Source organism: Lautropia mirabilis, assembly GCF_900637555.1.
Lineage (GTDB): Bacteria > Pseudomonadota > Gammaproteobacteria > Burkholderiales > Burkholderiaceae_E > Lautropia > Lautropia mirabilis.
This window is the reverse complement of sequence record NZ_LR134378.1, coordinates 411,001-468,671: the sequence shown is the minus strand read 5'-3', so window position 1 is coordinate 468,671 and position 57,671 is coordinate 411,001. Positions and strand designations below refer to the sequence as shown.

At 66.0% G+C, this 57,671-nt stretch carries 42 protein-coding genes, 1 pseudogene and 1 riboswitch (1 of these 44 running past the window's edge); of the genes and pseudogenes, 14 read left to right on the top strand and 29 right to left on the bottom strand.

The window, feature by feature from the left end:
* The 3 genes from gatA to gatB all read left to right on the top strand — a co-directional run.
* Positions 1-992 carry the 3' portion of an Asp-tRNA(Asn)/Glu-tRNA(Gln) amidotransferase subunit GatA gene (gatA, locus tag EL249_RS01895; RefSeq protein WP_005674702.1) on the top strand. 520 nt of this gene lie to the left of the window's left edge, so the window shows 992 of its 1,512 coding nt (coding positions 521-1,512); its start codon lies off the left edge, out of view; the stop codon is at positions 990-992.
* A gap of 145 nt (positions 993-1,137) precedes the next feature.
* Positions 1,138-1,692: a hypothetical protein gene (locus EL249_RS01890; protein ID WP_005674703.1), complete on the top strand. Its 555-nt coding sequence runs from the start codon at positions 1,138-1,140 to the stop codon at positions 1,690-1,692.
* Positions 1,693-1,708: 16 nt separating this feature from the next.
* Positions 1,709-3,187 (top strand): Asp-tRNA(Asn)/Glu-tRNA(Gln) amidotransferase subunit GatB, encoded by a 1,479-nt coding sequence (gene gatB, locus EL249_RS01885; RefSeq protein WP_005674705.1) that lies wholly within the window; start codon positions 1,709-1,711, stop codon positions 3,185-3,187.
* A gap of 42 nt (positions 3,188-3,229) precedes the next feature.
* Here gatB and EL249_RS01880 read toward each other — a convergent pair whose 3' ends face one another.
* Positions 3,230-3,937, bottom strand: a complete 708-nt coding sequence (locus EL249_RS01880; RefSeq protein WP_005674706.1) for a DUF4124 domain-containing protein — start codon at positions 3,935-3,937, stop codon at positions 3,230-3,232.
* Positions 3,938-3,951: 14 nt separating this feature from the next.
* Entirely contained in the window at positions 3,952-4,656 is a 705-nt protein-coding gene (pyrE, locus tag EL249_RS01875; RefSeq protein ID WP_411431042.1) for an orotate phosphoribosyltransferase, read from the bottom strand.
* Positions 4,657-4,669: 13 nt separating this feature from the next.
* On the opposite strand from pyrE, the gene EL249_RS01870 reads away from it, so the two are divergent.
* Positions 4,670-5,449 (top strand): exodeoxyribonuclease III, encoded by a 780-nt coding sequence (locus tag EL249_RS01870; protein WP_126348045.1) that lies wholly within the window; start codon positions 4,670-4,672, stop codon positions 5,447-5,449.
* Between the two features lie 6 nt (positions 5,450-5,455).
* Here EL249_RS01870 and EL249_RS01865 read toward each other — a convergent pair whose 3' ends face one another.
* From EL249_RS01865 to EL249_RS01855, 3 genes are all read right to left on the bottom strand, one after another.
* On the bottom strand, positions 5,456-5,818 hold the full coding sequence (locus EL249_RS01865; RefSeq protein WP_005674709.1) for a hypothetical protein: 363 nt from the start codon (positions 5,816-5,818) through the stop codon (positions 5,456-5,458).
* Positions 5,815-6,315 carry an AbiTii domain-containing protein gene (locus EL249_RS01860; RefSeq protein ID WP_005674710.1) on the bottom strand — a complete coding sequence of 167 codons (501 nt, stop codon included), beginning with the start codon at positions 6,313-6,315 and terminating at the stop codon, positions 5,815-5,817. Before EL249_RS01860 ends, EL249_RS01865 begins: the two co-directional genes overlap by 4 nt.
* A 286-nt stretch (positions 6,316-6,601) precedes the next feature.
* Positions 6,602-8,926: an NADP-dependent malic enzyme gene (locus EL249_RS01855; protein WP_005674711.1), complete on the bottom strand. Its 2,325-nt coding sequence runs from the start codon at positions 8,924-8,926 to the stop codon at positions 6,602-6,604.
* A gap of 290 nt (positions 8,927-9,216) precedes the next feature.
* Here EL249_RS01855 and EL249_RS01850 point away from each other — a divergent pair, with 290 nt between their 5' ends.
* Positions 9,217-10,704: an AmpG family muropeptide MFS transporter gene (locus tag EL249_RS01850; protein ID WP_126348044.1), complete on the top strand. Its 1,488-nt coding sequence runs from the start codon at positions 9,217-9,219 to the stop codon at positions 10,702-10,704.
* Between the two features lie 9 nt (positions 10,705-10,713).
* Here EL249_RS01850 and EL249_RS01845 read toward each other — a convergent pair whose 3' ends face one another.
* The 5 genes from EL249_RS01845 to EL249_RS01825 form a co-directional block, all read right to left on the bottom strand.
* Positions 10,714-11,391 carry a hypothetical protein gene (locus tag EL249_RS01845; RefSeq protein WP_170169589.1) on the bottom strand — a complete coding sequence of 226 codons (678 nt, stop codon included), beginning with the start codon at positions 11,389-11,391 and terminating at the stop codon, positions 10,714-10,716.
* Positions 11,392-11,408: 17 nt separating this feature from the next.
* On the bottom strand, positions 11,409-11,783 hold the full coding sequence (locus tag EL249_RS01840; protein WP_040530176.1) for a phage holin family protein: 375 nt from the start codon (positions 11,781-11,783) through the stop codon (positions 11,409-11,411).
* Between the two features lie 181 nt (positions 11,784-11,964).
* Complete coding sequence (locus EL249_RS01835; protein ID WP_005674715.1) at positions 11,965-12,354, bottom strand: ElaB/YgaM/YqjD family protein; 390 nt, start codon at positions 12,352-12,354, stop codon at positions 11,965-11,967.
* 197 nt (positions 12,355-12,551) lie between these two features.
* Positions 12,552-13,217 carry an alpha/beta hydrolase gene (locus tag EL249_RS01830; protein WP_005674716.1) on the bottom strand — a complete coding sequence of 222 codons (666 nt, stop codon included), beginning with the start codon at positions 13,215-13,217 and terminating at the stop codon, positions 12,552-12,554.
* Positions 13,218-13,227: 10 nt separating this feature from the next.
* Positions 13,228-14,019, bottom strand: a complete 792-nt coding sequence (locus tag EL249_RS01825; protein ID WP_005674717.1) for an epoxyqueuosine reductase QueH — start codon at positions 14,017-14,019, stop codon at positions 13,228-13,230.
* Positions 14,020-14,296: 277 nt separating this feature from the next.
* On the opposite strand from EL249_RS01825, the gene EL249_RS01820 reads away from it, so the two are divergent.
* Both EL249_RS01820 and EL249_RS01815 read left to right on the top strand, forming a co-directional pair.
* A complete protein-coding gene (locus EL249_RS01820; protein ID WP_005674719.1) occupies positions 14,297-15,685 on the top strand; it encodes an efflux RND transporter periplasmic adaptor subunit in 1,389 nt (462 codons plus the stop codon).
* A complete protein-coding gene (locus EL249_RS01815) occupies positions 15,682-18,738 on the top strand; it encodes an efflux RND transporter permease subunit (RefSeq protein WP_005674721.1) in 3,057 nt (1,018 codons plus the stop codon). The genes EL249_RS01820 and EL249_RS01815 overlap by 4 nt, the downstream gene beginning before the upstream one ends.
* A gap of 227 nt (positions 18,739-18,965) precedes the next feature.
* Here EL249_RS01815 and EL249_RS01810 read toward each other — a convergent pair whose 3' ends face one another.
* From EL249_RS01810 to EL249_RS01785, 6 genes are all read right to left on the bottom strand, one after another.
* Positions 18,966-20,999, bottom strand: coding sequence for a BCCT family transporter (locus tag EL249_RS01810; RefSeq protein ID WP_005674723.1), 2,034 nt, complete (start codon positions 20,997-20,999; stop codon positions 18,966-18,968).
* 358 nt (positions 21,000-21,357) lie between these two features.
* The gene (locus EL249_RS01805; protein ID WP_005674724.1) at positions 21,358-21,681 is read right to left on the bottom strand and encodes a DUF2149 domain-containing protein; all 324 of its coding nucleotides are present in this window, start codon (positions 21,679-21,681) and stop codon (positions 21,358-21,360) included.
* Positions 21,678-22,181: a MotA/TolQ/ExbB proton channel family protein gene (locus tag EL249_RS01800; protein ID WP_005674725.1), complete on the bottom strand. Its 504-nt coding sequence runs from the start codon at positions 22,179-22,181 to the stop codon at positions 21,678-21,680. The genes EL249_RS01805 and EL249_RS01800 overlap by 4 nt, the downstream gene beginning before the upstream one ends.
* 45 nt (positions 22,182-22,226) lie before the next feature.
* Positions 22,227-26,663 carry a cobaltochelatase subunit CobN gene (locus EL249_RS01795; protein ID WP_232002028.1) on the bottom strand — a complete coding sequence of 1,479 codons (4,437 nt, stop codon included), beginning with the start codon at positions 26,661-26,663 and terminating at the stop codon, positions 22,227-22,229.
* Positions 26,664-26,813: 150 nt separating this feature from the next.
* On the bottom strand, positions 26,814-28,724 hold the full coding sequence (locus EL249_RS01790; RefSeq protein WP_005674729.1) for a TonB-dependent receptor plug domain-containing protein: 1,911 nt from the start codon (positions 28,722-28,724) through the stop codon (positions 26,814-26,816).
* A 509-nt stretch (positions 28,725-29,233) separates the two neighbouring features.
* Complete coding sequence (locus EL249_RS01785; RefSeq protein ID WP_005674731.1) at positions 29,234-29,953, bottom strand: DUF937 domain-containing protein; 720 nt, start codon at positions 29,951-29,953, stop codon at positions 29,234-29,236.
* A 240-nt stretch (positions 29,954-30,193) separates the two neighbouring features.
* Here EL249_RS01785 and EL249_RS01780 point away from each other — a divergent pair.
* The 5 genes and pseudogenes from EL249_RS01780 to EL249_RS01760 form a co-directional block, all read left to right on the top strand.
* A pseudogene (locus EL249_RS01780) lies at positions 30,194-31,234 on the top strand (AI-2E family transporter); the annotation flags it as partial.
* Between the two features lie 375 nt (positions 31,235-31,609).
* Complete coding sequence (locus EL249_RS01775) at positions 31,610-32,686, top strand: FecCD family ABC transporter permease (protein WP_005674733.1); 1,077 nt, start codon at positions 31,610-31,612, stop codon at positions 32,684-32,686.
* An 8-nt stretch (positions 32,687-32,694) separates the two neighbouring features.
* On the top strand, positions 32,695-33,495 hold the full coding sequence (locus EL249_RS01770; RefSeq protein ID WP_005674734.1) for an ABC transporter ATP-binding protein: 801 nt from the start codon (positions 32,695-32,697) through the stop codon (positions 33,493-33,495).
* A gap of 219 nt (positions 33,496-33,714) precedes the next feature.
* Positions 33,715-35,847, top strand: a complete 2,133-nt coding sequence (locus tag EL249_RS01765) for a TonB-dependent siderophore receptor (RefSeq protein ID WP_040532041.1) — start codon at positions 33,715-33,717, stop codon at positions 35,845-35,847.
* Positions 35,848-36,108: 261 nt separating this feature from the next.
* The gene (locus EL249_RS01760) at positions 36,109-37,173 is read left to right on the top strand and encodes an ABC transporter substrate-binding protein (RefSeq protein WP_005674736.1); all 1,065 of its coding nucleotides are present in this window, start codon (positions 36,109-36,111) and stop codon (positions 37,171-37,173) included.
* Between the two features lie 237 nt (positions 37,174-37,410).
* Here EL249_RS01760 and glmS read toward each other — a convergent pair whose 3' ends face one another.
* The 6 genes from glmS to EL249_RS01730 all read right to left on the bottom strand — a co-directional run bounded on the left by glmS (position 37,411) and on the right by EL249_RS01730 (position 46,307).
* Positions 37,411-39,270: a glutamine--fructose-6-phosphate transaminase (isomerizing) gene (gene glmS, locus EL249_RS01755; RefSeq protein ID WP_005674737.1), complete on the bottom strand. Its 1,860-nt coding sequence runs from the start codon at positions 39,268-39,270 to the stop codon at positions 37,411-37,413.
* A 52-nt stretch (positions 39,271-39,322) separates the two neighbouring features.
* Entirely contained in the window at positions 39,323-40,687 is a 1,365-nt protein-coding gene (gene glmU / locus EL249_RS01750) for a bifunctional UDP-N-acetylglucosamine diphosphorylase/glucosamine-1-phosphate N-acetyltransferase GlmU (RefSeq protein ID WP_005674738.1), read from the bottom strand.
* Between the two features lie 234 nt (positions 40,688-40,921).
* Entirely contained in the window at positions 40,922-42,400 is a 1,479-nt protein-coding gene (locus EL249_RS01745; RefSeq protein ID WP_005674741.1) for a high affinity choline transporter 1, read from the bottom strand.
* Between the two features lie 114 nt (positions 42,401-42,514).
* On the bottom strand, positions 42,515-44,095 hold the full coding sequence (ubiB, locus tag EL249_RS01740; protein ID WP_005674742.1) for a ubiquinone biosynthesis regulatory protein kinase UbiB: 1,581 nt from the start codon (positions 44,093-44,095) through the stop codon (positions 42,515-42,517).
* 1 nt (position 44,096) lies between these two features.
* Positions 44,097-45,242 (bottom strand): tRNA 2-thiocytidine(32) synthetase TtcA, encoded by a 1,146-nt coding sequence (ttcA, locus tag EL249_RS01735; protein ID WP_411431043.1) that lies wholly within the window; start codon positions 45,240-45,242, stop codon positions 44,097-44,099.
* Between the two features lie 180 nt (positions 45,243-45,422).
* A complete protein-coding gene (locus EL249_RS01730) occupies positions 45,423-46,307 on the bottom strand; it encodes an SDR family oxidoreductase (protein ID WP_126348041.1) in 885 nt (294 codons plus the stop codon).
* A 76-nt stretch (positions 46,308-46,383) separates the two neighbouring features.
* Between EL249_RS01730 and EL249_RS01725 the strand changes: the two genes are divergently transcribed.
* The gene (locus EL249_RS01725; protein ID WP_005674745.1) at positions 46,384-47,604 is read left to right on the top strand and encodes a class I SAM-dependent methyltransferase; all 1,221 of its coding nucleotides are present in this window, start codon (positions 46,384-46,386) and stop codon (positions 47,602-47,604) included.
* A gap of 6 nt (positions 47,605-47,610) precedes the next feature.
* On the opposite strand, the gene EL249_RS01720 is transcribed toward EL249_RS01725, so the two are convergent.
* The 5 genes from EL249_RS01720 to EL249_RS01700 all read right to left on the bottom strand — a co-directional run bounded on the left by EL249_RS01720 (position 47,611) and on the right by EL249_RS01700 (position 53,850).
* A complete protein-coding gene (locus EL249_RS01720; RefSeq protein WP_005674746.1) occupies positions 47,611-48,345 on the bottom strand; it encodes a 7-carboxy-7-deazaguanine synthase QueE in 735 nt (244 codons plus the stop codon).
* Positions 48,342-48,764 (bottom strand): 6-carboxytetrahydropterin synthase QueD, encoded by a 423-nt coding sequence (queD, locus tag EL249_RS01715; protein ID WP_005674747.1) that lies wholly within the window; start codon positions 48,762-48,764, stop codon positions 48,342-48,344. Before queD ends, EL249_RS01720 begins: the two co-directional genes overlap by 4 nt.
* Positions 48,757-49,443 (bottom strand): 7-cyano-7-deazaguanine synthase QueC, encoded by a 687-nt coding sequence (queC, locus tag EL249_RS01710; RefSeq protein WP_005674749.1) that lies wholly within the window; start codon positions 49,441-49,443, stop codon positions 48,757-48,759. Before queC ends, queD begins: the two co-directional genes overlap by 8 nt.
* Positions 49,444-49,527: 84 nt before the next feature.
* Positions 49,528-49,572: riboswitch (PreQ1 riboswitch) on the bottom strand.
* A 164-nt stretch (positions 49,573-49,736) separates the two neighbouring features.
* Positions 49,737-51,146, bottom strand: coding sequence for a tRNA nucleotidyltransferase/poly(A) polymerase-related protein (locus EL249_RS01705; protein WP_005674750.1), 1,410 nt, complete (start codon positions 51,144-51,146; stop codon positions 49,737-49,739).
* Between the two features lie 73 nt (positions 51,147-51,219).
* Positions 51,220-53,850, bottom strand: coding sequence for a lytic transglycosylase domain-containing protein (locus EL249_RS01700; protein ID WP_005674751.1), 2,631 nt, complete (start codon positions 53,848-53,850; stop codon positions 51,220-51,222).
* Between EL249_RS01700 and EL249_RS01695 the strand changes: the two genes are divergently transcribed.
* A complete protein-coding gene (locus EL249_RS01695) occupies positions 53,851-54,450 on the top strand; it encodes a 5-formyltetrahydrofolate cyclo-ligase (RefSeq protein ID WP_005674752.1) in 600 nt (199 codons plus the stop codon).
* Here the strand turns inward: EL249_RS01695 and EL249_RS01690 are convergent.
* Together EL249_RS01690 and EL249_RS01685 are read right to left on the bottom strand one after the other, a co-directional pair.
* A complete protein-coding gene (locus tag EL249_RS01690; RefSeq protein ID WP_148669025.1) occupies positions 54,351-55,748 on the bottom strand; it encodes an EAL domain-containing protein in 1,398 nt (465 codons plus the stop codon). The genes EL249_RS01695 and EL249_RS01690 overlap by 100 nt on opposite strands.
* Positions 55,693-57,456: a cyclic di-GMP phosphodiesterase gene (locus EL249_RS01685; protein WP_126348040.1), complete on the bottom strand. Its 1,764-nt coding sequence runs from the start codon at positions 57,454-57,456 to the stop codon at positions 55,693-55,695. Before EL249_RS01685 ends, EL249_RS01690 begins: the two co-directional genes overlap by 56 nt.
* Positions 57,457-57,671 lie beyond the last annotated feature (215 nt).

The following is a 57,671-nucleotide window of genomic DNA, read 5'->3' as shown; positions in this document are numbered from 1 at the left end:
TGCCGGTCTCCACCGGGACCGACACCGGCGGTTCGGTGCGCCAGCCGGCGGCCATGTGCGGCGTCACCGGCATCAAGCCCACCTACGGGCGCGTCTCGCGCTACGGCATGATCGCCTTCGCCAGCAGTCTGGATCAGGCCGGCGTGTTTGCACGCTCGGCCGCCGACTGCGCGCTGCTGCTGTCGGCCATGGCCGGCTTCGATGAGCGCGACGCCACCAGCCTGCGCGCCCCGGCCGATGACCTGGCCACCGTGCCCGCCGCTGACTGGGGTGGCAACGCCGACATGCCGCTCAAGGGCCTGCGCGTTGGCGTGCCCGACGAGTTCCTGGGCGAGAGCCTGGCCCCGGCCGTGCGTGACGCGGTGCGGGCGGCGCTGGCCCGCTTCGAGGCCCTGGGGGCCACGCTGGTGCCGGTCTCGCTGCCGCATACCGAGCTGTCCATCCCGGCCTATTACGTCATCGCCCCGGCTGAAGCCTCCAGTAACCTGGCGCGCTTTGACGGTGTGCGCTACGGCCACCGCAGCGCTGATGCATCCGACCTGAAGTCGCTCTACATGAACAGCCGCGCCGAGGGCTTTGGTCCTGAAGTGAAGCGCCGCATCATGATCGGCACCTACGTGCTCTCGCACGGCTACTACGACGCCTACTACCGCAAGGCCCAGCAGCTGCGCCGGATGATCGCCGACGACTTCACGCGCGTCTTTGCGGACGTGGACGTGATTGCCGGTCCGGTCTCGCCCGAGACGGCCTGGCCCATCGGTCAGCAGACCGATGATCCGGTGCGCAACTACCTGGCCGACATCTACACGCTGCCCGCCTCGCTGGCCGGCCTGCCGGGCCTGTCGCTGCCCTGCGGCTTCGACGCCGCCGGCCTGCCCGTGGGCCTGCAGCTGGTGGGGCCTGCGCTGACCGAAGCGCGGTTGCTGTCCATCGGCCACACCTACCAGCAGCACACCGACTGGCACCTGCGCCGGCCGGGGCAGGGGGCCTGAGGCATCTTCCTTCCGAGGAACGGGGCTTTCCCATGACATCCGGCCGCCGGGGCTACCCTGCAGGCAGGCGCATGCAAGCGCGCCATGCCGAAGGACTTATCCGGCAGGCCCATGGATAGCCCTACACAACGAGGAACAGTCAATCATGAATGCTGAATTACAGAATCACGCCCCCCGCCAGCGCTGGCTGCAACGGGCGGCCCTGTTGCTGACGGCCGTGGCGCTGGCGGCCTGCACGACCATGCCCATGGTCAAGCGCACGAAGAAACCGGCTGCAACGGCGACCAGGCCGCCGGTGACGGCACAGCAGCCGGCCACCCGGGCGCTGCCGGGCGAGGGCACGCTGCAGAACTTTGCGGGCACCTGCCAGCAGACCGACATTGACGGCTTTGGCGAGAACGCCACGCTGCGCGTGACGGGTGGCCAGGTGCAGCAGCTGGACTGGCACGTGAAGGTGGGCAAGCGTGGCCAGTGCCACTTCAACCTGCGTGACTTCCGCCAGACCAAGAATGCGCCGCACATCGAGCTGCTCTCGCGCAGCCGCGGCGCCTGCAAGCTGCTCATCTACCAGGACGCCCGGCGCGTGACCCTGGCCCACGCCAACTGCCAGTCGTTCTGCACGCCGCGCAGCGTGGCTGAGGAAGCCTGGCCGGTGATGTTCAATCCGCAGACCGGCCGCTGCGCCAGTCTGAACCGCTGATACGGGAAATACGCTCATGCAATGGGAAGTGGTGATCGGGCTGGAAGTCCATGCCCAGCTCTTGACCCGGTCCAAGATCTTTTCCGGGGCCTCCACCCGATTCGGGGCCGAGCCCAACACCCAGGCCTGCCCCGTGGACCTGGGTCTGCCCGGCACCCTGCCGGTGCTCAATCGGCAGGCGGTCGAGCATGCCATCCGCTTCGGGCTGGCCATCGGCGCGCAGGTCGCACCGGTCTCCATCTTTGCCCGCAAGAACTACTTCTACCCTGATCTGCCCAAGGGCTACCAGATCAGCCAGTATGAGCAGCCGGTGGTGCTGGGCGGTACGCTGGACATCGCCGTTCCGGCCGAGAAGGCTGGCGATCCGCCGCGCATCCGCACCATCAATCTCACCCGCGCCCACCTTGAGGAAGACGCCGGCAAGTCGTTGCACGAGGACTTTGCCGGCATGTCGGGCATCGACCTGAACCGGGCCGGCACGCCGCTGCTGGAGATCGTCAGCGAACCCGAGCTGCGCAGCGCCGCCGAGGCCGTGGCCTATGCACGGGCGCTGCACGGTCTGGTGACGTGGCTGGGCATCTGCGATGGCAACATGCAGGAAGGTTCCTTCCGCGTGGATGCCAACGTCTCGGTCCGGCCGCTGGGCCAGAAGGAATTTGGCACCCGCGCCGAGATCAAGAACCTCAACTCGTTCCGCTTCCTGGAGCGGGCCATCCAGTTCGAGGTGCGCCGCCAGATCGAGCTGATCGAGGACGGTGGCCGCGTGGTCCAGGAAACCCGGCTCTACGATCCGGATGCCGACGAGACCCGCTCAATGCGCACCAAGGAAGACGCGGATGACTACCGCTACTTCCCCGAGCCCGACCTGCCGCCGCTCGTCATTGATCCGGCGCAGATCGAGGCCGTGCGCAACGACATGCCCGAGCTGCCCAGCACCAAGCGCGCCCGCTACCAGGACGAGCTGGGCCTGCCGCAGGCCGACGCACTGACGCTGACCAGCAGCCTGGCCAGCGCCCAGTTCTTCGAGGCCGCGCTGGCGGCCCTGCCCGATGCCGCTGCCCAGGCCAAGACCCTGGCCAACTGGATGATGGGTGAGCTGGCGGCCCAGCTCAATCGCGACGGACTGGACATTGCCGACAGCAAGGTCAGCGCCCCGCAGCTGGCCGGGCTGGTCATTCGCATTGCCGACGGCACCCTCTCGGGCAAGCTGGCGCGCGAAGTCTTCCACACCCTGTGGGCCGAAGGCCCCGTGCAGGGCGGGCCGGAAGTGGTCGATGCCCTCATCGACCGTCAGGGCCTGCGTCAGATCAGCGGCGACGATGTGCTGGGTCCGATCATCGACCAGGTGCTGGCCAACAACGCCAAGTCGGTGGACGAGTACCGGGCCGGCAAGGAAAAGGCCTTCAACGCCCTGGTGGGTCAGGTCATGAAGCTCAGCAAGGGCAAGGCCAACCCGCAGCAGGTCAACGAACTGCTGAAGAAGAAACTGGGCTGAGATCGACACGGGCTGCCCGGAACGGGATCCGGGCGGCGCCGATCAGTCTGTGGGTTCCTGTTGCCCCGGCAGGTGTGACAGCAGCTCGGCCAGTCGGGCCGCATTGGCCTCGAAATCGCGGTTCAGGCGCGTGCGCTCGTTGCGCCGCTCCTGGATCAGCGCATCCTCGGCCAGGATCGCGTTGGCAATCGACGAGATGCGTTGCTGCACCGCATAGGGCAGGCGGGCATTGGGGCGGTCCTGCTTCTTCTGCCACTCGGCTGCCTGCTCGCGCTCCTCTTTCAGGTTCTGGTCCAGCACCAGGATGCGCCGCATCGCCGCAGAGATTTCCTCGTCGATCAGCTGGATCTGCTGTTCCTGGCGCTTGCGCAGGTCTTCCGGTGTCTTGTAGGTCAGCAGCAGGTGCCGATCATGCGCCTGCTGCGCCTTCAGCGCCCGTTCCTGTTCCTGGCGCACCAGCGCCTGCTGGGCCGCCTCACGTTCCTGCTGCCGCGTCAGCGGCGGCGGCAGCACCCGGCGCACCGAACCGTCACGGTTCAGCTCGCGCATGTTGCGCCGCGCGCAGGCGTCGATCGGCTGATCCGACGAGATCACCCGCCCATTTTCGTCCTTGCAGACGTAGATGGAGGTGCCGCCCCGGGGGGCGTTGTCCGACACCGGCATCGACTGCGCATGCGCCATGGCCATCGTCCCCGACACCAGGGCCAGGGAGAGGGTTAACAGCACGAAACGGGCATGATCGAGGCTCATACCCGCCACTGTAGTCAGGGGCGACGCCCCGTGCCATAGCGGCTGCGATAGTCGGCGATGGCCAAACGATGAGTGGCAAGCACCTCGGCGCTGTAGCGTTCCGTCGACGGCCGGGCATCCGACTCCAGATAGCCCAGCAGATCGTCCAGCGTGGCCAGCGCATATACCTCGATCCCCCAGCGCTCGCGCACCTCCTCCACGGCTGACTGCGCCGCCACCACTTCTGCGTTGCCGCCGCGCTCCATCCGGTCCAGCGCGATGAACACCGCCGCTGGCTCGGCCCCGGCCGCCCGGATGATCTCCACTGACTCCCGCACTGACGTGCCGGCCGAGATCACGTCATCGATGATGGCCACCCGCCCCGTGAGCGGCGCCCCCACCAGGTTGCCGCCCTCGCCGTGGTCCTTGGCTTCCTTGCGGTTGAAGCAGAAGGGCAGGTTGCGGCCCCGCGCCGCGCAGGCTACTGCCATGGCCGAGGCCAGCGTGATGCCCTTGTAGGCCGGTCCGAACAGCACATCGAACTTCGGTACGGTTTCTTCCACCTGCAGCAGCCGGTCGGCGTAGAAACCGGCCAGACGGCCCAGCCCCTCGCCGTCGTGGAAGAGCCCCGCATTGAAGAAGTACGGCGACAGCCGCCCCGCCTTCGTCTTGAACTCGCCGAAGCGCAGCGCTCCGGTGTCGAGCGCGAACTGGATAAACTCGTGGGAAATATCTTTCATCATAGGTGCCTGCATGTTGCGAGTCGTATCCCAGAATCTTAACGGTATCCGGTCCGCCGCCCGCAAGGGCTGGTTCCCCTGGGCTGCCACCCTTGGTGCCGATGCCATCTGCGTGCAGGAAGTGCGCGCCCAGCTCTCCGACATGGACGACACCATGCAGGCCATCGGCCCGGCCGTCGGGCGCTTCCACCTGGCCGAGCGGCGCGGCTACAGCGGCGTGGGCATCTACACCCCCCATACCCCCCAGACCATCCGCGAAGGCTTCGGCCAGCCCGAATTCGACGCCGAGGGCCGCTACATCGAGATGGACTTCGGCACCCACGCCATCATCTCGGTCTACGTCCCCTCCGGTTCCTCCTCCGAAGAGCGCCTGCAACGCAAGTTCGTCTTCATGGAAGCCTTTGCCCGCCACATGCAGGAACTGAAGGACAGCGGTCGCGAGATCATCCTGTGCGGCGACTGGAACGTTGCCCACAAGGAAATCGACCTGAAGAACTGGCGCTCCAACCAGAAGAACTCCGGCTTCCTGCCCGAAGAGCGCCAGTGGCTCAGCAGCCTCCTGGACGAGATCGGCTTTGTCGACGTGTTCCGTCAACTGGACCCCCGCCCCGAGCAATACACCTGGTGGAGCAACCGCGGCCAGGCGTGGGCCAAGAACGTGGGCTGGCGCATCGACTACCAGATCGCCACCCCCGGCATCGCCGCCACCGCCACCCGCGCCGAGATCTACAAGGACGAGCGATTCTCGGACCACGCGCCGCTGATCATTGACTATGACTGGCCTAGGGGGTGAGGGGCATCAAAGAAATTGAGAAAGAAGAGGAAGGGCGGCGCTTGCAAGGGCGCTTCCCGCCGCATTCTCCAGAATCGACTTGAGACTGAGGGCTGCTGCGTTGACGATTGGCCATTTCGGTTTGGGTGATCTGGCTTGAGCTTCCAGAGCTGCGAGTTCTGATTCAAGTTCAAGTCTCCCATCTGAGCTCATGGAGTTGTCTTTGTCCAGGGCCTTGCGTAGTGCTGAAACCAGCTCACAAAGTTTCTCGGTGTCAACTGTCTTTGTCTGAGATTGGCTTGACCCAGGGGAGTCGATTTGGATTTGTCCGTTTATGTTTGTTATTTTGTAGTGTTTGGCTATCTCCTTTTCTTTGTTATTGAAAGTCATCCCGTCTCCTTTGATTCCATTTTTTCTAGGTTTAGGGCAAATTTAAGGACTTCGTTTTTGATTGCCTCTAATATGCTTTTGGATTTTGTTTTTTCAAGAATAGCTGTCGGGCGGTAACCGTTGCTGGAGCGAAAATTCGAGATGGATTTCTCTAGTGGCTTGATTGTTCGGCATATCATTCCATTATATTCTATTGCTGCTTCTATTTCCGGTACTGACTCCGTTACTGCGATGTACAGATGTTGCTCTATTTCTATATCGAATTTTGTGTCGATATTGAGTTTTGTTCCTGACCCGTTTACGAGTTGTGGGATTCCTTTGTGTATTCTGTATGGCGGGACTTTGTCTGTGTACCCGCTTAGTTCGTTATTTGTCCATTGATAGAAGTCTGGTAGAGATAGGCGTTCGGAAACAATAAGGGCTTTTCTAAGCAATTCGGTGGTCGAAGTGTTTTCTTTCGTTGCCATTTCGATGAGTTCGGGGACAATTGCTGGCATGGTTCTTCCTTTGGTTCTTTTGGTTTGTGAATGATGCGCGTGATGCTGGGGATTTGGAAGTGTGTGTGTTTTTACACTAACGCATACGTTATGATTTCGGTTGTATTAAGGTTTGTTTGGTAGTGTTGGTGTATGGTGGTTGCTACGTTGTTGGGTAGGGGCCTTCAAAATAAAATCGCCCGACAGGCGCAAACCCATCGGGCGATCATTGGCAGACTGTACTGCTGCGGGGTAATGAGCGGTCCTGCCTTGGGGCGTCAGCCTGTCAGGCAGGATCTCCGGGCCATCAGGCCACGCCGCCAGCCTTGTGCTTCTTGCCGGCAGCCACTTCGGCCACGGCCAGGGCCGTCATGTTCACCAGCCGGCGCACGGTGGCCGAAGGCGTCATGACGTGCGCGGGGAAGGCGCTGCCCAGCAGGATCGGGCCGATGGTGATGCCGTGCCCGTCGGTGGTCTTGAGTACGTTGAACAGGATGTTGGCCGAATCCAGGTTCGGGCACACCAGCAGGTTGGCGTCGCCATCCAGCGTGCTGTCGGGCACCAGGCGGTCACGCAGTTCCGGCAGCAGGGCGGCGTCGCCGTGCATCTCGCCGTCGCAGTTGATGTGCGGGGCCACGCTGCGGAAGATGTCGCGCGCCTGGCGCATCTTGATGGCCGACGGGCGGCGCGAGCTGCCGAACTGCGAGTGCGACACGAAGGCCACCTTGGGCGGGATGCCGAAGTTGTTCACTTCCTCGGCCGCCATGACGGCGATCTTGGCCAGGGTCTCGGCATCGGGGTCATCGTTGACGTAGGTGTCGGTGATGAACAGGGTGCGGTTGCCCATGGCAATGGCGTTGACGGTGGCCAGCGGGGTGCCGGGGCGCGCGCCGATCACGTCGCGGACGTTGCCCAGGTGCACGTCGAAGCGGCCGAGCGTGCCGCACAGCATGGTGTCGGCATCGCCCATGCGCACCATCAGGGCGGCAATCAGCGTGGTGGAGCGGCGCACGGCAGCCTTGGCGGCTTCCTGCGAGACGCCTTCCCGTCCCATCAGACGCCAGTATTCTTCCCAGTAGGTGCGGAAGCGCGGGTCGTCGTCGGGGTTGATGATCTCAATGTCCTTGCCGACCTTCATCCGCAGGCCAGCCTTCTTGATGCGGGCCTCGATCACCGAGGGCCGACCGATCAGGAGGGGGCGAGCCAGGCCTTCGTCGATGGCGGTCTGGGCGCAGCGCAGCACGCGCTCGTCTTCACCCTCGGCATAGGCCACGCGCTTGAATTCCGGGGCGGCGGCCTTGGCGGCAGCCACGACCGGGCGCATCAGCAGGCCGGTGGAGTAGATGAAGCGATAGAGCGACTGCCGGTAGGCATCCATGTCCTCGATGGGACGGGCGGCGACGCCGGAGGCTGCAGCGGCCTCGGCCACGGCCGGGGCGATGCGCAGGATCAGGCGCGGATCGAAGGGGGTGGGGATAATGTAGTCAGGACCGAAGTTCAGGTCCTTGCCGGTGTAGGCGCTGGCCACTTCATCGCTGGCCTCGGCCTTGGCCAGGGCGGCGATCTCGCGCACGCAGGCCAGCTTCATCTCTTCGGTGATGCGCGATGCGCCGCAGTCCAGGGCGCCCCGGAAGATGTACGGGAAGCACAGCACGTTGTTGACCTGGTTCGGGTAGTCCGAACGGCCGGTGGCGATGATGCAGTCGGCGCGGGCGGCACGGGCATCTTCGGGGCGGATCTCGGGCTCGGGGTTGGCCAGGGCCAGGATCACCGGCTGGCGGGCCATGGTCTTGACCATGTCGCCGGTCAGCACGCCGGGGGCCGAGCAGCCCAGGAACACGTCGGCGTCCTTCACGATGTCGGCCAGCGTGCGAGCGTCGGTGTCCTGTGCGTAGCGTGCCTTGGACTCATCGAAGCCGCCCGGGCGGCCCTTGTAGATGACGCCCTTGGAGTCGGCCACGTAGATGTTCTTCGGGTTCACGCCCAGGGCCACGAAGATGTCCAAGCAGGCCAGGGCCGCAGCGCCTGCGCCCGAGACGGCCACCTTCACCTCGCCGATGGGCTTGCCCACCAGTTCCAGGCCGTTGACCAGCGCCGAGCCCGAAATGATGGCGGTGCCGTGCTGGTCGTCGTGGAAGACGGGGATCTTCATCTTCTCGCGCAGCTGGCGCTCGATGTAGAAGCACTCGGGGGCCTTGATGTCTTCCAGGTTGATGCCGCCCAGGGTGGGTTCCAGTGCGCTGATGATCTCGACCAGCTTGTCGGGGTCGCGCTCGGCCAGCTCGATGTCGAACACGTCGATGCCGGCAAACTTCTTGAACAGGCAGCCCTTGCCTTCCATCACCGGCTTGCCGGCCAGCGGGCCGATGTCGCCCAGGCCCAGTACGGCGGTGCCGTTGGTGATCACGCCCACTAGGTTGCCGCGCGAGGTGTACTCGGCAGCCTTGGCCGGGTCGGCCTGGATGTCCAGGCACGGATAGGCCACGCCCGGCGAATAGGCCAGCGACAGGTCACGCTGGTTGGACAGCGGCTTGGTGGGGCGGACGGTGATCTTGCCCGGCGACGGCAGGGCATGGTATTCCCGCGCGGCATCGCGCAGGGCGGATTCGGCAGCAGAGAGCTTCTTGGTCATGAAATCTGTAAAGGGTTGAGGGGCGGCGGAACACAGAAGATTACACCCTTCACGGTTTCGTGGGGCACAAGGCAGAGGGGGCTTCATGGGGGGCTCATGTGTTGGGCCCTGGCGGCCTGACTGGCGGTGCGTGCAGAGGTCGTGGTGGCTGGTGGGTCCGGGTAGCGGTGTCGCGTATTTCACGCATCCCGCCTTCATTCATGCCGTGTCGCTGCCCGGCCGTCAGCAGCATGGACGGGGGTGGAATGGCGGCCATGAAGCTGGGGGCCACGCGCTGCTACACTCGGTGGATGAGCGATTCCCCCAAGCCCGCGCCCGGGTTGTGGCAGACCTATGGGCAAGTCTTCGCGTCGCGGCGCATTGCCGCGATGTTGCTGCTGGGCTTTTCCAGCGGGCTGCCGCTGGCGCTCACGGCGGGGGCGCTGCAGGCGTGGCTCACGGTCAATGGCATCGATCTGCACACCATCGGCTACTTTGCGCTGGTGGGGCTGCCCTATACCTTCAAGTTCGTCTGGGCGCCGCTGCTCGATCGCTTCGAGCCCCGGCTGCTGGGGCGGCGGCGGGGCTGGATCCTGGTGTTTCAGCTGGCCATGGCGCTGGCCTGCCTGGGGCTGGCCCAGCTTGATCCGGCCCACCATATCCATCTGATCGCCGTGCTGTCGGTGGTGGTGGCGTGGCTGTCGGCCTCGCAGGACGTGGTCTTCGATGCCTATCGGGCCGATCTGCTCTCGCCCGAGGAACGGGGCGCCGGCGCCGCGGTCTCGGTGCTGGGCTACCGCCTGGCCATGCTGGTCTCGGGGGGCGGCAGCTTCATCCTGGCCGATACCTGGCTGGGCTGGCCGGGCACCTATCGCATCATGGGCGTCATGCTGCTGCTGCTGATGGGGGCCACGGTCTGGAGCCCACGCATTGCCCGGCCCCAGCAGGCCAGTGGCGGCGCGGGGGCCGAGCTGAAGGGTTTCGTGGCCATGGTGCTGGGCGGTGCGCTGCTGTGGTGGCTGTGCACGCAGGCCAGCCGGCCGGTGCTGGCGTGGCTGCAGGCCGGGCCGCTGGGCCAGTTGCTGGCCGAAACCCTGGTGATGCTGCTGACCGGCGTGGGTGCCGTGCTGGTGGCGCGCCGCGTGGGCTTTCCGTCCTTCGTGGCGCCCTGGGATGCCTTCTTTGCCCGGCCGCATGCGCTGGCCTTCCTGCTGCTCATCGTGCTGTACAAGCTGGGCGATGCCTTTGCCGCCAGCCTGTCCACCAGCTTCCTGCTGCGCGGTGTAGGTTTCAGTCAGGCCGAGATCGGTGCCATCAACAAGGGGCTGGGTCTTCTGGCCACCATTGTTGGCGCGCTGCTGGGTGGGGCCTGGCTGTCGTCGCGCTCGCTCTACCAGTCGCTGATGTTCTTCGGCATCCTGCAGGCGTTCTCCAACGTGGGCTACTGGCTGCTGTCGGTGCTGCCCAAGAGCTACCTGCTGATGGCCGGTGCCATCGGCATCGAGAACCTCTGCGGGGGGCTGGGCACGGCCGCCTTCGTGGCCTTCCTCATGACCCTGACCGACCGGCGGTTTTCGGCTGCGCAGTACGCGCTGCTGTCGGCGCTGGCGGCCATCGGCCGTGTCTACGTGGGGCCGGTGGCCGGCGTGGTGGTCGAGCAGCAGGGCTGGCCCAGCTTCTTCCTGATGACGGTGGCCGCGGCGCTGCCGGGCCTCCTGATGCTGTGGTGGCTGCGCCGCGAGGTTCAGGCGCTGGATGCCCGCCGCACCCGCACCGAGGCGCTGCCGGATCTGGACTGACGGCTTGCTCTACTTGCTGAGCTTGCGCACGTACTTCCACACTTCCTGCTCCGCCGCAAACTTGCCGATGCGCAGCAGTGTCTGCCGGGCGGCCGGTGTGCGCAGCACCAGGGTGGCCATGGGCACGGCCACGGCCAGCCCCACGGCCGTTGTCAGCGTGGGGTAACGCAGCAGCGCCTGCATTGTCTTGCTGCGCGGAAAACTGTCACGAGGCCGGCCGTTGTCCCGGAAGTCGGGCGCATCCTCGTCAATGGGCGTGCCGTCTTCATCCACCAGCAACGGGTAGTCCACCGGCGGGCGAGTGCGCGGCCCGGATGCTGTTTTGCTCCTGAAATTACTGAATGCAGAATTACTGCTGCTTCCGGTGTGTTCGGTGGTGCCAGTGGTGGCCCTGCCTTCAGCGCTCCGGGGGCTGCTGCCACGGTCTGCTGCGCCGGTTTGGTCATGTCCCAGGCCATGCGCCGGTCCTGCACCATGAGGCGCTGCGGCTTCCTTGGCTGCGGCACGACGCAGGATGTCAGCCAGCGACTCACCCGCCAAGGCGGCCGGGCGTGCCTCGCTGGACGCCCCTTCCTGTCGCAGCGCACCGCGTTCGGTGTTGTTGCCGTTCATGGCCAGTGTGCGACGTCGCTGGATGCGCGCGAAGATGTCCTCGGCGGTTTCGTCGGTACGGCTGGAACGGCTCATGTTCAGTTGTTCGTCATTCATGATTCTGAATTACGCTCACGTTCCAGGTCTTCCTTCAGGCTGCGCAGATCATCGGCCAGCACCTGACGGCTGAGGGGGAAGGGTTCGGGGTGGCCTTTGAGCAGGCTGCGGATGCGCAGCACCAAGGCCAGGCTGAGGATGACCCAGAAGCCGGCGGCGATGCCCAGCGCATGCAGGCGCCAGGGGGTGTCCCAGGCCAGGGCCACCAGGGTGGCCATCAGCCACACCAGGCAGATGATGGCGACGACACCAGCAGCCAGGCTTGTGCCCACCAGCTTGGCCAGCCAGCGGGATTCGGTGCCGAGTTCCAGCGCCAGCAGACGGCTGCGGTCGTCCAGGCCTGCCACCAGATCGGCGGCAGTCCGCTTCATCCGTCGGATGCGGGGTTCGAGGAGTTTGCCGAGCATGTGTGAGGAGGCACAGGGCCATGAAGCGCCGGCGGTGCCTGCGCTGGGAATGGGAACCCGCTGGCCGGTCGCAGGGAGAGACCGGCCAGCGGGCAGTGGCTCGGGAAGTGCGTTCAGGCGCTTCCCGGCTACATAAGCGCGATGATCAGCGACGCGACAGCAGGAAGCCGATCACCAGGCCTGCAGCGGCGGCCATGCCGGCCGTCTGCCACGGCGAGGTGTGGGCGTAATCGTCCACACGGGCAGCGCCTTCGCGGGCGCGGCGGTGCACTTCCTGGGCCGTGTCGTAGGCCACGTCGGACATGCGCTGGATGGAGTCACGCACATGGTTCAGCGCGGCACGCACTTCCGGGCGGTCGGCCAGCGAGTCGCTGTCCAGCAGATCGGAGATGTCGGCTTTCAGGGCATCCCACTCACGCTCCAGGTGGTCGCGCGAACGCTCGGCGGTACGGCCGAACTGCCGGCGGCTCTTTTTCAGGCCGCGCTCCAGTTCTTCCAGGCGGGCAGCCAGTTTTTCGGTGATATCGTCAGCCATCTTGGTTTCCTCAAAGAGTCTGTGAAAGTCGGAGATGCGCCTGCGTAAGCCGCCAAGCGCCTTCCTGGGGTTCCGACCGGTGGAGGCATCTGCCTTCCACCCAGGCGGAAATCGGCCAAGCCGACAGACAAGTGTGCCAGCTTCATCACCCCATGTCTGGTCAGGATTGGGGAAAACCAAGGGACCAACCGGTTTTTTTACAAAACAAGCACACGACGCAGGAAGGCCGCGATGTCGCCGATCTCCTCGGGGCAGACCGAATGGGGCATCGGGTACTCATGCCAGTCCACCGTGTAGCCCAGTGACTGCAGCAGGTCGCGCGAAGCCGTGGCACGTTCGATGACCACGACCGGATCGTCCTGGCCGTGGGCCATGAAGATGGGGGTGTTCTGGTTGTCGGCGCTGCGCTCGGAGGCCGTGCTGTCGGCCAGTGGCAGGTAGCCTGATAGCCCGACCAGTGCCGCCAGCCGCTGCTTATGGCGCAGGCCGGTCATCAGCGTCATGGCGCAGCCCTGCGAAAAGCCCATCAGCACGATGCGCTCGGCCGGGATGCCGCGTTCCACTTCACGGGCAATGAGGGCCTCGATGGCGGCCTGTGAGCGGCGCAACCCTGCCTCGTCCTCGCGCCGCGCCAGATCGGTGCCCAGGATGTCGTACCAGGCACGCATCACATAGCCGTTGTTGATGGTGACGGGCATCTGTGGCGCATGCGGGAAGATGAACCGGACAGGCACGCCCAGGTCCAGCATCTGGGCCACCGGCACGAAGTCGTTGCCATCGGCCCCCAGGCCGTGCAGCACGATGATGGAGGCTGTCGGTTCGGGGCCGGTGACGAATTCCAGGGCTTCGAGGGTTTGGGACATGGTCGGGGTATCAGTTATGGGTGGGCGGTTCGTGTTCGGAGCGCACGACCGAGGGCTTGTCGGCCAGCGCGGCGCGTTCGGCCTCCAGGTCGGGCTTCTCGCCCGGCGGCAGGCCGTAGTACAGCTCGCCGATCTGGATGCGCTCGCGGCCCTGCTCGACACGGTAGCGGTTGGTGTCGCGCAGCGAATACACGCAGCCGCAGTATTCCTGCTGATAGAAGTGCTCGGCCTTGGAAATCTCGATCATCCGGGCTGAACCGCCGCCCTTGCGCCAGTTGTAGTCCCAGTAGACCATGTCCGGATAGCGGGCGGCAGCGCGGTGGCCGCAGCCGTTGATCTGGTTCATGTCCTTCCAGCGCGAGATGCCCAGCGAGCTGGTGAACACCCGAAAGCCATGCTCGTGCGCATAGAGGGCGGTGCGCTCGAAGCGCATGTCGAAACAGACCGTGCAGCGCTCGCCGCGCTCGGGCTCGTGCTCCAGCCCCTTGACCCGCGTGAACCAGTTGTCCGAGTCATAGTCGGCATCAATGAAGATGATGCCGTGCTTCTGCGCGAAGCGGATGTTCTCTTCCTTGCGGATCTCGTATTCCCGCACCGGGTGGATGTTGGGGTTGTAGAAGAAGATGGTGAAGTCGATGCCGGCATCCACCAGCTTCTGCATGGGTTCGCCCGAGCAGGGGGCGCAGCACGAATGCAGCAGCACGCGGGTCTCGCCGTTGGGCAGCTGCAACGGTTGCTGTTGCTTGGGCGAGCGCTTGGTCTGGGCCTGGCGTTGCACGCCGGCCGTGGAAGAGTCGGGCATGGGAAACCTGTAAGGGGCGGGAAGAACGATAGAAAGAAGGCGCCAGCACAAAGGGGCATTGTACGGTTGCCCCCGAAATTGTGATAGCCCGCGCCGGGTCGGTGAAAGGGGTTTGCCGTTAGACTCGAAGGTTGCGCCCGATCATGCCGGACAGGGCGGCGTCTGCTGTCGCCATCGGTCCGTTGCGGTGTCGTCCGGGCGGGGCTGCCGAAAGTGCCCCTGTGGCACGGTATGGTCTGCTTCAGCCGTCATTCATCCTTTCTTCTCGTTGCTGTATATGTCGACTTCTGTGCGTATCTTTCTGGGGGGCTGCCTGCTGGTGCTGCTGGTGGTGGGAGGCCTGATGCTGATGCGGCCCGACCTGCTCATGTCGTCCGGGTCTCCTTCCGGCGGAAAGAGCGCATCGTCATCGCAGCAACCGTCCGCTCCGGAGGGTGATGCCAGCCAGGTGCGGCCTGCCATGGTGGTGACGGTGGCCCCGCCGAAGCGCGAGCTTCTGCCGGTGCAGGTGGTGGCCGATGGTGACGTGGTGGCCTGGCAGGAGGCCAGCATCGCGTCCGAATCCAATTCGTTGACGCTGGCCGAGGTGCTGGTCGATGTGGGGGACACGGTGAAGCGGGGGCAGGTGCTGGCGCGCTTCAACGGCAGGACCGTGGCCGAGGATGTGGCCCAGGCCAAGGCGTCGCTGGTGGAAGCGCAGGCCAATGCCGTGGAGGCGCGTGCCAACGCCGAACGTGCCCGCCGTCTGTTGCGCACGGACTCCATGAGCAAGCAGCAGGCGGACCAGTACTTCGCGGCCGACCGTTCGGCCCAGGCTCGGGTGCGTTCCGCTCAGGCTGCACTGGCGTCGCGCCGGCAGAACTGGCAGAACGTCGAGCTGCGGGCACCCGACGATGGCGTCATCTCGTCGCGCACGGCGACCGAAGGATCCGTGCCTGCAGCGGGCACCGAGCTGTTCAAGCTCATCCGGCAGGGACGGCTGGAATGGCAGGCCGAGCTGGGTGATGCCGATCTGATGAAGGTGAAGGCGGGCGATGCTGTCGTGGTGAATGCCGCCGATGGTCGCAAGGTGGCGGCCCGGGTGCGTGCGGTGGCACCTTCGGCAAACACCAAGACGCGCACCACGCTGGTCTATGTGGATGTGCCGGCCGGCCCCGGACTGTGGGCCGGCATGTTCGCGCACGGCACCTTCGAGCTGGGCCAGAGCCCGGGGCTGACGGTGCCGCTGGATGCGGTGGTTTCCAGCGACGGTTTTCTCTATGTCTATCGCCTCAAGCCTGACAACCATGTTGAGCGGGTGCGGGTGACCACCGGACGCCAGGCCGCCGACCGGATCGAGGTGATGCCGGCCCGCGGCGAGCAGCTGTCCGAAAGTGATCGCCTGGTGGTGGAAGGGGCTGCCTTCCTGTCCGATGCCGACCTGGTTCGGGTAGTGAGCAAGCCAGCCGTCGGGGAAGGTGCGTCCGATGGTTCGTCAGCAAACAGTCAATCGACGGGCAATGACGTCGGTTCGGGAAGCACTGACGTGAAGGCGGATGATGCCGCCGGGCGTGCTGCACCAGAGACCACTGGCAGGGCACCGGCTGACAAGGTCTCGGGCAGCGCCGCATTCGGGGTGCGTGTGTCCATGCGCAACACGGTGTGGTCGGCACGGGAGGCAGCATGAATTTCTCGTCCTGGTCGATCCGCAACCCGATTGCGGTGATCCTGCTGTTCCTGGCGCTGACGATTGCGGGTCTGGTGAGCTTCGGGAAGATGCGGATCCAGAACATGCCGGACATGGATTACCCGGTGGTGACCGTCTCGGCGTCGCTGGACGGGGCCACGCCCGACCAGCTGGAAAACGACGTGGCGCGAAAGATCGAGAACGCGCTGGTGGACCTGCAGGGCATACGTCACATGTCTTCCACGCTGGGTGACGGGACCGTCTCCCTGATGGTGCAGTTCGAGGTGGACAAGCCCATTCAGGAGGCGCTGGACCAGGTGCGCTCCAAGGTGCAGGGCGTGCGTGCCGACCTGCCCAGCGCGCTGCCTGAACCGGTGGTGGACAAGGTGGAGCTGGCCAGCCAGCCGGTGCTGGCCTATGCCATCCAGTCCGACCGGATGGACATCCAGGAACTGTCCTGGTTTGTGGACAATGACCTCAACCGCATGTTGCTGGGTCTGAAGGGCGTGGGCAAGGTGACACGCGTGGGCGGCGTGACACGCCAGGTGCATGTCGATCTGGATCCGACCCGGCTGCGGGCGCTGGGGCTGACGGTGGGAGCCATTTCCGAGCAGCTGCGCAACAACCAGATCGAGAGTGCGGGTGGCCATGCCGACATCGCCGGGGGCAAGCAGCCCACGCGGGTACTGGCGCGTGTGAAGTCGGCCGAGCAGCTGAAGAAGGTGCAGATCACCAGCGGCGATGGCCGACGGCTCATGCTGGGCGATCTCGGTACCGTCTCCGACACCATCGAGGAGCCGACCACCTCGGCCTGGCTGGATGGCAAGGAGATCGTGGGCTTCGAGATCAGCCGCAGTCGTGGCGAAAGCGAAGTGGACGTGGGGCGGCGCGTGCGCGAGATGGCGCAGAAGCTGCAACAGGACCGTCCGTATCTGAAGCTGACCGAAACGATGGATCTGGCCACGCCGGCGCAGGAGAGCTTCAACAACACGATGCACACCCTCTATGAGGGGGCCCTGCTGGCCGTCGTCGTGGTCTGGTTCTTCCTGCGAAACTGGCGTGCCACCTTCCTGGCAGCCGTGGCGCTGCCCATGTCGGTGTTGCCAGCCTTCATGGGCATGCATCTGCTCGATTTCACGCTCAACGGTGTTTCCCTGCTGGCGCTGACGCTGGTGATCGGCGTGCTGGTCGATGATGCGATCGTGGAGATCGAGAACATCGAACGACATCTGGAAATGGGCAAGACGCCCTACCAGGCTGCCATGGAGGCTGCCGACGAGATCGGTCTGGCGGTGATCGCCACCACCTTCACGCTGATTGCCGTGTTCCTGCCCACGGCCTTCATGACGGGTCTTGTGGGGCGCTTCTTCAAGCAGTTCGGCTGGACGGCCGCCATTGCGGTGTTTGCGTCGCTGGTGGTGGCGCGGATGCTCACGCCCATGATGGCCGCCTACATGCTGGCCCCACGCCAGGGGCGGGAAGAAGGGCAGGATCCGCGCTGGCTGCGCACCTATCTGCGTCTGGTTCGCTGGGTGCTGGCGCACCGGCGGCAGACCGCCGTCTATGCAGTGCTGTTCTTCGTGGGGTCGCTGGTCCTGGCCTCGCATCTGCCATCGGCGTTCATGCCGCCAGATGATTATGAGCAGACGCAGGTGACGCTGACGCTGGGGCCGGGTGCCACGTTGCAGCAGACCGAGCAGGCCGCCGAGACGGCGCGACAGCAGCTGGCGAAGCTGCCGCACATCGCACGGATATATACCGCCATCGGCGCGGGCTCGGGCAATCAGTTCTCGGGCCTGACCTCCACCAACTATGCCGCATTGACGGTCACGCTGGCGCCGCGTGCGGAACGCCCGAAGAAGACGGAAATCGAGCAATCGATGCGAAAGGCTCTGGAGGACATGCCGGGCATGCGGGTGAGCGTGGGCATGGAAGGAAGTTCGGGCGCGAAATATGAATTTGTCGTCTCGGGCAGTGATGGCGCACGCCTGACCTCGGCAGCCCGGGACATCGAGCGCGACCTGCGCCGCATCAGGGGGGTGGGCAACATCACGTCATCGGCCAACCTGGTGCGCACCGAAGTGATCGTGCGGCCCGATGCGGCCAAGGCCGCGGCGCTGGGCATCACGCCGCAGGCCATCAGCGATGCGCTGCGTCTGGCCACCCAGGGCGATTATGAGCAAATGCTGCCCAAGCTGAACCTGGAGGCACGACAGGTACCCATCGTGGTGCGGCTGGCCAGGCCGGCACGCGAAAGCCTGGATGCCCTGCGGCGCATCGTGATTGCAGGGGCCAGTGATCCGGTCATGCTGGGCCAGGTGGCCACGCTGGAGCTGGGTGGGGGGCCGGCCATCATTTCCCGTCGTGACCGTGACCGGAACATCACCTTCACCATCGAGCTGGGTGACCAGGACCTGGGCAGCATCGAGCAGCAGGTGATGAACCTGCCTTCCATCAAGCAGCTGCCGGAGGGCGTGAAGATCGAGCAGTCAGGGGATGCCGAACTGATGACCGACATGTTCAGCGACTTTGCCATGGCCATGCTGGCTGGCGTGCTGTGCATCTGGATGGTGCTGGTGCTGCTCTTCAAGAGCTTCCTGCATCCGGTCACCATCCTGTCGGCACTGCCACTGGCGTTGGGGGGCTCCTTCATTGCCCTGCTGCTGGGGCGCTACGACATGTCCATGCCGGCGTTGATCGGGCTGATCATGCTGATGGGCATCGTCACCAAGAACTCGATCCTGCTGGTGGAATACGCCATCATGGCGCGGCGCGAGCATGGCATGGATCGCTGGCATGCACTGATGGATGCCTGCCACAAGCGGGCACGACCCATCATCATGACCACCGTGGCCATGGGGGCCGGCATGCTGCCGGTCATCATCGGATCGCCTTCCACCGACACAACATTCACGGCCCCCATGGGCATGGCCGTGCTGGGCGGCCTCATCACCTCCACGGCGCTGAGCCTGCTGGTGGTGCCGGCCGTCTTCACCTACATCGACGATTTCGGTCAGTGGGTGGCACGGCTGTGGCATCGCAAGCAGGCCTGATGCGTGTCCGGGCGCAGCGCATCGTGCTGCAGCCCGGCACTGCGCATCTGAGCCGCGCTGGCATCCGAGCGGTGCTGTGCATCTGCATGGAACGACGCAGCGTATCCGAGCGGTACCGGGCATCAGGCCACGCAGCGGCTTTCCAGAAATAGAAAGGGGCGCCACAAAGGCGCCCCCAGGTACCGCAGGCCGAGGAAGGGCTCCTCGGCCGATTCGTCAGACGGGCCTCATTCGGCCAGGTCCGTCTGCTCGTGGGACATCAGCTCCTGACCGACGCCGCCCAGCAGGCTGAGGTAGCGCTCATACTGCTTCAGCATGTCGGCAATCAGCTCGTTGTGGTCCATGTACTGCACGTCATAGCCGGTACGCCCGTCGAAGAAGTAGGTGTACGGCTCATAGGTGACGCTGTGCTGGATGTGCGGCAGATGCTCGTCGTTGATCAGCTGCTCGGACACTTCACGCTTGACCGACTTGATGCCGTACATGAAGTCACGCAGGGACTCCTTCTGGATGACCAGTTCCACGGCCGGTTCGGGCTGGTCGAATAGGTTGTTGACCTGCACGGTCAGACCGTACTTGCTGGTGAGTTCCTGACGCAGCTCGCGCATGGCGGGCAGGGCCGTGTGCTTCAGGAAGCGCAGGATGTCCTCTTCCTGGGTCTGGTTCATCATCTGTTCCAGACGCGCGTGCCAGTTCTTGCCGGACCAGAAGACGCTGGACGGATGCACCTTGGCGGAGAAGTACTGGCGGTCGGCGTTCAGGCCTTTCCACAGGCTGAAGCACATCAGCAGCATCAGCATGGCAAAGGGCAGGGCCACGATCAGCGTCATGGTCTGCAGGTTGCCCAGGCCGCCTTCGCGCATCAGCACCACGGCCACGACCGACATCAGCACGCCCCACATGATGGCCTGCCAGCGAGGCGAGCTCAGGCTCTTGTCGCGCGAGGCGATGTTGTTGAGCACATAGATGCCCGAGTCGGCCGAGGTGACGAAGAAGAGCGCGATCACCGCCAGGCTGACGATGCCCGTGATCGCCGGCATGGGCAGGAACTCCAGGAACTTGAAGAGCAGCTTCTCGGGCGTGCCCGTCATGCTGCCCAGCACGCCGGCAGCGCCGTGCGCGTCCATCCAGATGGCGGTGTTGCCGAACACGGTGAACCACAGCACGCCAAACAGCGACGGGATGACCAGCACACCGAAGATGAATTCACGGATGGTGCGGCCGCGCGAGATGCGGGCGATGAACAGGCCCACGAACGGCGCCCACGAGCACCACCAGGCCCAGTACAGGATGGTCCAGCCGGTGAACCACTCGGTGTGCTCATGCTCGTAGGTGTAGGTCTTGAAGCTGAGCTGCAGGATGTTGCTGGCATAGGTGCCGATGTTGTCACTGAAGGCGGCCAGCAGGTGCAGCGTGGGGCCCGTGGCCAGCACGAACACCAGCAGTGCGATGGCCAGACACAGGTTGATCTCGCTGAGCAGCTTCACGCCCTTGCCGACGCCCGAGATGGCCGAGGTGACGGCCAGCGCCATGACCACGGCGATGACGACGATGCGCAGGGTGAAGGTGTTCTCGCTGATCCAGCCCAGCTGTTCCAGACCGGCGCCCATCTGGGTGGCGCCAAAGCCCAGCGTGGTGATGATGCCGAACAGCGTGGCCAGCAGGGCCATGATGTCGATGGCATCGCCCAGGCGGCCGTTGATGCGCTCCTTGAAGAGCGGATAGAAGCAGGAACGCAGTGCCAGCGGCAGCTTGTAGCGGAAGCCGAAATAGGCCAGTGCCAGGGCGATCATGCCGTACACGCCCCAGGCGTGGATGCCCCAGTGGAACATCGAATGCAGCAGCGCCTGCTGCTCGCGCTGCTCGGGGGCCCCGACCGTGATGTCGGACAGATAGTGGGACAGCGGTTCGGCCACGCCGAAGAACATCAGGCCCACGCCCATGCCGGCCGCAAAGAGCATGGCCAGCCAGGACAGCACGCCGAATTCGGGCTCTTCCTCGTCATTGCCCAGCTTGATGCTGCCCAGGCTACTGACGGAGAGGATCACCAGAAAGCAGATGAAGATGGAAAACGCCAGGACATAGAACCAGCTGAAGTGGTTGAAGATGCCGGCCTTGGTGGCATCCAGCAGGACCTGGGTTTTCTCGGGGGCGATGAGGATCATGGCGACCAGCGCCACGACGAACAGCAGCGTCACCGAAATGACGAAAGGATTGAATGACGAACGTTTTTCGATGAATGCAGGCAAAGACAAATTCATCCTCCTCCTGAAAGGCAGGGCCAGGGCAGGCGCACCAGCGGGGCGTGGGCGCGAATGTGCTGCGCGTGAATGCGCGGCGGGCGACAGGGGAAAGCGAAGTCGCCGGATGCTGCGGGGAAGCCGGGAAGTCCTGAAAAAGTTGCGCCGCGATGAATTCATCCGAAGGATGCATTCATTGCAGGAGGCTGTTCGGATCTATCCCGGCATGACTGACGCACGATGCGTGGCTGCGTCAGGCTTCCGTGAGAGTGCCCTAGGCTATTTGATGGAAATTGGCGAAACCGTGTTGCCTGTTGCTTCGCCGGGCAGCCCACGATTATAGCAGCTCTCGAAATGCGGAATTGAATGGCCCTGATGTTCAGTCTTCCGGAACGTAGACCATGCTGCCGTCCTTCATGCGGTAGGCAACGCCAGCTTTGGTTCCGTGGCCTTCACCGATCTTGCCCTGTGACTGATAGCGTTCCAGTTTTTCAGGGTTTTTCACCAGGATTTCCATGTTTGGCTGGCCCGCATTGCGAATGACGGTGAGCGTGTCGGACGAGAAGGGGTTGACCGGACTGTTGGCCACGGCCAGCAGCAGAGCCGCAATGATGACCAAAAAGACGTCGATCAAATTGACAACTGACAGGATCGGGTCGTCATCTTCCAGGTCTTCGAGCAGACGTGATTTTCCGGATTTCATTTCTGTGAATCTCCGGTGCGCTTGCGTTGCACGGCCAGCAGGTCCTGGGCATACCAGCGCCGGCGGACATGGACGGTCGCGTAGGTGATGGCGGCAGCAATCAGCGCAAGGATGACGGCCGAGAACGCGACGGTGAGACTGCGCGACATGTCGGCAAACTGACCATCTGCCAAAGATTGAAGCGCCGGTCCCATGGGGATCATGGTGGCCACCAGGCCCAGCATCGGTGCCACGCGCGAGACGATGCGCGCGCGTTCCATGCGCTTCAGGGCCAGTGCTTCCAGCTCGTCGTCGGTCAGGCTGGTGTCGCGCGCGTGAGCCAGCAGCAGCTCGTGGCCTTCCAGACTGCCCAGTCGCCTGGCGCGGCTGCGCTGGTGCGCCTGCATCAGGAAGGCGCCCAGTGCATGAAAGGCGTAGCCGAACAGGAGGAGGACGGCCAGCAGCACTGGGCCAAGGAACAATTGGCTGATGCCGTAAAGAAGCTGTTCAAGAGAGGACATGGTCTTTTCGGTGAAATGAGTGACGGGTGCAGGGAGTCGTGTTCATCAGGCGTCCCAGGCGCGACGCTTCTGATGCCGCGCACCCGACAGGATCAGAAGCATGATGCCCAGTGCGCCCAGCCAGTGCAGCCAGGACGAGTCGTCGGTGGGCGTCGGTGGCTGGGTGTCGGTCTGCTTGACGGGTTCCAGGCGTTGACCGCGCACCGTTTCGACCGGTCTGGCCGGTTGCGGAGGCGGTTGCTGGGGCGGCTCGGCGGGTGGCGCGCTTGTCTGGCTGCTTGGGGGCGTGGCAGGCGCGGTGGCGGCAGCGGGCTGGCTGGGGGCCTGCAGGCCAAAGCCGGGCGCGTTGCTGGCGGCTGATGGTGCATCGGCTGGAGCCTGGGGGGCTGCTTTCGGCGCGGTGCCGGTACCGTTCTGCACATAGGCCATGAAGCGCGCATTCTCGGAACGGACCCCGAAGCGCTGGGCCAGATCCTGCCAGCGTTCCTTCAGTTCGGTGAGTGTCTGCGCATCGGTCTGCCAGTAGCCCTGGCGGGCAGCTTCCAGCATGCGCTCGATGGTCTGGGCCAGTGCGTGCGGGTTGTGCTGCTCGAACCAGTCCTTCAGGCCCAGCTGGTGCTTGTCGCGCACATACACGTCCACCATTTCCTGCCACTGGTCGTCGCGCACGATCTCGCGGGCAACGGCGGTCCAGCCCCACAGGTTGTTGGTGGCGTCCAGCACTTCCAGGGTGCCGGCATAGCCTTCGGCCATCAGGCCCTGGATGTAGCCGGGGTGGAACTGGCGGGTGGCCAGCTCCCGCGACAGGAACTGGCTGGCGCGCTCCACACGGCCGCTGCCCGGGGTGCGCAGGTTGCTGATGTAGAGCTCGGGTGCCTTGCCGTCCAGGTGGCGCACGGCCAGGCCGATGCCACCCAGGTATTGGAATGGATCGTCGGTGGTGAGCATGCCGTACAGGTTGGACGAGCGTGACAGAACGGCGCCCTCGGTGCCGCGCAGCTGCTCGGCGTAGAGGTTCAGCGCTTCGGCGGGGGCCCCCGGGGCGTTGGCTGTTGTGCTGGCAGCTGTACCGTCGGGGCTGGCGCCGGGGGCTGCTGCCGTGCTGCCGCCTGATGCGGCCTGGGCGCTGCCACCGGTCGGCTGGGACATGATGTCGGCCAGACGCTTGCCCCAGCGGCGGGGATCAGGGCCGTAGGCGTACTGCATGCGTGACAGGTAGAGGCGGGCCAGCTTGTGGTCGCCTTCCTCCTTGCCCTCCCAGGTGTCGGTGGCCAGGGCTGCATCGTCCAGGCCCGATCCATAGAGGCCCTGCTCGGACGAGAAGATGCGGGTCTGGGCCGCGTCACGGGCGCTGTCCTCGTCCAGACCACGCTCTTTCAGCAGGGCCCGGATGCGGGCGGTATGGGTGGCGACCGCGTTGTCGGGCTCACGATCGGCTTCGGCAGCCAGCTGGGCTGCACGGGCCAGTTGCTGGATGGCGTTGGGGAAGTGGTCGCGGTACAGGCCGGTGGCCGAGAGCACCACGTCCACGCGCGGGCGGCCCAGCTGTTCGCGCGGCACGAGCTTCACGTCGATGACGCGACCGCCTTCATCCCAGATGGGTTCCACGCCCATCAGCCACAGGGCCTGGGCCTCCAGCAGGCCCTGGTGGCGCATGGTCTCCACCGACCACAGCGACACGGCCAGCTTGGCCGGTGTCCTGCCATGCTGCTGGCGGTGGGCGGCGATGAGTTTCTCGGCGGCCTGCTTGCCGGCTTCCCAGGCGTGGCGGGTGGGCACGCGGGAAGGGTCAAAGCCATAGAGGTTGCGACCGGTGGGCAGGGCGTCGGGGTTGCGCACCGGATCCCCCCCGTAGGCGGTGGGGCGGTAGCGTCCCTGCAGGGCAGCGATGAGCCCCAGGGTCTCGCCGCCGGCATCCAGCGCCTGCCACCACTGGCGCGCTTGGGCGAGATGCGCCTGCAGGGGCTCGGGCAGCTCGCGCAGATCGGCGTCAGGCTGCAGGTAGCGCTTGAGCAGCCGGTAGGGTGAGGTGTCGATCATCTGCTGGTAGTCGACGGCCAGGGTCTCGTCCAGTTCGGTCTGCGGTTCGCCCATGTGGCGGGCGGCCGCTTCCAGGAAAGGCTTGCCCAGCATCATCATCACGGTGGCCAGCCGGTGCTCTTCCTGGGCGTTCTGCCCGAAGGTGTGCAGGCCCACGGGCTGGATGGTCTCGGCCAGCTCGTGCAGGTGGGCGTGCAGCGTGTCGAGGAACGCGGCGAAATCGGTGCGGGCGCGTTCTTCGGTCCATTCCAGGTCGGCCAGCAGGCGTTCCTGTTTTGCGCGAGCCAGGATATCGGTCCTGATCTGGTCCTTGACGGCGCCTTCTTCCTGCGAGAGCCACTGGTGCAGCAGGTCGTGCAGCTCGGTCAGTCGCTGGTGCAGGCCGGCCGGGCGCAGTGGCGGGGTCTGGTGGCTGACGGTGACGGCGCGGCCACGGCGACGGGCCTGGGTGGCTTCACCGACGTTGTCGACGATATAGGGGTAGATGACCGGGATGTTGCCGATGGCCAGCATCGGTGGATCGTAGACGGACAGTCCGCGCTCCTTGCCGGGCAGCCATTCCTGGGTACCGTGGGTGCCGAAGTGGATCAGGGCGTCATGCGCAGCGCCCTCGCGGACCCACAGGTAGGTGGCCAGGTAGGTGTGCGGGGGCAGGGCGTCGGCACGGGTGGAGTGGTAGAGGGCCTTCTCGCGGTCGATGTTGCCATCGGGGCCGGGTTCGGCGCGGCCGGGTTGCGGCAGGATGGCCAGCTTGCCCAGTTGCAGACGCGGGATGGCAAAGACGGGTTCGCCCTGCCAGTCGACGACGCTGAGGGTACGCGCCGGATCACCCCAGCGGGTCAGCAGGGCCTGGCGGGTGGCTTCGGGCAGGGTGTCCAGCCATTGGCGGTAGCGTGCCAGCGGCAGCGGTGCGGCCAGACCATCCGCCAGCAGCTGCTTCAGCAGGGCCGGGCGTTCGTGGCTGTAGGCCGGGGCCAGCAGGCGTTGCAGTCGCGTGATGAGTTCTTCCTCGGGCGGAAGGGGCGGGATGTCGTAGCCGGCCTCGCGCAGGGCGTCGGCGGTGCTGCCCAGGCTGCGCGGGATGTTCATGTACGAGGACGACAGGTTCTTTTCGCCGGCGGGATAGTTCCAGAACATCAGCGCCAGTTGCTGCTGGCCGGCGGGCTTGCGCTGCAGCCGTGCCAGGGCCAGGGCACGGTCAGCCACGGCCTGGGCCTGGGCAGGGATGGCCACCACGTCGTCGTGGGGCTTGCGGGTGGCGGCGGAGATCTGGATGTCGGTGATGCCGGCGTATTCGGGCTGGGCCAGGAAGAAGGGCACTTCCATCATCGACAGGCCCTGGGCGTCAGCCTGCCAGGCTGCGGCATCACCATGGCGGTAGCGGTTGGCCTGGATGACCGGCAGGCCCAGTTCCGTGAATTCGCTTCGCCGTCCCTCGGCGTTGAGCATGATCTGGGTGTTGATGATCACGTCGGCCAGGGGCGGCTGGTTTTCATCGGGGCGCAGCAGCTGGCGCAGGCTGCCCTTGGGCAGCATGCGGTCGAAGATGGGCATGGCGATGGCGCCCTGCTTCTCGATGCGTGCCACCAGGTCGTCGATCATGCCGGTCTCGATGCTGTCCAGGTACTGACGGTGCATCAGGATGGCGATGGTGGGCGGGCGTTGGTCGGTCACGCCGCGCCAGCGCAGGAAGGCGGGCACGTCGGGAAACACCAGGTCCGGGGCCTGGGGGTGATAGACGCCCACCTGCGGGATCTCCAGCGGCGGTGGCAGGTCGGCCGGTGCGGGCTGGTGGTCCATGGCGCTGGCCAGCAGCCGGAAGAAGCCTTCAAAGTTGCGGGCACCGCCGTTGACGTAGTAGGCCACCAGCGGCTTTGCCTGTGCATCGGTGAAGCCCTGCCAGGCGGGGCGCTGGGCGCTCAGCCAGATGAAGGGCGTCTGCAGCTCGGTCAGCGCGCGGCCCAGGTGGGCACGCACGTCCTGCTCCAGCGGTGATTCGATGAACACGGCGTCATAGCCGCGAAAGACTTCGGGGCCACTCTGCGCGGGGATGCTGTCCAGATAGCGGCCTTCCACGGCCAGTCCGTGCGGGGCGGCCAGCTGTTCCAGGTGATGGAACTTGCCGCGAGGAACGTTGTGGGTGGCCACGAACAGCAGGCGGCGGCGTTCGGATGGTGTGCTGTCCGATGGAGGGGCCTGGTGGGTGCCATCGGCTGCGGTGCCCGCGTTGGCGTTGGGGGGAGGCTGGAGCGGGGGCTGGGAAGCCGCTGGGGAGGAAGATGGGGTGTTCGTTGCCTCTGTCGTGGCGTGAGCGGGCAGGATGCTCAGGCAGGACAGCAGCAGAAACAGCAGGATCGGAAGCAGGAGGCGTTCCTGCGCTGCCCGCGTCATCACGCTGGCGGCATGAACGGTTTCAGGACGGGGGCGTTTGATGCTGCGCATGGACATCATCCGTAAGAAAGAAAGGTCGCCAGGAAAAGGAAAGGGCATCGGACCGCCTGTCGCGTGTTCAGGCGGTCTGATGCAGGGCCCGTGCCGGGGCACGGGCGTGACGTGGAAAGCTGTGCTGCTTTGGTGAAGGCGGGTATCGCCTCAGAATTCGATCTGCAGCTGCGTGAACCAGGTTCGGCCCCGAATGGCATAACCGAAGTCCGGCGATTTCTCGGCCAGCCGAAGGTTGCCCAGGTTGTCCAGGCCGACGCGCCAGCTGACATGCGGGTTGATCTTCTGACCGATGCTGGCGTCGGTGAGCGTGTAGCCGGGAAGATGGGTATTGGCGGTGACCCGCTGCCGGCCGGTGTAACGGGCACCCACCCGCAGATCGAAGCCCCACGGTGCTTCCCAGCGCAGGCGCGAATGCACGACGTTGCGTGGGCGGTTGACGAGTTCCGTGCCGTTGCCGTCACGGGTGTGCAACAGTGTCACATCGTTGTTCCAGTGCAGGTTGGGTGTGATGTCCCAGCCCAGCCCCAGCTCGGCCCCACGGATGCGGGCACGGTTGACGTTGTCGTACTGATAGAAATTGCGGATACCCTGCTGACGCAGCAGACGCAGGTAGATCAGATCCTTGACCTTGTTCTGGAACAGCGTGCCGCGCAGGGACAGGGGGCCGATCCGGTAGTCGGCGGCCAGCTCGAAGGAACGCGAGGTCTCGGGCCGGATGTTGTCGTTTCCGTAGAAGGTGTGCGGTCCTTCGGCACCGACGTAGTTCGAGGAAATCTGCTTCAGCGTGGGCGCCTTGAAGGCCTCGCCATAGCCTCCCTTGATGGTCAGCTCGGGCGTGGCCTGCCATACCAGATAGGCACGCGGACTGGTTTCGTTGCCGAAGATCTCGTGGTGGTCCAGGCGCACGCCCAGGGTGGCCATCAGGCTGGAGCCGAGACTGATCTCGTCTTGCAGGAACAGCGCGTGGTGATCGGCGCTGTCACGCCCGTTGCGCAGGCCGGCATTGATCAGGGTCTCGCGCCGCGCCTCGACGCCGGCTGCCAGATGGTGCCCGTCCATCCGGTGTGACACGGAGCCGTCGTACACCACGTCACGCATGTCCTGCAGGCGGGTGGGCGTGACGCCGTTGGTGCGGTAGTTGCGCACCTCAATGGCGCTGCGATAGGCGCGCAGCTGGGCCTGGGTCTGGCCGAAGCTGCCGTTCCACTGGGCATGGGTCTGTTCACGATCCAGCTTGTAGAGGTTCTGGTAACGCACGCCGCGCACGCTGGTGTCGTTGTAGAACCGATCTTCGCGCCCCTGGCGCCAGCCTGCCTCGAAGCGGTGCTGGGGATTGAGCGTGTAGCGGGCGGTGATGCCGGCATTGCCGGGGCGCCGACCCTCGATTTCGCTGAGAGTCCTGTCGGGCGTGGCGATGCTGCCCACGTGGCCCTTCTCGCCGTCAAGGCGCAGCGCCAGGTTCTCGCCGAGGGGGCCTGCGGCGTAGATGGACGCCTTGCTGCCGGTGCCGCCGCGCTGGTGGTCGGAGGCGCGCTGTGCGGAGAGGGTGATGGCGCCTTCCCATTTGTCGGTGGGCCAGCGGGTGATGACGTTGACCACGCCGCCCAGGGCCTCGGAACCATACAGTGCCGACAGCGGACCACGGATCACTTCCACGCGTTCCACGGCCGACATCGGCACCCAGCCATACTGGTAGTCGGAGTGCCCAACTACGTCATCGGTGGCGGAGATGCGTCGGCCGTCGACCAGCATCAGGGTGTGGGCATCGTTCATGCCACGCAGGCTGAAGGTCTTGCGTCCGCCCGCTTGTCTGGGCGCGAGGGAAAGGCCCGGGGTGTCCTGGACGGCATCGAGCAGATCATCACTGGCACGATTCTGGATGTGCTCCCGGTCGATCACCGTGACCGAGGCCGGGGCGGTGACGGCGTCTTCCTCGTGTCCGGTGGCCGTGACGGTGACGGCGGGCAGGCGGGCGGCCAGCAGCAAGGTCCGGTGTTGTGTCGTCCGGAACGGAGGCTGATCCTTGGAGAGGCGGGCAGGTTGGGTGGTGCCGACCATGGCCGTGCTGCTGGCCAGGGGGACACGGGCAAGGGCCGGTGTCCCGTCGGATCGGGGCTGGGTCTGGGCGTGCAGGCTGGTGCATGCCAGCAGAACAGCCAGGGCCAGGGGATGGCGTGGGGCAGGGTATCGCATGACGGGTCTTGTCTCTGTGTGCTTTTGCGGTGTGCCGGCAGGGCTGTCACAGGCATCATGCGGCCAGCCTGTCATCCATCCGGCATGCAGGCCGATGAGCCTGCAATGTCCTGTCTGTGGTGCCGGGCGGACGATGGCTGGAATCAGCGCACCTCACGGAGGGCACCAGACCTCATTTTCATAGTAGTAATGAGAATATATTAGATTATAAGTCAATAGATTCTTGGCGCCTTGACCCGAAAAGTGAACACCAGCCTGACAAGGCCGGTGTTCAGGTCGAATTTCAGGCCGGCGTCAAGGCCGGCCAGGTGGATAGTCGGGATGTGCGGCCGCCCGGGCGGCCGCAGGGGCCTGTATCGGTCCCGGAGGGTGAATCAGCGCTTGCCGCCCAGCAGGCTGCTGCCCAGCTTCACCAGGTCGTTCATGTCCAGCTTGCCGTCACCGTTCTGGTCCAGCAGGCTGGCCAGCGCGCCGCCAGCGCCCTGGTTGTTCAGCTGCTGGCGCTCATTGGCCAGGGCCTGGTCCAGTTGCTGCGTGCCGTTGCCACCCTGCAGGAAGCGCTGGCTGAGAAAGGACATGACGATGGGCAGCAGCATGCCCAGCAGATTGCCAGCACCCTGCGTGCCCAGGCCGGTGGACTGGCCCAGCCCTTCGGCGGCGCGGGCCGAGCCCTGGTTGCCGAAGACGGTGGCGAGCAGGTCGCCGGCGTTGCCGGCGGAAGTGCTGCTGGCCGTGTTGCCCGCAGACTGGCCGCCGCCCAGCACGCTGCCCACCAGCCCGCCCAGGGCACCGGCCAGGCCGCCGCCGGCCGCGTTGCCCGAGCCGCCCAGCAGGCCGCCGAGGATGTCGCCCAGGCTGCCGGCCTGGCTGCCCCCCTGGCCACCGCCCAGGGCCCCCAGCATCGAGGCGATGCCGGCCGCGCCCTGACCGCCCTGCTGGGCCTGGTTGCCCAGGGCTCCCATCATCAGCGGCAGGGCCTGGCTGACGGCCGAGCTGGCCTGTTCGGTGCTGGTGCCCAGTTGCTGGGCGATCTTCTGCATGGGCTCACCCTGCAGTTGGGAAAACAGTTGCTGGCTGAGACTCTGGTCGCTCATGAGGACTCCTGTATGTCTGTTGGGTCTGCTTGGTCTGTTGGAGAAGGCGCGCCCATGATAGCGGCGCCCGCGGCCGGGAGAAGGGGGCTTTTCCGCCTGAAACGTGTTTTTGCCTTGTCTTTCGCTTGGGGGCTGGTGCTTTCCCTTGGATGTCCGCTGGAGGGGGATGGCGCAGGAGGGGGCAGGTTATGATGCAAGGCATTGCCTTGGCAGGCCCCCTTTCCCTTTCCTTTCTGACCGATGAAACTCGCTTCCGACCGACGCTATTTCTTCGTGGGTTTCCTGGCGCTGGTGTCGCTGGCGTTCCTGGCCATCCTGCTGCCCTTCTATAGCGCGCTGATGTGGGCCGTCATTCTGGCGATGCTGTTTGCGCCCATGCAGCGGGCATTGATGCGGCGCATGCCGCAGCGCGCCAATACGGCCACGTTCATCACGCTGGGTGCGGTCATCATGATGGTGATCATCCCGGTGATCGGGCTGACCATGTCGTTGGTGAATCAGGGGGCGCAGATCTACAGCCGCATCCGGTCGGGCGATCTGAACTTCGGGGCGTACCTGGCCAAGATCATCGAGGCCATGCCGGGCTGGCTGCACCGCATGCTGGATGCCCAGGGGCTGCTGGACCTGCCGTCCATCCAGCGGAGACTGGCCGACAGTGGCAGCGAGATCGGTCAGTTCCTGGCCTCGCAGGCCGTCAACATCGGCCAGAACACGGTGGATGCCCTGGCCAGTACCGGCGTGCTGCTGTACGTGCTGTTCTTCCTGCTGCGTGATGGCGGGCAGCTGGTCGCCATGTTCTACCGTGCCATTCCGCTGGAGGACGAGCCGAAGAATCATCTGCTGGGCAAGTTCTCGGCGGTGGTGAAGGCCACCGTGAAGGGCAACGTGGCCGTGGCGATCGTGCAGGGGGTGCTGGGCGGGATCATCCTCTGGGCGCTGGGCATCAAGGGCGTGATCCTGTGGTCGGTGGTGATGGCCTTCCTGTCTCTGCTGCCGGCCGTGGGCTCGGGCCTCATCTGGGGGCCGATCGCCCTCTACTTCCTGGCGACGGGCGCCACCTGGCAGGGCGTGGTGTTGCTGGCCTATGGCGTGGGTGTGATCGGCATGGTGGACAACGTGCTACGCCCGGTGCTGGTGGGCAAGAACACCAAGATGCCCGATTACGTGGTGCTGGTCTCCACTATCGGCGGCATGTCGCTCTTCGGGCTCAACGGCTTCGTGATCGGGCCGCTGATCGCTGCGCTGTTCATGGCGGCCTGGGACCTGTACGTGGCGCCCGACCGTGACCGGGATGAGGAAGTGCACGAAGCCCTGGAAAATGGCGAGCTGCCGGCCCAGGTGGCGCTGACGGTGGAAGATGCGCCGAAGGAGGCGCTGCTCGAGGCGCGGGCACAGCTGGCGCGGGCCAAGGCTGAAGAAGCGGCCGAAGCGGCCGCTGAGGTGGAGGCCGAGGTGAAAAGCGCCAAGGCCAGGAAAGAGGAGGAGGACGCCGGAAAGGCTGTCGACAAGCCTCGGGCTTCGGAGGAAGGTGACCGGGCATAGCCGGCCGGCCTTTCATGTTGAGCGCGGGCCCCTGGGGTCTCTCGGGGGGCTACGCCCAGTCGCTATATACTGTCTGATATAACGACTCTGTACCCTGTTCGACGGGGTGCCTTCATGAAAGAACGCGACAGCCAGGCCGTGCCTGGGCCGCAGGGCGGCACGGTTCCGCGATCTGCACATTTTCTTCCGCCCGGGCTGCTGCGCTGGGCGTTGGCCGTGGCCGCACTGCTGCTGGTGGTGCTGGCGGCCTTTGCGCTGGGCAAGTTTCCCATCGGCCCGGCAGACCTGGCCCGCATCGTGTGGGCGCGCATCTCCGGAAGCGAAACCGGCCTGCCGCCGGCCATGGAAACGGTGATCTGGAATATCCGCCTGCCGCGCATCGGCGCGGCCCTGCTGGTGGGGGCGGTGCTCTCCGCGGCCGGTGCAGCCTATCAGGGCATGTTCCGCAACCCGTTGGTGTCGCCCGACATTCTGGGCGTTTCGGCTGGCGCCGGCCTGGGCGCTGTCCTGGCCATCTGGTTGGGGCTGCCACTGGGGGCCGTGCAGGGCTTTGCCTTCGTGGGAGGCTTGTCGGCGGTGGGGGCGGTGCTGGGGCTGTCACTGCTGGTGCGGCGACATGACCCGGTGCTGGTGCTGGTGCTGGCCGGGGTGGCGGTGGGCGCGCTGCTGGGAGCCGGCATTGCACTCATCAAGACGGTGGCAGACCCCACCACGCAACTGCCGTCCATCACCTTCTGGCTGATGGGCGGGCTCAATGCCATTACCGCCTCCGACCTGTTGGGCACGGCGCCGGCACTGCTGCTGGGGCTGTTGCCGATGGCGCTGCTGCGCTGGCGGATGAACCTGCTGAGCCTCGATGACGACGAGGCCGAGGCGCTGGGCGTGCCGGTGGGCAGGATGCGGATGCTGCTGGTGGCAGCGGCCACGCTGGCCACGGCGGCGGCGGTGTCCATTGCCGGCATCATCGGCTGGGTGGGCCTGGTGGTGCCCCATGTGGCGCGGCTGCTGGTGGGGCCCGACTTTGGTCGTCTGCTGCCGGCCTCGCTGATGCTGGGCGGCGGCTTTCTGGTGGTGGCCGATACGCTGGCCCGCACGGTGGCCGACATCGAGCTGCCGTTGGGCATCGTCACCGCGCTGGTGGGCGCGCCTTTCTTCCTCTTTCTGCTGGCCCGTGGCGGCCGCGACCTGTGAGGCCCGCCATGAATGCTGTCAGACAGAACGGCTCCGACGCAATGCCGTCCATCGTGTTGCAGGCCCGGGGGCTGGCTACCGGCCATGGCAGCCAGCAGGTGTCGCAGGGACTGGACTTCTCGCTGTCAGCAGGTGAGGTGCTGTGCCTGCTGGGGGGGAACGGCTGCGGCAAGACCACGCTGCTGCGCACGCTGCTGGGCCTGTTGCCCCCGCTGGGTGGTGAAGTGCTGCTGGGCGGACGGCCGCTGGGCCAGTGGTCCCGGCGCGACTTCGCCCACTGGGTGGGCTATGTGCCGCAGGCTGGCGTGGGCGTGTTCCCGTACACGGTGGAAGACGTGGTGCTGATGGGGCGTGCTGCACACCTGGGGCGCTTTGCCTCGCCCGGTGAGGCCGATCGGCAACTGGCGCGGCGCTGTCTGGCAATGATGGGCATCGAGCACCTGGCACCGCGCATCTACACCGCCATCAGCGGGGGCGAGCGCCAGCTGGCACTGGTGTCCCGTGCGCTGGTGCAGGAGCCCCGTCTGCTGGTGATGGACGAGCCCACCGCCAGCCTGGATTTCGGCAATCAGATCCGTGTGCTGGAACACGTGGAGCGTCTGAGCGCCGGCGGCATGGCGGTGCTGATGACCACGCACCAGCCCGAGCATGCGCTGCGCGTGGCCGACCGCATCGCGCTGCTGGGACGTGGCCACATGGTGGCCGTAGGCGCCCCGCGCGAGACGGCCACGCCGGCGGCGCTGGCTGCGCTGTACGGTGTTTCCGAGCAGGCGGTGGCGGCCTGCCTGCATGCCACGCCGGGGGGCTGATGTTCTTTCCTCGCGCGTGCATCCGGTTGCTTCTTCCGGCAGACCCTCCCATGGGGTGCTGCCGGCCTCTCTCTCCTGGGTTCCCCCTCCGTCTTGCCGGGTCCGTTTCCCGGATCGTCTTTCCTTCTCATCATGACATCCAAGAAAAACATCTCTTCCACCCCTGCCGGACAGCAGCGGTCGCTTCGTTCTCTGGCCGGCCGTGGCTGGCAGCCGCGCATGCTGGCATTGACTCTGGCCGCCCTGTTCGCGCCGGTCGGTGGCTTCGCTCAGGACTCCACCGCTGTTGAAGAAACGGCCACGCTACCCAGAATTTCTGTGGTGGGTACGTCCGGAACCGACGAAGTCCGCCAGGCGCAGCGCCGGGTGCAGGTGGGGCCGCTGGGCGAGCGTGACTCGGTGGCGACGCCCTATTCGGTGTCGGCCGTGAGCGCCGAGCAGATGGCCGATGATCAGAACTTCAGCGTGCAGGACGCGCTGCGCTACCTGCCCTGGGTGCAGGCCGACACGGTCCGGCCGCAGACACGCGGCGTGCAGGGCAGCGTGATCCAGAACAGCCGGGTCGACGGCTTCAACATGGTCAGCACCACCAACTACCCCACCGAGCAGTTCGAGCGCATCGAGGTGCTGAACGGTGTGGCGGGTTCGCTGTACGGACCGGCCACGGGATCGGGGGTCTTTGGTTTCACGCAGAAACGGGCGGGCACCACCGGTACCAACACGCTGCGCCTGGGCATCGACAGCGATGCCAGGCCTTCCATCCACGCAGACCTGTGGACGCCGCTGACGGCGGACAAGCGCTGGCGGGTGCGAGCGAACCTGCTGCAGGAAACGGGGAATTCGTACGCTGAGGGCAGCCACCGCCGGCGCACCTTCGGTGGCGTGGCGCTGGATGCGGACCTGACGCCCAGCACGCAGTGGCAGGTCAATGCCAGCCACTATCGCTTCATCCGTCGTGGCGAGGCCGGCAGTTTCGGTGTGGCCGCCAACGTGCCGTTCCCGGCGGCGGTGGATCCGAAGCGGGTGGGCTATGGCCAGCCTTATTCCGGCAACGACAACGAGACCAGCACGATCACTACCCGCGTGCTGCATCGCCTTGATTCGGGCTGGCAGCTGACGGCGGGTCTGTCGCGCCAGATTGCCGACCGTGAAAGCACCAGTGTGAGCAACACGCTGCGCAGTGCCGCCGGCAACTATGTCACGACCAGCAGCTCCACCACGGCCAGCCGATTCACGGTCACCGGCAACCAGCTCAGCCTGAATGGCAAGGTGCAGGCCGGGGGCATGCAGCATGACATCACCGTGGCCAACAACGGTTTCGACTGGAACAACTACAACCCGCGTGCAGGACGTTCCATCATGCTGGGGCAGGCCAGCCTGGCAGCACCGACACTGTATGCCCAGCCCGACTGGCCGGACTTCAAGCAGCGCTACCAGAGTGCTGCCCAGCGCCAGCAGTCACTGATTCTGGCTGACACGGTGGACCTGGACCCGAACTGGCAGGTGATGCTGAGCGCCAGCTACAGCTGGATGAAGCTCACCAACTACAACCGTGCCGGCGCAGCCACGCGCAGCTCCAGCGACCACGGGCTCAGTCCCTTTGCCGGCGTGATGTACCGATTCGATCCGGTCAACAGCGTGTACCTGAGCTATGGCGACACGCTGCAGCCGGGTGATGCGGCGCCCGCCGGTACGGGCAACGCGGGCGAGGTGCTGGATCCGTATCGCAGCAAGCAGTGGGAACTGGGCTACAAGACGCGCCTGCACGCCTTCGACGCCAATATCGCGCTGTTCCGGATCGAGCGGCCGTTTGCCTACACCGACAGCGAGACGCTGCTGAACAACCTGCCGGTCTATCGTGAGGCCGGCAAGCAGCGCAACCGTGGTTTCGAGGGCAGCATTTCCGGCAATGTCACGCAGGATCTGTCGATGACCGCGATGGTGTCGTGGCTGGACCCGCGCATGGTGGCATCGGCCAATGCCGCCAGCCGTGACAAGAAGATCGTGGGTCTGAGCAGCTGGACCGCCAGCCTGATGGGTGACATGCGCATCCGCGCGGTGCCGGGGCTCTCCGTCAACGCACGCTTCATCACCATGAACCGCCGTGCCGCCAACTACGCCAACACCGACTGGATCGGCGGCTATGGGCGGCTGGATGTGGGCGCCCGTTGGGAACAGCAGCTGTGGGGGCATGACACCACCTGGCGTCTGACGGTGTACAACGTCACCAATCAGCGCTACTGGACCAATATCGTGGCCGGTGGCCTGAACGGCTACAGTGGCAACGGCAATGCCACGGCGGACGTGGGTGATCCGCGTTCGGCCATGCTGACGGTGCAGTTCGCGCTGTAAGTGACGACAGGGCGGGACGGTGTGCCGCCGGGGCCTGCCCTTGTTCCTGCATTTTCCGTGGCCGCCAAGGCCGCGATGTCATCGGGTGCTGCACCGGCATGCACCGGATTCCGGCGCCGGGATCAGGGTCGATCCCGGCGTTGTCTCATGGACAGGAGGGATAGCGTGAAAGACGGAAAGGAAGTTCGGCTGGCTTCGACCGCCAAAAGTGGGACGACGGATGGTGGCCTGCCGTCAGGAACTACACGTACCGCGCCCGGCATGGCTGCATGGGGTGAGCGTCGCCGCCTGCTGCTGGCCGCCGGGGGGCTGCTGGCCGGCGCGATGGTGTCGTGGGCTGGTAGTGCCCGTGCGAAGGAGGCGGCGTCCGGCAAGGCAGCCGCAAAACTGGGCGATGTGACACCGCTGGCCGATGCCAGGCCCGATCCGAAGGCGCTGATCGCCAATGGCTGGCCGGCGCATGCTTCGGTGTTGATGATGCTGGGTGCCACGAAGCGCATTGCGGCCACCGTCAATGCACCGAAGCAGAAGCCCTGGATGTACCAGGTGGCGCCGTCGCTGCATGACGCCATCCATGCCCCGAAGGGGGGCTTCGTGGCCGAATCCCTGCTGGCACGCAACATCACGCTGGCCTTTCTCACGCCGTCCGATCCGGCGGCCAACGAGCTGCAGGCGGCCGGCATCCAGGTGGTGAAGACGGTCTTTCAGGACTTTTCTTCGATGCGTGACAGCATTGCGCTGACGGCAAAGGTGCTGGGCAATGATGCGCCCGAACGTGCGCAGCGATATCTGCAGCATCTGGACGAGGCGCTGTCCGAGGTGCGTCGCATCAGCAGTGGCATCCCGGAAGCGAAGCGCCCGCGCGTGCTGCACATCGCGCAGTGGGAACCGCAGCTGTTGGTTGACGGATCAAACACCATCATCGACGAGTGGATCCAGGCGGCCGGCGGCATCAATGCGGCGGCTTCCATCAAGGGCAGCCTGAGGCCGGTGTCGGTCGAGCAGCTGCTGGCGTGGGATCCGGACGTGATCATCGAGTCAGCCAGCAGTGCCGGGCAGAAGAAGGCGGCGGGCTTTGCGCAGCTGGGCGCCGTACGTGCCGGGCGGCTCCATACCAACCCGGAAGGCGTGTTCCCGTGGGATCGCTATGGCTGTGAGATCACCCTGCAGCTGCGCTGGGCCCTGTCCCGGCTGCATCCGGACAAGCTGTCTGCCGATGACCTGCCGGCGCGGGTGCAGGCGTTCTACCGCCAGTTCTTCGACTACGCGCTGAGCGAGGCGGATGCCCATCGCATGCTGCAGGGGCAGCCGCCAGCGAAGGGGTGAGTGGGGCAGGTCTTCCGGGAAACCGGATGACCTGTCAGAACGAACCATCAAAAGAAAAACGGCTCCTGCGGGAGCCGTTTTTCTTTGGGGGAGCCACTTAAGCCGAATGAAAGCGCTTCGTGGCAGACCGTGCAAGTTGGGGAGCCCCATGCAATCGGGGCCCGAAGGCCCCGAGGGATGCACCTTGCATCGCGCATTGTCTGTGGTGTGGCCGGCACCACCGTGCCGGCCGGAGTGTCACTCCACCGTCACCGACTTGGCCAGGTTGCGCGGCTTGTCCACGTCAGTGCCCCGAGCCAGGGCAGCGTGGTAGGCCAGCAGCTGCAGCGGCACCACATGAAGGATCGGGGACAGCGGACCGGCATGGTCCACCAGGTTGATGACGTGCACGAAGTCCGACGGCTCGATGTGGGTGTCGCGATCGGCAAAGACGAAGAGTTCGCCGCCGCGGGCACGCACTTCCTGGATGTTGGACTTCAGCTTCTCGATGAGCGCGTCCTTCGGCGCCACCACCACCACCGGCATGTTGGAATCCACCAGCGCCAGCGGGCCGTGCTTGAGTTCACCGGCAGCATAGGCCTCGGCGTGGATGTAGGTGATTTCCTTCAGCTTCAGCGCGCCTTCCATGGCGATGGGGAAGTGCACGTCACGGCCCAGGAACAGGGCGTGGTCCTTCTCGGCGAAGCGCTTGGCCCATTCCTTCACGGCGGGCTCGACGGCCAGCACGTGCTTCATGGCGGCCGGCAGGTGACGCATCTGGGCCAGCAGCTCGGTTTCGCGCTCGGGCGTCAGGTGGGCGCGCATCTTGGCCAGCACGATGGTGAGCAGGAACAGCGCCGCCAGCTGGGTGGTGAAGGCCTTGGTGGAAGCCACACCGATCTCGGGACCGGCGCGCGTCAGGAAGCGCAGCTTGCTGTTGCGGATGAGGGCCGATTCCGGCACGTTGCAGATCGACAGCGTGTCGGTCATGCCGTTGCCCTTGGCATGCTGCAGGGCGGCCAGCGTGTCGGCCGTCTCGCCCGATTGCGAGATGGTGATGACGAGCGTCTCGTCCTGCGGAACCGGGTCGCGGTAGCGGTATTCGCTGGCGATCTCCACGTCGGTGGGGATGCGCGCGATGGACTCCAGCCAGTACTTGGCCACCATGCCGGCGTGATAGCTGGTGCCGCAGGCCAGGATCAGGATGCGGCGGGTACGCTTGAAGATTTCTTCAGCGTCGGCGCCGAACAGGCCCGGCTGCAGCGAGCTGGCGTACTCGATCATCTCCAGCGTGTTGCCGATGGCACCAGGCTGCTCGAAGATTTCCTTCTGCATGTAGTGGTCGTAGTTGCCCAGCTCGACCGCATCGGCCGACAGCTGGCTCTCGACCACCGGGCGCGTCGCCACGTTGCCGGCGGCGTCGCGGATGGTGTAGCCGTCGCAGGTGAGCGTGGCCAGATCACCTTCTTCCAGGTAGATGACGTGCTTGGTGACCTGCAGCAGGGCCGAGGTGTCGGAGGCGAGGAAGTTCTCGCCCTTGCCCGAACCTTCGCCACCCACGCCCAGCAGCAGGGGCGAGCCGCGGCGGGTGCCCACGACGGTACCCGGCTCGCGGCTGCTGATGACGGCCAGCGCATAGGCGCCGTGCAGCTGCTTGATGGCCTTGGCCACGGCATCGGTCAGCGACAGGCCGCCCAGCACCAGCGAATGCACCAGGTGCGCCACCACTTCGGTGTCGGTCTGCGAGGTGAACTCGTAGCCCTTGGCCTTGAGCGCGCTGCGCAGCTCTTCGTGGTTCTCGATGATGCCGTTGTGCACCACCGAGATCTGCAGCTCGGAGCCCGTGGAGATGTGCGGGTGGGCATTGCCCTCATTGACGCCACCGTGCGTGGCCCAGCGGGTGTGGGCGATGCCGGTGGGGGCGTCGGCGTGCTTTTCCTTGGCGCGGGTGTCCAGCTCGGCCACACGGCCCACGGCGCGGACACGGTTCATGTGGCCTTCCGGGTCGAGCAGGGCCAGACCGGCGGAGTCATAACCGCGATATTCGAGTTTGCGCAGGCCCTCGATCAGGATGGGGACGACATTGCGCTGTGCTACGGCACCAACGATTCCACACATGGTTTCGATTCTCTAGTTGCTGTCGGGTTGGCGCGGCGGACTGCCGCCAGGTTCATTTGGTCTTGCGTTGCGGGCGTTTCCACTCGGACTTGGTGGTCTGCGGCACGCGGCTCAGCGTCAGCGAGTCGGCGGGCGCCTCGCGGGTGAGCGTGGTGCCGGCCGCCAGCGTGGCACCGCGTCGGACCGTCACCGGGGCGACGAGCTGGGAGTCGCTGCCCACGAACACGTCATCCTCGATGATCGTCTTGTGCTTGTTGACGCCATCGTAGTTGCAGGTGATGGTGCCGGCGCCGATGTTGACGCGCGAGCCGATCTCGGCATCGCCCACGTAGGACAGGTGGTTGATCTTGCTGCCGGTGCCGGTGCTGGCGTTCTTGAGCTCGACGAAGTTGCCGATGTGGCTGTCCTCGCCCAGCTTGGTGCCGGGGCGCAGGCGGGCGAACGGGCCGATGCGGCCCTGCGCACCCACCTCGGCGCTGTCGATCACCGACATGGCCTGCACCTGGGTGCCGTCGGCCAGCGTGCAGTCCTTCAGCACGCAGTTGGGGCCGATCTTCACGCCCTTGCCCAGCCGGACGGTGCCCTCGAAGACGCAGCCCACGTCGATGAACACGTCACGGCCGCATTCCAGCGTGCCGCGGATGTCGATGCGGTCGGGGTCGGCCAGCATGACGCCGCTGTCGGTCAGGCGGTCGGCCAGGTTGCGCTGGTGGCGGCGCTCCAGGAAGGCCAGCTGGGTCTTGCTGTTGACGCCCAGCGTTTCCCACTCGGCGTCGGGATGCGCCGTGACGACGCCGGTGCCATCGGCCACGGCGGCGGCAATCACGTCGGTCAGGTAGTACTCGCCCTGGGCGTTGTCGTTCTTCAGGGCCGTGAGCCAGCGCTTGAGCGGCCCGGTGGGGCAGACCAGGATGCCGGTATTGACCTCGTTGATCTTGAGCGTCTCGGCGTCGGCGTCCTTCTGCTCGACGATGCGGCTGACGTTGCCGGCGGCGTCACGCACCACGCGGCCGTAGCCGGTGGGGTCGGCCACATGCTGCGACAGCAGCGCCAGCTTGCCGCCCTGGGCGGCTTCGGCCAGGCGTTGCAGGGTGGAAGCCTTCACCAGCGGCACGTCACCGTACAGGATGAGCGTGGGTACGTCGTCGACCAGCATCGGGACGGCCTGGGCCACCGCATGGCCCGTGCCCAGCTGGGGGGACTGCAGGGCCCACTGCACGTCGGTCTGCCCGGCAAATGCGGCCTGGACCTGCTCGCCACCATGACCATACACCACCACCAGCCGTTGCGGGTCGAGGGTGCGGGCGGTATCGACGACATGGCCGAGCAGGGACTTGCCGGCCAGCGGATGCAGTACTTTCGGCAGGTCGGAGTTCATCCGTTTGCCCATGCCGGCAGCCAGGATCACGATGTTCATCTGGATTTCTGGGGTGATTCAGGAAAGAAGGGCAGGGAAGGCGTGGCCTGGAACAACCATGCACCCTGGGCATGGCCCCATTGTGCGGGGGCCATGTTGCGTGCCGATGTCAGGTGGCCACGACATGCAGGGCAGCAGTGTATGCCGAAACGACTGATCCTGCCGTGAAGTAATGGTGCAACCAAGGGGTTCTGCACACCGACTTGTTACCGTTTGCAGCCCCCCGGGAGCCGCTCAGGCCGGCGGGTTGTCGGCCACCTCGGGCTGGCGGGCCAGGTCGACGATCTCCGGGTGTCCCTGGCCGCCCATCAGGGTGGGAGCCAGCGAGCCGACGATCATCCCGACGATGGCGCTGCCCAGTCCCACCAGCTGCGGGGGCACCAGGGCATCGGACATGAAGTGCTCGGCGTACTGCCAGGCCACCACGCCGCAGGCCATCGACAGCAGCGCGCCCTGCGGGGTCGCACGGCGCCAGAACATGCCGAAGATCAGCGGCGTGAAGGCGGCCACCAGCGTGACTTTGTAAGCGTCCTGAACCATCTGATACATGGATGATTCACTTTGCAAGGCGAACAGCGTCACGCAGCAGGTGAAACCGATCAGGATGAGGCGCAGCAGCACCAGCATCTTGCGGTCGGACAGCTTGTGGCCCCACAGCGGCTGGATGACGTTCTCGGTGATGACGGCGGTGGGGGCCAGCAGCGTGCCGCTGGCCGTGGACAGGATGGCCGAGAGCAGCGCGCCGAAGAACAGCACCTGGGCAAACAGCGGCGTGCGCTGCAGGATCAGCGTGGGCAGCACCTGCTGGAAGTCGTTCTCGTTGGAGAGCATCTGCTTGACCATGGCCGGGTCGATGAGCAGGGCCGAGACGGCGATGAACATCGGGATGAAGGCCATCAGCAGGTAGAGCGAGCCGCCCAGCAGGGTGCCCTGACGCGCGATCTTCTCGGTACGGGCCGAGGTGACGCGCTGGAACACGTCCTGCTGCGCCACCGAACCCAGTGCCATGGTGACGAAGGCCGCAATGAAGCCCAGCCAGTCGTGCAGTGAGGCGCCGGGGAAGAACTTGAGCCGGTCGGAGGCCTGGGCGGTGGCCACCACCTTGTCGACGCCGCCCGCCATGCCGGCCAGCATCCAGGCGATGTAGATCAGCCCGGCCACGATGATCACGGTCTGGAAGAGGTCGGTGAAGGCCACCGACCACATGCCACCGAAGAGCGTGTAGATGCCCACGATGACGGCGCCCAGCACGATGCCCTGTTCCAGCGTGATGGCGTTGCCCGACACGGTGTGGATGACGATGCCGAGCGCCACCAGGTTGGCCGAACTCCAGCCCAGGTACGAGATGGAGATGGCGGCTGCCGAGGCCAGCTCGACCGTGCGGTTGTAGCGCTTCTTGTAGAAATCGCCCACCGTCATCAGCTTCAGCCGGTAGTAGGGGGCGGCCAGAAAGAGCGCCACGAAGATCAGGCAGAAGGCGGCCCCGAAGGGGTCACCCACCACGCCCTGCAGGCCTTCCTTCAGGAAGGTGGACGAGACGGCCAGGATCAGCTCGGCGCCGAACCAGGTGGCGAACACGGTGGCCGTGTTCATGTAGAGCGGCAGACTGCGCCCGGCGACCAGATAGTCGGCCGAATTCTTGACACGCCGTGCGGCGTAGAACCCGATGCAGATCGTCACTGCGAAATAGCAGGCAACCAGGGTAACGAGCATGGGGGTCTCCTGGAAAGCGGAGGAGGAACGGAATGGGCCCGGCAGGCCCGGCGGCGAAGGGTCAGGAGAATCTGGGGCGGCACCGCACGCCGGCGGACAGCGGTGCCAGGGGGGCTAGTTGAGATAGCGCCAGATCTGCAGGGCCAGGATGACGGCCAGGAGCACGACGCCCACCTGCAGCCAGCGCAACGTTCTTCGCTGGCCCCGTTCGATGTGTTCCAGCAGGCGTTTGTGGGCAGGGTCCATGGCCGGTTCGGCCTGGGCTTTCAGGGCGGCATGCAGCAGGCGCGGCAGCTCGGGCACCAGCTGTGCCCAGCGGGGCGCTTCCTGGCGGACCTTGTTGTCAAAGCCCTGCCAGCCCACCTGCTGCTTGATGAAGACTTCCAGGATGGGCTGCGCCGTGACCCACAGGTCCAGGTCGGGGTTGAGCTCGCGGCCCAGACCCTCGATGTTGAGCAGCGTCTTCTGCAGCAGCACCAGCTGGGGCTGGATCTCGACGTTGAAGCGGCGCGACGCCTGGAAGAGGCGCATCAGCACGATGCCCAGCGAGATCTCGCGCAACGGTCGGTCGAACACCGGCTCGCAGCAGGCGCGCACGGCGCCTTCCAGCTCTTCGGCTCGCGTGTTGGGCGGCACCCAGCCGGATTCGATGTGCAGCTCGGCCACCCGGCGGTAGTCGCGCTTGAAGAAGGCCAGGAAGTTCTGCGCCAGGTAGCGCTTGTCATGATCGGAGAGCGTGCCGACGATGCCGAAGTCCAGCGCGATGTAGCGATTGAAGTCGTCCGGCCCGTTGCCCACCAGGATGTTGCCCGGGTGCATGTCGGCATGGAAGAAGCCATCGCGGAAGACCTGCGTGAAGAAGATCTCCACCCCGTCACGCGAGAGCTTTTCCAGGTCGATGCCAGCCGCGCGCATGCGGTCGAGCTGGCCGATGGGGATGCCCTCGACCCACTCCATCACCAGCACGTTGCGGCGGCAGTAGTCCCAGTACATCTGCGGGATGCGCAGCAGCGTGGAGCCCTCGAAGTTGCGCTTGAGCTGATTGGCGTTGGCGGCCTCGCGCACCAGGTCCAGCTCGTCGTGCAGGTAGTGGTCGAACTCGTCGACCACTTCCATGGGGCGCAACCGCCGGGCGTCGGCCGACAGGCGCATGGCCAGCGTGGCGCCGGTGCGCAGCAGGCTCAGGTCGTCCTCGATCACGTCCAGCATGCCCGGGCGCAGCACCTTCACGGCCACCTGGGTGCCGTCGTGCAGGCGGGCACGGTGAACCTGGGCGATGGAGGCCGAGGCGATGGGCTCGCGGCCGAACTCGGCAAAGGCCTGCTCCAGCCGCATCTCCAGCCCGCGCTCGATCTCGGCCACGGCCTGATCGGCCGGGAATGGCGGAACCCGGTCCTGCAGCAGGGCCAGTTCATTGGCGATGTCGGGCGGCAGCAGGTCGCGCCGGGTCGACAGCACCTGGCCGAACTTCACGAAGATCGGCCCCAGGCTCTCGAAGGCCATCCGCAGGCGCACCCCGCGCGGTTCGCGGATGGTGCCCATCCGCAGCCAGCGCGTCATGCGCAGAAGCCACGGGGAGCGTGAACTGCTGGCAGCGCCGCTGACCACCAGTTCGTCCAGGCCGAAACGGCGGACCGTCCAGAGGATCCGGATCAGCCGGCGCGTGCTGGAAAACCAGGAGATGGGTCCGTTCACCTCAATCCTCGGCGTCGTCGCCGGTGCGCAGGGTGTTGAAGTCGTACAGGGTGCGGTCCATCAGGTGGGACGGACGCACCCTGCCCAGAGAGGAAAAGATCGTTTCCAGGCGACCGGGGAAGCGCTTTTCCCAGGACTTGAGCAGCTCCTTGGTCTCGGCGCGCTTCAGGTTGGGCTGGCTTCCGCACAGGTTGCACGGGATGATCGGGAAATTCTTGACCTCGGCCCAGCGGATGAGATCCTTCTCTTCCACATAGGCCAGCGGCCGGATGACCACATGGCGGCCGTCGTCCGACACCAGCTTGGCCGGCATGGTCTTGAGCTGACCGCCATAGAAGAGGTTCAGGAAGAACGTGGCCAGGATGTCGTCGCGGTGGTGGCCCAGCGCGATGCGCGTGGCGCCCAGCTCGGACGCCACCCGGTACAGGATGCCACGCCGCAGCCGCGAGCAGAGCGAGCACTTGGTCTTGCCATCGGGGATGACCCGCTGCACCGTGCTGTAGGTGTCTTCCGTCTCGATGTGATATTCGACGCCCAGCTTCTGCAGGTAGTTGGGCAGCACGTCGGCCGGAAAGCCCGGCTGGCGCTGGTCGAGGTTCACCGCCACGATGGAGAAGGGCACCGGCGCGCGCTTCTGCAGCCCGAGCAGGATGTCCAGCATGGCGAAGCTGTCCTTGCCGCCCGACAGGCAGACCATCACCCGGTCGTTCGGGCCGATCATGTCGTAGTCGGCAATGGCCTGGCCGGTCAGCCGGTACAGCCGTTTGGAGAGCTTGTTGTTCTCGTGGTCCTCGCGCCGGGTGTCGCGCAGGGCGGGACGCGATGCGGCAGGCGGCACGGCGGGGTGGCCTGCCGACGCCCGGCCGGCTGCAGGGGCTGAGCCGCCCTGACTGCCCGAGGGCGCGCCTGCATCGGCATCACCGTGCAGCGTGTCCAGTCCGCCCAGCCAGGCTGCCTGCTTCTCGTCCAGCGGGCTTTCATGCGTGGGCAGCCGGCCCGTGCCGGGACGACGGATCTCGTCGATCCGGATGGTCTGGGTGGCTGGCCGGTCTGCGTAGCTGGCGCTCTCGGCGGGCTGGGAAGGGCTGGCCTGCATGGCGTCGTGATCGTCGGCGATGGAAGGAGGGGCGACCGGAAACAAAGGCACCGGACATCGCGTCCGGCCAGGGCGTCCTGCCGGGCAGGACATCCGTCAGGAATGGCTGCGCTGCGAAGGCAGGTCCAGACCTTTCCGAGGACGCAATCATAGCGGCTTTAGGGGCCGGGTGACGGATTTTGCGCCCCATGTGGCCCGCCTTTTACAAAAAAAGCACGTAGGACGGGCGTGTCAGCGACCCGTGGGGGGCGTTCCGTCCATCAGGCTGGCATCACGGGGCAGGCCCAGCAGGTGCTGGCCGCCATCGACCAGCAGCGTGGTGCCGGTGATCGAGCGGGTCTTCATGGCAAAGATCACGGTGTCGGCAACGTCCTGGGCCGTGCTGGAGGCGCCTAGCGGCGACAGCGTGCGGTGTGCGTGGGCAAACGCGGCATCGTCCTGCAGGTAGCTGGGCAGCGTGAGGCCCGGCGCCACGCCCACCACGCGTATCCGGGGTGCCAGCGCCTGTGCCAGCATGGTGGTGGCTGCCGACAGCGCGGCCTTGGACAGCGTGTACGACAGGAAGTCCGGATTCAGGTTGAAGAGCTTCTGGTCCAGCAGATTGACGATGACGCCCTGAACCGGTGCCGCAGGCAGCTGGCTGGCCAGGGCCTGGGCCAGCAGCAGCGGTGCCATCAGATTGGGCACCAGGTGCTGCTGCAGGCTCTCGGGCGTGAACGAGCGGATGTCGTCGTATTCAAAGCGTGAGGCGCTGTTGACCAGCCCGGAAACGGGGCCGAGCGCATCCGCCAGACGGGGCACCAGCGTCTGGCACTGAGAGGCATCGTCCAGGTCGGCCTGGAGCACCACGGCCCGGCGGCCCTGTGCCCGAATCTCTTCCACAGTCTGTTCCGCTTCGGCCACGGAATCGCGGCAATGCACGCCGATGTCCCAGCCATCCTGCGCCAAGGCCAGGGCAATGGCACGGCCCAGCCGCTTGCCCGCCCCGGTGACGAGCGCGACGCGTGGCGAAGCAGCTGATCCCGTCGTGGCGGTGGCGCGTGTGTCGGCAGAGGCAACCCTGTTGTCGACGGGAGACCCTGCACCGGCAGAAGGGGTGGACGAAGCGTGTTCCATGGTGGCGCACTGTAGCATGAGGGGTGCATGTTATCGGCCGGCGTTGCGCTCGGCTTCTTTCCTGGATGGTGCTGTCATGTCCCTGTCTCATTCCCGCGTCGAGTCTGCCCTGCCCGTGCCCGACCGCGAGGCCCTGGCGGTCAGCCAGGAACTGTCGACGCGCATTGCGGCCGAGATTGCGCGCCACGGTGGCTGGCTGAGCTTTGCGCGCTACATGGAAATGGCGCTCTACGAGCCGGGTCTGGGTTACTACAGCAACCCCGGTCAGGTGTTCGGCGCGGCAGGCGATTTCGTGACGGCGCCGGAACTCACGCCGCTCTTCGGGGCCACTCTGGCCCGGCAGGTTTCCCCGTGGCTGAAGGATCCGGCGCTGGCGGGCAGCGGCCAGGTGGTGCTGGAAGTGGGCGGTGGCAGCGGCATGCTGGCCGCGCAGCTGCTCAATGCGCTGGACAACGTGGGGCACCATGAGGTGCGCTATCTGATTCTGGAGCTGTCGGCCGAACGCCGCGAGCACCAGCGCCAGACGCTGAAGAGCCTGGCCCCGGGCCTGATGGACCGGGTGGGATGGCTGGAGACCTTCCCCGAAAGCTTTGCCGGTGTGGTGGTGGCCAACGAGCTGCTGGATGCCATGCCGGTGCAGCTGTTCGAGTGGCAGGCCGACGCGGGGGCGGAGCTGCAGGAGATGGGCGTGACGTGGGTGGACGGCCAGTTTGCCTGGGCACCGCGCCCGGCCGACGCGGTGCTGACGGAAACCGTGACCGCGTTGCGCAACCGGCTGGGGCCGGAAGGGGCCCAGTGGCACAGTCCCTACCGGTCGGAGATCTGTCCGGCGCAGCAGGCCTGGATGCGCACGCTGGCCGACTGCATGACGGCTGGTGTGGTGATGCTGCTGGACTATGGGTTTGCTGCGCCCGAGTATTACCACCCGCAGCGGGATCAGGGCACGCTGATGTGCCACTACCGGCACCGCAGTCACGCCGATCCCTTCCTGTGGCCGGGACTGAGCGACATCACGGCGCACGTGGATTTCACGGCGCTGGCCCGTGCCGCCACGGCCGAGGGTTTCTCGCTGGTGGGCTACACCTCGATGGCGGCCTTCCTGCTGAATGCCGGCCTGCTGGACGAGCTGGCCGACCTGCCGCGTGAGCCTGAAAGCTTCTGGTTCGCCCAGGCTCAGGCGGTGCAGCAGCTGATTTCCGAGGCCGAGATGGGCGAACTCTTCAAGGTGATTGCCTTCGAGAAGAATCTGCGTGAAGCGGCCTCGGTGCTGGGCTTTGGCGGGGATAGGGCGGTGTGAGGACTGTCACTCGATGCCGGCCAGCTTGTGGGTCTGGATGCTGAGCTGCCACCGGGGGCGGCCGGGCCGCTGGTTGAGCTGTCCCAGCTGGGTGATGGTTTCCAGCATGTTCATCCGGCCATCCACCTCGCAGGGCGACAGATAGTAGCGGTCGGCCTGGATGCTGTCCTCGATCTGGGCGCAGAAGTCGCGCACGTCGCCATCCACCACGATGCGCACCTCGTGCGCGAACTTGATGTGACGCTTCTGGTAGGCCTGCTGATAGAGGCGCTTCGGGCTGGTGGCGATGTAGTCGATCTGCGGTGGCACCGGCTTCAGGCCGTTGGTCTCGATGGCCAGAAAATGACCCTCGGCCTTCAGACTGTCCAGCAGACGTTCCAGGTGAGGCTGGATGGTGGGTTCACCGCCGGTGATGATGACGTTGCGAGCCGAGAATGTCCGGACCTTCGCCAGGATGTCCCCCAGCGTCATGGTGCCGAAGCGGTTGTAGTCGGTGTCGCACCATGGGCAGGCCAGATTGCATTTGCCGAAGCGGATGAAGACGCTGGGCATGCCGGTGTTGAACCCTTCGCCCTGCAGCGTCTCGAAGATCTCGACGATGCGGTAGGGTGTATCCAGGCCAGTGGCAGGTTCCGGCCTCCGACGGATTGCGGTGTGTACCGGTGTCTCGACCGACAGTGGGATCACCGGGTGCGGCGGTGTGACCGGCATGCCTGCGGCCATGTGCTGTTCGCTGTTCATCCGCTGTACTCGCAATAGGATGTGGGGGTTTCCCACAGACGGATGAGGCTGACCGGAAGGCCCTGGTCCTGAAGGACATGAAAGATATGGGCCGAAATGTTTTCGGCCGTGGTGCGCATGGGCAGACCATGGACCTTGGAATCCAGTTCCTGCAGCAGCGTGGCCACCCGGCATTCGCGTGGGCTGCCGGTGTCGTAGAGAAAGGCGTGGTCCATCGGGTCGACCACGTGGCGCTTCACGATGTCCTTCAGGTCGGCATAGTCCATCACCATGCCGGCCTTGGGGCCGCTGGCGTGCAGCGGGCCGCCTACTTCCACCTGCAACCGATAGGTGTGCCCGTGCAGGTTCCTGCATTTGCCGTCGTGACCATCCAGCATGTGCGCGATGTCGAAGCTGAATTCCTTGGCGATCTTAAGCATGGCGCTGCTCCTTCGTCTGCGCGGCATCGCGTTCCGTCAGGTATTCGTGCAGGCCGCGCTCGCGTAGCACGCAGCTGGGGCATTGACCACAGCCGCCTTCCACGCCCAGATAGCAGGTGTGCGTGTGCTGGCGGATGTAGTCGAAGGCACCCAGCCGGTCGGCCAGCGCCCAGGTGTCCTTCTTGGTCAGCCACATCAGTGGCGTGCGGATGTCGAAGGTGTAGTCCATGGCCAGATTCAGCGTGACGTTCATCGACTTCACGAAGACATCACGGCAATCCGGGTAGCCGCTGAAATCGGTCTCGCACACGCCGGTGTAGAGCGTGCGGATGCCCTGGGCCTTGGCATGGATGGCGGCATACAGCAGGAACAGGGCATTGCGCCCGTCCACGAAGGTGTTGGGGGGCTGGCCGTCTTCCTGCGAGATGGTGGCGCTTTCGTCCAGCAGCGCGTTGTGGGTGATGGCCTTGATGACCGAGGTGTCGATGAGCGTCTGCTTCACGCCAAGGTCTTCGGCGATCCAGCGGGCCTTGTCCAGCTCGATGGCGTGGCGCTGGCCGTACTGGAAGGTGATGGCCTCGACGTTGCCCGGGCCGAACTCGTGCAGCGCCAGGAAGAGACAGGTGGTCGAGTCCTGCCCGCCGGAGAAGATCACGGCGGCTTTCTGGGGGGATGACATGGAAGGATCCTCTGGGCGTTCCCGAACGGATCCTGCCTGTGACCCGGGGGCGAATGCTGCCCGGAGGAGGGGAATGTGTTCAGGTCTTCCCTAGTTTTTTAACGTGGGCGTTTTTCGAACCACGGGGGCGGAATGCCCCGGAAGCCGCGTCATGGACACGCGTTGCCATGCGGGATGGCGGACACGTGCATGCGCGCTTCATGCCAGCGGTCTGGCGGGCGGGATTGTATCGTATGGGGGCATCCCGCGATGCGTGAAAAGGAGCCGGCGACAGGTTGTGCGTCTGTCGCCCATCATGACCTGGATACCAGGTAGCCCGAGATGGCTTCACGCCGGGCGTCATCGATGGCGCTTCGGATGGCCGTAGGGTTGGCCTGATGCTGTCGGGCGATGGCGCCCGTGTCGACCGCGGCTGCAACGGAAAGCGCCTGTTCAATACGATGGGTGATGTTCGAAATCGAATCTTGTGAGATTGTTCCGGACGCGCCATTGACGGTGGCAGGTGATGACGGACTGTCGCCTTGTCCGGGACGGACAGGCTGCGTCGAATCGCTCTCCGGCATGAGGGAGATGGCCTGATCGGGTTCGGCAAGCTGTGCCGGATGATTGGGCAAGGCCAGTCGCTGCGCGACTGTCATCAGCAGTCGAAGCCGTTCCGGACGACGCCAGGCGTCGTGTCGGTTGAAGAGGGCCAGCAGCGCTTCGGCGTCCTGACGTTCGGACGACAGAAACCACTGGCGGGCCGCCTGCGGGATGGGGCCATGTATTTCGCTGGCTAATCGTGCAGCGGCATCCGTGCATTCGTTGGAGGCGCGCAGGGCCTTGGCCTGTTCGGTGACGGATTTCGCCGCTTTCGTTTTATCTACGTTCCCGGAGACGGTGGGTGAGGCTGGTTGAGGAATGTTTTCCTGGGGTCCGAGTTCGATACGGGACTCTGCCGGAATGGTCATGCCCGCCAGCAGGATGGCAAAGCGCACGGGCAGCGGATCGTGGGCCGCGGCGCTGGCATCCAGGGCCGTCAGCCAGTCGGGCTGGGTGTCGGGTTCGGGCAGCTGGGGCAGGAGGATGCGCAGCGCATGGGCCTGATCCAGGACCTGCAGCATGCGCGAAGGCCGCTGGCTCATCAGTCCCCGGGAGAGTTCCTGCCAGACGCGCTCGGCCACCAGGGCGTGGACTTCGCCGGCGGCCGTCATCTCGCGCATCAGCGCCAGGGTTTCGGGGGCGATGGTGAAATCGGGAAAGCGCGCAGCGAAGCGGGCCAGACGCAGGATGCGCACGGGGTCTTCGCGGAAGGCGGGGCTGACGTGGCGGAAGATCCGGGCCTGGATGTCGGCCTGGCCGTGGAAGGGGTCGACGAGGCTGCCGTCGGCGGCACGGGCGATGGCGTTGATGGTGAGGTCGCGGCGCAGCAGGTCGTCTTCCAGCGTGACATCCGGCGAGAAATGCACGGCAAAGCCCTTGTAGCCGGGAGCGGTCTTGCGCTCGGTGCGGGCCAGTGCGTATTCCTCGTGGCTCTGAGGGTGCAGGAAGACGGGGAAGTCCTTGCCGACGGCCTGAAAGCCCTGGGCCAGCATCTGGTCCGGCGTGGCGCCCACCACCACCCAGTCACGGTCGCCGGCGGGCAGCCCCAGCAGTTCGTCACGGACGGACCCGCCGACGCGGTAGGTCTGGAGCTGGGGGGCACGGGCATCGGGGGCGGTCATGACGTTTCCTGCGGGGAGGGAGGGGCCGGGTTTTCCGGGTGTCTCGACCATGCCTCGATGGCCGTAGCCGAGATTATGGCAACTGTGCCACCCCCACCGGCTGTGGCGTGATGGTGGCCAGCCAGGATTTGAGCGACTGGGGCTGGCCGGAGAAGAGGGTGGCGTAGTCCACGGTGTTGGAGAGCACGGCCTTCACGTAGTGGCGGGTTTCGGTGAAGGGGATGAGCTCGGTGAAGATGGCGCCTTCCAGCGGGCGTGACAGGCTGGCACGCCAGGTGTGGGCACGCCGGGGGCCGGCGTTGTAGCCGGCGGTGGCCAGGACGGGCGAGCCGCTCAGGTCGTCCAGGGCACGCTTGAGGTAGTAGCTGCCGAAGGTGAGGTTGGTGGTGAGGTCGTCGATCTGGCCGGCCTGGTAGGTGGTGTTGCCCATCTGGCGGGCCACCCAGCGGGCGGTGTCGGGCATGATCTGCATCAGGCCGGAGGCGCCGACGTGGGAGCGGGCCTGCATGACGAAGCGGGATTCCTGCCGGATGAGGCCGTAGACCCACGCGGGGTCGACAGCCTGCTGGCTGGTGATGGTCAGCAGCTGTTCGGCGAAGGGCGTGGGGAATCGCAGGCTGTAGTCGGCCTGGCCGGTGAGGATGCGTTCGTCGGTGTTGATGGCGCGGTCGAGCAGGCCGTGGCGGGCAGCCCAAGTGGCGGCGGCGCGCAGCTCCTGTTCATTGCGGCCGCGCATCTGGAAGTTCCATTCGCGGTTGCCTTCGCCGCGCAGGCCCAGGGCGTAGAAGGCCATGGCCTGACGGATGCCGTCGTTGTCATCCATGGCCTTGACGAGGCTGGCCGGGGGCGCCTTGGGCGCAGGCAGGGCGGCCGGAGGCAGGGCCAGTTCTTCGCGGGCCAGTTTGCCGTAGTAGTCGTGCCGTGTGGCCAGGCCCTGGAAGATGTGGCGTGCCTGCTTGTGGTGCCCCAGGGCGTCCTGGGCGCGGCCGTGCCAGTAGGTCCAGGTGGGGCTTTGGCGCAGGGCGGGATCCATGGTGCGCAGGATGCGCTCCAGTCCGGTCCAGTCCTCTTGGGCCAGGGCGGCGCGGGCCAGCCAGACGCGTGTGTGGTCGCTGATGGCGGCATTCCGGGCGTGTTCGGCCCAGGCGGGCGCCTGGGGGTCGAGGCGGAACATGCCGGCGGCGGCGATCTGGGACCAGACAAAGGCACGGTCGGCGGTGCCCAGTTTCAGGGTACGGCCGTCGGGGGTCTTGCCGGCGTCCATGAGGGCGGCGGCGCGGGCCGGGTCCTGCCGGGCCAGGCGCACGAGGGCGATGCGGGTCAGCACCGGGGTGAGCGGGGTGCGGGCTGCCGCCTTGCTGGCGGCAGCAGCGGTGGCGGCCGCGGCGCCTGCCTTGCGGTGGGCGCCGGATTTCTGTGCGGCAGCGTGGGTGGTCTTGTGGGTTGCCTTGCCGGTGGCTGCCTTGTGTGTGCGGGAGATGGCGTTCTTGCTGCCGGGGGTGGCCAGGGATGCTTTTGTCCGGCCGGCGGCCTCGGCGGCGTTGGTGTTCTTGCGGGTGGCGCTGCTCCGGGTGGCGCTGCTCCGGGGGCCGCTCTCACGCTGTGCGACGGTCAGCACGGTGGCGTGCTGGCGGCCGTCGGCAGGGATGAGGTGGGCAGATATCTGGCTGCGATGGCTGGCAGTCCGGACGCCGGGCTGTGTGACGGCTGCGCTGCGCAGGGGGGCCTTGGCCGTGGGCACCAGGAGGGCGGTGGCGTTCAGCAGCTGGGCGGGCTTGTTCAGGGCCAGATCGAGAGCCTTGGCCTCGGGCGGCTGCGGCAGCAGGGCGACGGCCTGGCGGATCTCGGCGGGGTTGTTGATTTCCAGGGCCAGGTTCAGACGCTGCTGGCGCTGGGCCGGGGTGAGCCATTCGTGCTCGGCCAGGGTCTGCAGCAGGGCAGTGCAGCTGCTGTTGAGGGCCTGGGGCTGAAGCAGCAGGCTGGTGGCGTGCCGCAGGGTGGCAGCGCCCGGGTGTTTGCCTTCTTCGACGCGGGACAGGGCCGAGAGGCTGGCCAGGCATTCGGGGGCGCTTTCGTCCTTCAGGGTCCAGGCCGGGTAGAGGGCGTCGATGGTGGCCCAGTCCTGGCGGCGGCCGGCCGCCAGCATCCAGTCGCGGCGCAGCAGGTCGGCCGTGAGGGTGCGGGGGAACTGTTTCAGGTAGGCGCGGGCGTCGGCGCTGACGGCCAGGTACTCGGCATCGGTGGGGTCGCTGGCGGCCAGACGGATGCGAATGCGCCAGTAGTCGAGGTAGCTGGACAGGGCATGGCCGCGTGGAACGAGGGCTGCCGCGGTGTCGAAGGCGGCCAGGTTGTTGGCCTGCATGGCCTTGCGGGCGTCCAGGATGGCCAGGTCCACGGGGTCGGTGACGACGGGCGGGACGTAGATGATGGCGGGCGAGAGCCGCGCCAGGATGCTGGAGACGCCGGGCTGCAGGGCGCTGGCGCCCAGCGTGCCGGCACCATCGTCGGATGGGGCGGGGACGCTGGTGGCCGAGGTCAGCGGGGTAAGGTCCGGGGCAGCTTCGGAAACGGAGGCCGGGGCGGTGCCGGGCTGTGTGTCGGGCAGGGCGGTGCGTGCGTGCAGCGTGCAGAGGGCAGCCAGCAGGGACAGGGCCAGGGTCTTGCGGGCCAGGGGCTGGCCGCGCACCGCGTTTAGAATGTTCATGTGGACAAATCTTCCGAATCCAGCATAGCACGCAAGGCGCTGCGGCAGCAGTTGCTGACCTTGCGCTCGGACATGGCGCAGGCTGGGCGCGTGCATCTCGACACCTTACTGTGCCAGCAATTGCTGGGGGCCGATCTGTTGCAAAGTGCGGACAATATCGGCGTTTATCTGCCGATCCGGAGCGAACCGGATCTTTCGGCCTGCTATGCGCAGTGGCGGGCGCAGGGGCGGCGGCTGGCGCTGCCGGTGGTGACGGGCAAGAACGAGCCGCTGACGTTCCGGGTGTGGGAGGCCGGGGCGCCGTTGCGCACGGCCGCCTTCGGGGTGCAGGTGCCCGAGACGGACGAGACAGTGGTGCCCGATGTGCTGGTGATTCCGTGCGTGGGCTTCCGGGTGCTGGATGGCCGCCCCTACCGGCTGGGGTATGGGGGCGGCTTCTATGACCGCACGCTGGCGCTGCCGGCGTTTCGCAGGACCGGCAGCGTGGGGGTGGCCTACGATCAGGCCGAGACCAGCTCGTGGGCGCCGGATGTCTGGGACATGCCGCTGTCGATGCTGCTGACGCCGTCGCGCTGCATCGTGGCCATGGCCTCGCCCTGATTGAAGCGCTGGATCCAGGGGATCAGTTCCTCGGCGGGCAGGGCGCGGGCGTACAGGAATCCCTGCACGCGGTCGCAGCCGAATTCGCGCAGCATGTGGACGGCGGCCGGGTCGTCGACGCCTTCGGCCAGGGCACGCAGGTCGAAGGCGTGGGCCAGGTCGATCAGTGCCTTGACGATCTGCTGGTCGCCGCGGTCGTTGACCAGGTTCTGGATGAACACGCGGTCGAGCTTCAGTTCATGCACGGGGAACTGGCGCAGGTAGGCGAACGACGAGTAGCCGGTGCCGAAGTCGTCGATGGACAGTTCGCAGCCGATGTTGCGCAGGGCGTGCATGCACTCGATGGTGGCGCGTTCGTTGCGCACGATCGAGTCTTCGGTCAGTTCGAACAGCAGTCGGGTGGGCGACAGGCTCCAGGTCTCGCAGGCCTGGGCCACCTGGGCGGCAAAGCCGGGGTCGTTGGCGGTCTTGGCCGAGAGGTTGATGCCGATGCTGAGGTCGATGCCCTGGGCCTGCCACATCATCTGCTGGCGCAGCACGGTGTTGATGACGAACTGGGTGAGCTGGCCGATCATGCCGCGGTCGTCGCAGATGGAGGCGATCATGGCGGGGCTGACCTGCAGCGGGTGGTTGCGCGGCCAGCGGATCAGCGCCTCGGCGGCGTGACACTGGTTGGTGGCCAGGTCGATCTGCGGCTGGAAATGCACTTCCAGGTCGTTGCTGAAGAGGTGACGGCGCAGGGCGGTCTCGATCTCGGCCATGCGCGCGGCGTTGTCATCGGCGCCGATGCATTGCACCAGCAGCCGTTCCTCGCGCTCGGCCGCCAGCTGGCGTGCATCCCAGGCGCCCTGCAGCAGGCCGCCGATGCTGACGGTGCTGCTGCGGCTCCAGGCGCCACCGATGATGGGCTGCAGCTGGGCGGTGAGGGTCTGCGAGTTCTGCAGCGGGATGTGGATGGGCACGTACAGTGCTTCGCGGAAGGCCGTGGCCACGGTGGTGGCGACGGCTTCGTTGGGCACGTTGGCAATGAGGATCCAGATCTCGTCGAAGGCGGCGGTGGCCACGCGGTCTTCGGCGCGCAGGCGCTTGCCGATGCGCTTGATGATCTCGCCCAGCACCAGGTTGGCGTGCGGGTCGCGCGCCAGGGCCTGCAGCTGGTCCGAACGGTTCAGGCCGATGGTGAGCAGGAGGGGCTGGCCCGGTGCCTTGCGGCTGAGCAGTTGCTGCCCGTGGGCCAGCAGTTCATTGGGCGTCAGGCGCTGATTGAGCGGTGCTTCCATGCTGGGTCTGGACCTCATCGAGGTAATAATCCTGCAGTTTGAATCCGTGGGTGCCGGCAGGCAGACCGCGCACGATTCGCAGGGATTTTTTCTGTCGTCCACGGCTGTCCTTCGACTCCTGGTAGAGGTCGCGCTCGATGGGCACTTCAAGCGGTGTCTTGTCGGGCTCCGACAGCACCAGTACGCGCGGTTCCAGTCGGCGCACGCGGTTGTGGGCAATGACGACCGCCACTTCGCCACTGGACAGTTCCACCAGGCTGCCGACCGGGAAGACGCCGATGGCCTGCACGAACTGCTCGACGAGCGGCTCATGGAACGAGGTGCCGCTCCATTCGTACAGGTTCATCAGGGCATCCTGCGGGGCGGAGGCCTTGGCGTAGGGGCGGGGGGTGATCAGCGCGGCAAAGGAATCGGCGATGGCCGCCATCTTGCCGTAGATGCTGATCTTGTCGCCCTTGAGCTGATTGGGGTAGCCCGAGCCGTCGATGCGTTCGTGGTGCTGGCTGATGCCCTGCAGCACCTGCGGCGGCAGCGCGGGGCCGCTGTTGAGGATGTGCAGCGACAGGTTGACGTGTTCCTTGACCAGCCCGAATTCGGCCGCCGACAGCAGGCCGGGTTTTTCCAGCAGGGCACGCGGGATCTTGGTCTTGCCGACGTCGGCCAGCATGCCGATCTGGCCCAGGTAGCTGAGTTCCTGACGCGGAAAGCCCAGGTGCCGGCCGAGCGCCACGAGGTACAGGGCCACGCGCACGCCGTGGTGATAGACCTGGATGTCCTCTTCGCGCAGTCGCGCGATCCACATCATGGCATCGGGGTTGTCCAGCACGCTGTCGACCATGCTGTCGACGGCGCCGGCCACGGCGTCCATGTCCAGGGTGTTGCCGTGACGGATGTCCTCGATCAGTGCGTTGAGGGCCGTCTCGCCGGACTTGAAGGCGTGCCGCGCACGCGGCAGTTCCGCCTCCATGGGCCGACGCACTTCATAGCGGGTCAGCTTGATGCCGGAGGACTTCAGCTCGGGAATCTGCTGGATGGTGCGTCTGTGCTGCTCCAGCTCGCGGCTCTGGGCCAGGTGGTCGGTGATCCAGAACAGCATCCGCTCCAGCATCCCCTGGTCGTTGTCCTTGGGGGAGTTGGCGGTCTGCTTGACCATCTGGCGGAAGCGCTGGCGCGTCTCGCGCGAGACACTGGCGTCAGTGCGCGGCTTGTAGCGCCGGGGCGGCCGGGGCGCTGCGGCGCCCAGGATGCGGGTCCTGGGTTCCTCGTATTCCAGCGGCTTTTTCGCGGCCGAGGCCGATTTCGAGCGCCGCATCGGAGGCTCAAGGGGAGCCGGGGCGGCCGGTGCCGGCACGCTATTGGGCGCACTGTGGGCGTGGATGATGGTTGCGGGCGATGTCGGGGGCTCATGCGCGATGGCGTTGGGCATGGGCCGGGTCTCGGCGGACAGGCGCCCGAAATTGGCGTCGGCCACGCGGATGTCCATGGCCACGCTGGGCGAGGACAGTTCGAGGTCGACGTAGACGTAGTTGCAGTACCGCGCCAGGGTGTCCAGCTCCACCTGGTCGTCGATCAGGAACCCCTGCAGCAGGAAGGGCGTGTCGAGCCACGGCCGATCCAGCTCCACGACGAACATGTTCAGTCGCAGATCCTGGACGGCGATCCGGTAACGGCGATTGGCCGTCATCGGCGGGGTGGCCGGTATCGTCTGGTCGACTACGGTGGACAAGGGAATGCTCCAGGTTGACGGTCCTTCACGGGGAAGTGGCCTGCAACACGGATCCGAAAGGGAGGATCCGGGAGGAGCATCTTAGCGAGCCGGGGCAGGATGGCGTGCGCTCAGGTCCGTGTCGGCCGGCAGGGGCTGACGGGCGGCATGCCGGGTGCGGGGTGTGTGACGGATGTCCTGATCCGTACGGTATGCACGGGCATGGGGGGGGAGTC

Excerpts from the sequence above, each read along its gene's own strand:
- EL249_RS01890 (WP_005674703.1), top strand. The coding sequence starts at position 1,138 with ATGAATGCTGAATTACAGAATCACGCCCCCCGCCAGCGCTGGCTGCAA.
- gatB (WP_005674705.1), top strand. The coding sequence starts at position 1,709 with ATGCAATGGGAAGTGGTGATCGGGCTGGAAGTCCATGCCCAGCTCTTG.
- EL249_RS01880 (WP_005674706.1), bottom strand. The coding sequence starts at position 3,937 with ATGAGCCTCGATCATGCCCGTTTCGTGCTGTTAACCCTCTCCCTGGCC.
- pyrE (WP_411431042.1), bottom strand. The coding sequence starts at position 4,656 with ATGAAAGATATTTCCCACGAGTTTATCCAGTTCGCGCTCGACACCGGA.
- EL249_RS01870 (WP_126348045.1), top strand. The coding sequence starts at position 4,670 with ATGTTGCGAGTCGTATCCCAGAATCTTAACGGTATCCGGTCCGCCGCC.
- EL249_RS01865 (WP_005674709.1), bottom strand. The coding sequence starts at position 5,818 with ATGACTTTCAATAACAAAGAAAAGGAGATAGCCAAACACTACAAAATA.
- EL249_RS01860 (WP_005674710.1), bottom strand. The coding sequence starts at position 6,315 with ATGCCAGCAATTGTCCCCGAACTCATCGAAATGGCAACGAAAGAAAAC.
- EL249_RS01855 (WP_005674711.1), bottom strand. The coding sequence starts at position 8,926 with ATGACCAAGAAGCTCTCTGCTGCCGAATCCGCCCTGCGCGATGCCGCG.
- EL249_RS01850 (WP_126348044.1), top strand. The coding sequence starts at position 9,217 with ATGAGCGATTCCCCCAAGCCCGCGCCCGGGTTGTGGCAGACCTATGGG.
- EL249_RS01845 (WP_170169589.1), bottom strand. The coding sequence starts at position 11,391 with ATGAGCCGTTCCAGCCGTACCGACGAAACCGCCGAGGACATCTTCGCG.
- EL249_RS01840 (WP_040530176.1), bottom strand. The coding sequence starts at position 11,783 with ATGAAGCGGACTGCCGCCGATCTGGTGGCAGGCCTGGACGACCGCAGC.
- EL249_RS01835 (WP_005674715.1), bottom strand. The coding sequence starts at position 12,354 with ATGGCTGACGATATCACCGAAAAACTGGCTGCCCGCCTGGAAGAACTG.
- EL249_RS01830 (WP_005674716.1), bottom strand. The coding sequence starts at position 13,217 with ATGTCCCAAACCCTCGAAGCCCTGGAATTCGTCACCGGCCCCGAACCG.
- EL249_RS01825 (WP_005674717.1), bottom strand. The coding sequence starts at position 14,019 with ATGCCCGACTCTTCCACGGCCGGCGTGCAACGCCAGGCCCAGACCAAG.
- EL249_RS01820 (WP_005674719.1), top strand. The coding sequence starts at position 14,297 with ATGTCGACTTCTGTGCGTATCTTTCTGGGGGGCTGCCTGCTGGTGCTG.
- EL249_RS01815 (WP_005674721.1), top strand. The coding sequence starts at position 15,682 with ATGAATTTCTCGTCCTGGTCGATCCGCAACCCGATTGCGGTGATCCTG.
- EL249_RS01810 (WP_005674723.1), bottom strand. The coding sequence starts at position 20,999 with ATGAATTTGTCTTTGCCTGCATTCATCGAAAAACGTTCGTCATTCAAT.
- EL249_RS01805 (WP_005674724.1), bottom strand. The coding sequence starts at position 21,681 with ATGAAATCCGGAAAATCACGTCTGCTCGAAGACCTGGAAGATGACGAC.
- EL249_RS01800 (WP_005674725.1), bottom strand. The coding sequence starts at position 22,181 with ATGTCCTCTCTTGAACAGCTTCTTTACGGCATCAGCCAATTGTTCCTT.
- EL249_RS01795 (WP_232002028.1), bottom strand. The coding sequence starts at position 26,663 with ATGCGCAGCATCAAACGCCCCCGTCCTGAAACCGTTCATGCCGCCAGC.
- EL249_RS01790 (WP_005674729.1), bottom strand. The coding sequence starts at position 28,724 with ATGGTCGGCACCACCCAACCTGCCCGCCTCTCCAAGGATCAGCCTCCG.
- EL249_RS01785 (WP_005674731.1), bottom strand. The coding sequence starts at position 29,953 with ATGAGCGACCAGAGTCTCAGCCAGCAACTGTTTTCCCAACTGCAGGGT.
- EL249_RS01775 (WP_005674733.1), top strand. The coding sequence starts at position 31,610 with ATGAAAGAACGCGACAGCCAGGCCGTGCCTGGGCCGCAGGGCGGCACG.
- EL249_RS01770 (WP_005674734.1), top strand. The coding sequence starts at position 32,695 with ATGAATGCTGTCAGACAGAACGGCTCCGACGCAATGCCGTCCATCGTG.
- EL249_RS01765 (WP_040532041.1), top strand. The coding sequence starts at position 33,715 with ATGCTGGCATTGACTCTGGCCGCCCTGTTCGCGCCGGTCGGTGGCTTC.
- EL249_RS01760 (WP_005674736.1), top strand. The coding sequence starts at position 36,109 with ATGGCTGCATGGGGTGAGCGTCGCCGCCTGCTGCTGGCCGCCGGGGGG.
- glmS (WP_005674737.1), bottom strand. The coding sequence starts at position 39,270 with ATGTGTGGAATCGTTGGTGCCGTAGCACAGCGCAATGTCGTCCCCATC.
- glmU (WP_005674738.1), bottom strand. The coding sequence starts at position 40,687 with ATGAACATCGTGATCCTGGCTGCCGGCATGGGCAAACGGATGAACTCC.
- EL249_RS01745 (WP_005674741.1), bottom strand. The coding sequence starts at position 42,400 with ATGCTCGTTACCCTGGTTGCCTGCTATTTCGCAGTGACGATCTGCATC.
- EL249_RS01730 (WP_126348041.1), bottom strand. The coding sequence starts at position 46,307 with ATGGAACACGCTTCGTCCACCCCTTCTGCCGGTGCAGGGTCTCCCGTC.
- EL249_RS01725 (WP_005674745.1), top strand. The coding sequence starts at position 46,384 with ATGTCCCTGTCTCATTCCCGCGTCGAGTCTGCCCTGCCCGTGCCCGAC.
- EL249_RS01720 (WP_005674746.1), bottom strand. The coding sequence starts at position 48,345 with ATGAACAGCGAACAGCACATGGCCGCAGGCATGCCGGTCACACCGCCG.
- queD (WP_005674747.1), bottom strand. The coding sequence starts at position 48,764 with ATGCTTAAGATCGCCAAGGAATTCAGCTTCGACATCGCGCACATGCTG.
- queC (WP_005674749.1), bottom strand. The coding sequence starts at position 49,443 with ATGTCATCCCCCCAGAAAGCCGCCGTGATCTTCTCCGGCGGGCAGGAC.
- EL249_RS01705 (WP_005674750.1), bottom strand. The coding sequence starts at position 51,146 with ATGACCGCCCCCGATGCCCGTGCCCCCCAGCTCCAGACCTACCGCGTC.
- EL249_RS01700 (WP_005674751.1), bottom strand. The coding sequence starts at position 53,850 with ATGAACATTCTAAACGCGGTGCGCGGCCAGCCCCTGGCCCGCAAGACC.
- EL249_RS01690 (WP_148669025.1), bottom strand. The coding sequence starts at position 55,748 with ATGAGGTCCAGACCCAGCATGGAAGCACCGCTCAATCAGCGCCTGACG.